This window comes from Amantichitinum ursilacus, assembly GCF_001294205.1.
Lineage (GTDB): Bacteria > Pseudomonadota > Gammaproteobacteria > Burkholderiales > Chitinibacteraceae > Amantichitinum > Amantichitinum ursilacus.
This window is the reverse complement of the sequence record NZ_LAQT01000009.1, coordinates 57,672-115,342: the sequence shown is the minus strand read 5'-3', so window position 1 is coordinate 115,342 and position 57,671 is coordinate 57,672. Positions and strand designations below refer to the sequence as shown.

The following is a 57,671-nucleotide window of genomic DNA, read 5'->3' as shown; positions in this document are numbered from 1 at the left end:
CGCTGCTGTTGATCTGCGCGTTGGTGGCCAATGCAGCCAGCTTTGTTTTGCCGATTTCCAATCCGGCGAACCTGGTTTTATACGGCAACCATATGCCGCCACTGGGGGCGTGGTTGCGCAGCTTTGCGCTGCCATCCTTGCTCTCGATCGCCGCGACCTTTGCCTTGCTATGGCTTACGCAGCGACGCCACCTGGGCGGACGCTGCAATCAGGCGCTGCAGATTCCGCCGTTGAGCACGCACGGCCGGATTGCACTGGCCAGCATTGTGGTCACCGCACTGGTGTTGCTGGCGGTGTCGGCGCTGGACATGCGGCTGGGCCTGCCCACGGCCATCCTTGGCGTGCTGACTTTGCTGATCGTCTGCGCGCAACAACGCAGCGCGCCATGGCCGGTATTGCGCGATATTTCCTGGAGCGTTTTGCCCTTGGTGGCCGGTTTGTTTGTGCTGGTGCAGGTGCTGGACCATACCGGCGTCATCCACACCCTGGCCTCCTGGCTAGTCACACAAACCCAGGCCAACGCCCCACGCGCCGCCGCCTTCGCCGCGGCCGCCATCGGCCTGGGCAGCAATGCAATCAACAACTTACCGGCGGGATTGATAGCCAGTTCTAGCTTGACGCAGGCGCATAGCCCATCCGCCGTCGTGGACGCGGTGCTGATTGCAGTCGACCTTGGACCCAATCTTTCAGTCACCGGATCGCTGGCGACCATTTTGTGGCGAGGCGCGTTAAGGCGCGAAGGCATGAGCGTCAGCTTCTGGCAGTTCTTTAAAGTGGGCTTGGCAGTGATGCCGCCCGCGCTACTGCTGGCGGTGGGCGCGCGACTGTGGCTCGGCCAGTTTTGACGAGCGCCCGGTAGCGGAACAATCCGCTTTGCCGCGCCGCCCCGCGCTTCTACACTGATCGCCCTTCACTATTGCGCGAGTCCGACTTATGGCCTCTCTCGAATTGCAGCAACAACTCGCGGCCGCCGTCGCATTACGCGAAAGCGGTGCAACTGCGGCCGCCAATCAGGCGCTAGTCGAACTCGCGGCGCAATACCCCGATCACGCTACCGTGCAGTACCAATGCGCGTGGAGCTTTGATGTTCTGGGACTGGAAAGCCAGGCGGTGCCGTACTACCAACGCGCGCTGGCCGGCACGTTGACAGCGCCCGACCGGCACGGCGCATTCATCGGCCTGGGCAGCACCTTGCGCACACTGGGGCGCTATGCCGAATCGGCCACCGTCTTTGAGAATGCGCTGGCAGAATTTCCCGACAACGCAGCACTGCGCGCGTTTTACGCGATGACGCTGCACAACCTGGGACGGAATGCGCAGGCGATACAGCTGTTGCTGCACACGCTGGCCGACACCAGCGCCGACTCGGAAGTCATGCAATATCGCAAGGCGCTGCATTTTTACGCGCCGCAACTGGATCGAATCTGGTCCTGACCCGCACGCTACCCGCAGTGACGCCCGTGATCCCCCTGCCCGATCACTGTCCCGCCAACACGGCCTGATGCCGCTTCCGGAAGGCGCTGGGCGCCTCGCCTTTGACGCGCGCAAATTGGCGATTGAATAAAGACAAGTTGCTATAGCCCACCGCATTGGCGACCAGCGCAATCGGCCGCGCGCTGGAAATCAATAACGAACAGGCGCGACCGATGCGCAAGCGGGTGACGTAATCCACCAGCGTCGTGCGGGTATGACGCTTGAACATGCGATGCAAACCCGACGTGCTGACACAGGCCAGTTGCGCCATCGCCGTAGCGCTGATCGGCTCGGCAAAATGTGTATGCAGATGCTGCAACACGCGTGCAATGCGTGGCTCGGCCGACAACTGGGCGGGATCATCGCGCGCGATATTCGACAGCGGCGTGGCAGCATGGTCCAGCGACAGCGCGTGCAATACCTCCAGCAGCAATAACAATCGTGCCGCGGGCGTCGCGCCGCGCATCTTGATCATCGCCTGCGCCACAGCCACACGCGTGGCTTCGCCAAAACTGAGCCCCTGCGCCGCACGCGCCAGGATGCCTTGCACTGGCTGCAATTCCGGGAAAGAGCGCGTTAGATTACTGATCCACTCTCGCGTAAACCACACCACCAAAGCCACATGCGGCTGACTGCCATCAATGGCCTCGCGCGACAGCCAGCTGTGCGGCATACCCGGTCCCACCAACACCAGATCGCCATCGTCGTAAGGCTCCACGTCATCGCCAATATAACGATAGCCACGGCTGTTGAGCGTCAACGTTAGTTCGTATTCCGGATGGTGATGCCATTCGAACGGAATGCCGTCGTCCAGACGCCGGTCCAGAAACGCCCACGATGCGCCGGGGTCGGGAATGATGGCTTCAAAAAATGCACGCATGGCGGCCCCGTTGTTGATGCGATATCACTACAAACGCCCGAATAGTATCAGTGCCAGCGCCTGCCTGTACGTGCCACAAGTCAGCGCCATCCGCAGAATAGTGCTTCCACAACAAGGCGTTGGAGACACACACCATGAATATCCATGCAGCGGCCGCAGCGCCGACCACAGACCCCGATGGGCACGGTAGCCACCCCGGCGCACGCGGCGCCACCACACAACTGAAAGACATCAAAAAAACGCGACCGCTCCGCGTGTTGAGCGAAGCCGATTGGCAGCACTGGATCAGCAAAGGCTATGTGATCGTGCGCCAGGCGGTACCGCAAGACCAGGTGGATGCGGTGGTCGATATGCTGTGGCAATTCCAGGAAATGGACCCCCTTGATGACAGCACCTGGTACAAGCCACAGCTGCGTGATCACAAAATGAAAGAGCTGAACAACACCGGCATGGTCGAGGTCTACAACCACCCCGCCATGTGGGCCACGCGCCAGCATCCGCGCGTGTACGACGCCTTTGTCGATATCTGGGATCGCGAAGATTTATGGGTAGCGGTCGACCGCGCCAACCTTAATCCACCCAACAAAGGCGCGCGCGCCGCAGGCAAGATCAATGGCTTTGTGCACTTTGACGTGGATGTGTCGCAACGGCCCTTGCCGGTGGCCGTGCAAGGCGTGCTATCGCTCAAAAAACAGGACGCCGAGACGGGCGGCTTTCAATGCCTGCCCAGCATTTTTGCCGAGATCGAAGACTGGTGGAGCAAGCAGCCGCCCGGCTCGAACCCGTTTGCGCCCGACATTACCGGGCATGAGCTGATCAATACCGAAATGGAACCGGGCGACTTACTGATTTTTAATAGCCTGCTGGCGCATGGCGTGCGCCCCAACCGTTCTGAGAACCGGGTGCGCATGGCGCAATACATCTCGATGTTCCCGGCAGATTACGAGAACGAACCACTGCGCCAGGCGCGCATCCATACCTGGGCCGCGCAAACCCATCCACTGGGCGACGCCTTCCCGGGCGATCCGCGCGAATGGGAGAAACACCATTCCGAGGTGGCGCAGCTGAATCCACTCGGGCGCAAATTGCTGGGGCTGGACCGTTGGTAACGCCGCGGCCCAACAACCCCGCCCCGTCCTGTACGCCTTATTGAATGACCCTCTGACCACGCGATGCGTGGCTACGCCAGCCGGATCGTATCGCCGATCTCGCTGGCGTTTTTTTGCACGGCCGCCGCGCGTCAGAACGCAATGATGACGATGGAACCCGCCACAATCAGCCCGCCCCCTACCGCCACCGGCCACGTCAATTTTTCCCCCACACACGCCACGCCCAACAAAATCGCCATGGCCACACTGAGCTTATCGATCGGCGCGACCTTGCTCACCGGCCCGATCTGCAAGGCGCGGTAATAACACAGCCAGGACAAACCCGTGGCGATGCCCGACAACACCAGAAACACCCAGCTATACGCCGGAATCGCGCCTAGTTTTTGCCACTCGGCGCGCAACGACAAGATGCCCGCTGTAACGATCAGGATCACGATCGTGCGGATAAAAGTGGCGAAATTCGAATTGACGCCGGTCACGCCCAGCTTGCCAAACAAGGCCGTCAGCGCGGCGAAGAAGGCCGAACCGAAGGCGAACCAGACCCAGGCGGGAAAGAGTTTCATGGGGATCCTTTGAATCAATGCGGGGACGCCGGACGCCGAGACGTGCGGCTAGTGATTTCATTATGGCCACTCGGGCTCGGTGCAGGCTTAAGCCGTTATGCGATCCATGGCGCATCAGCCGGAAACGCCTCGCAAATTCGAGCCACCGCGATTGCTACCGACGATGCATTGAGATTATTCGCAATTAATTTTACGCGTTAAATCTAATTTCGATGATCGTAATCACCAGCATCAATAGCCTCAATTTAAAATCCGCAACACGTAAAACCTCGCAATTATTCCGCCAAATAAAGAACCATTCTCATCTACACTTGGTGTAGATTTTTTCGAAAGACGGTCGATGCGATTGTTCGTAAATTTTTAAAAAGGACTAAGTCACATTCAATCCGAGACATCAATCGGAAAATCACAGACAAAGGTGATCGCTCTGGAAAAAGCCTGGCATCGCATGCAGTCTGCCCGAGGCAATGCGGCTTTCTTTTTTGTATTGAAATGGGCTTTCATTGCGGTCGGATTGAATCAGGTTTTTGGATATTTAATAGTGTTGGCCGGTTTTTCCGCAGATATCGGTATTTATGATCTGACCAATGATTCTCGCGAAAATATCATCAACGCCCTGCCCGACCTGATTATTGTTGGTCCATTGATTGAGACTATTTTATGCCAAGCACTGCCCTACGAAATTCTGAAGAAGTTTACGCCCAAGATATGGATTTTGATTTTAAGCGCTATTACATTTGGACTGCTTCATTTTGAAGGCAAAACGGCGATGATCCTGCTAGCCACATTAGATGGCCTTTTTTGAGCTTTAGCTATATAGCATGGCGAGATTTCTCAATCAAACGCGCAATCTTGGCTACATGGATTCTTCATGCGTTATTGAATGCCAGTTCTGCCGCAGCTGCGCTCTGGCTGCCAATATGGGCGCGCTAATCGCAAATACACGGCAAGCTGGTAAAAAATGAAAATATCTTTTTTTGCATGATTATTTGCCAAATTCCGCATGGTGCGCTTGCAAGCGCACTCGTTATCTCGCTGTAAAGCATGGCGCCTGAAGTGAGTTTAGATTTTTGCGCAAGCGTTAGATGCGACCGCTCCAAAGATTATGCCCGGCGTTCCCTGATTACATTCAACTATGGAAATACGCCATGCCACATGCAGATCTCCATTCAAGTCTGATCAAAAAACCACCCTGTTGGAAAGATGTTGTCCTCACCCTGCAGAACTACTTCGTGGCGACAGTGATGTGCTTTGTGGTTGTTGGCTACTCCCTTCAGCTTATTGAACATCTATTTCCAGATACAGAGCAGCAGATTGCAGAAGCAAACAAGGGAAAGCCGGATCCTGAATTAGCTAACCAACTCGCGAAGGTATCGTTGTATGGGATGGCGGATGTTGGCCTTGCCGCACAGCCCTTACCCGGCAAAAAGATATTTGATCAGATTATTTTGCGACAGCACGCGGCGCACTACTTTATGACGCTACTTAATGGCCGCCACGCGACGCTGGAAGCCAAGGCGTTTGCACTGTGCGGGCTTAAAGAATTGCGCAGTGAATATTATTCGGCATATCGAGATTTATATGCTTCGTTCGCCGGGGAGGTGTCCTATATGCATGGCGATGTAATGCAGAAGATACCTCCCAATCTATTTGCGATATCAATAGATAAAGCCGGCTGCTTTTAATCCGGACTTAAATCAGAGATGGTTTTTAATATGCAACATTAACGAAATAACAGATATGCGACGTTGGACTGTGGTTAGTCACGGCAAATAGGCCCAATCACCGATTGCAGAACCGGATGTCGCAGCGATCCGGTGAATGCCACCTGGCAGCCAATGACAACTTGAATCGGGCAGCGCGAATCCGCTGCATTTCAGGAGAATCATCATGCGCGAATTGACTCATGACGAAGTATTGCAGATTGGAGGCGGAGGAAATATTGTCAGAGTAGGAATAAGCCTCGCACGGGGGGCGGTCCGACTCGTGGATTTTGCTGGTCGCGCAATCACGGGATACCAAGTTGGCACATGGATAGCCTCAGGGTACAAAAATCACGCTCCGCATAACGGCCTCCCGAAAGCAACACCCGGATCGGGTTATGGTGGTTATGGCCCGAACAGCGGACGGATTAAAGTCTACGGGCGAAGCAAATAATTGTCACAGGGGGCGCCCGCCCCCCTTTGGTCTAGTTGTTTTGGAAATTTCGGGTTAAAAATGAAAGCACTTTACAGCACTGGCCTTATACAAAATTTAATTTGGGACAAGCTCTACTCATGGCGCTGACGATCAAAATGTATTTTTTTGATCAAGTGCATCATAGCCGCTCTAATCCTCAGATTAATATTCTCAATTTTTGCCGAGCTGATCGGGATTCCATCGGAGCTGGGGCGGGGCAATACGATCACGCTGTCCGATGAAGAAATAAAATCCAAACTCGTCGATTTTGTCATTATTGCGCCGATCATTGAGACTCTGCTCACTCAGCAATTGATCTATGAGGCGTTAAAAAGATATTTAAATATCTCTTTCGTCCTTCTAATCTCTGCTGCCATTTTCGGAGCTATCCATTTTCTGCATGGACTCCAGTTCATGGTCGAGGCGTTCAGCACCGGCCTGGTCCTGAGCTACACCTATATTGCATGGCGCCCCGAATCTAAAAGCCAGGCATTCTGGATGACTGTTGCATTGCACGCCTTATTGAACGGGATCGCCGTTACCGTGGGCTTTTGCTTTAACGATTAGTACACGCAGCCATTTTCAAGTCCCTCGTAATCCAGAAACTGGAACGCTATGCCCGCGCCCGAAACACCACTCTATCGGCAAGGTTATCTCGATGCCCAGCGTGCGCAATTGGAGGGCGTTATTTTGATTCCCTCCAGCCTGCCGATCATTGCGTTGGCTTGGGCCAGCATCACTATTCTTGCTTCATTAATTGCCTTTATCACCATGGGCACCTACACGCGCAAATCCAGACTGGATGGATTAGTCATGCCTTCGACCGGACTGATCAAAGTAGTGACACAAACTGAAGGCCGTATTGAGCGGTTATTTATTGCTGAGGGCCAGGCTGTCGATAAAGGCGCCCCACTCTATCAACTGACCGGCGAAAAATACGATGGCAATCGCGTGGGATCGCTGGCGGAATTGCGTTTGTCGCTGGCGCGACAGCAAGACATGTTGCGCACTCAGCAACAGCAGCAAGCAGCATCGGTCAACGCCCAATCAGCGGGGGCGGCGCTGCGCTTGATCAGCCTCAAGGCTCAATTCGATAGCGCAGTCACTGCCCAACGACTATCTGCGCGCCAGGCTGAATTATTGCGAGCATCGCAAGCGCCCTATGCCGAATTGGCGCAAAAGGGGTTTATCTCGGCGCAGGATTGGCGACAAAAGCAGATTGATCTGGCGGGCGCCGAGGCACGCGTCGAAGAAACCGTGCAATTGCGGCAGCGGCTGGAGCAAGAAATCAACAGCGTGCGTACAGAGCAAGCGCGTTTGCGGCAAGATGGCCTGGCACAGCAAACCGAACTGGCGCGCCAGTTGCAAAGCGTCGACCAACAGCAAATCGAGCTTGCGAGCCGCGCCAACAGCACCGTTACCGCACCGTTACCGCACCGGTCGCCGGCACCATCGCCGCGATCATGGCGCGCCCCGGGCAAATGGCGGCGGCGACAGAGGCGCTGGCAATGGTGGTGCCTGCGGGCGCGCAAATGCAGGTCGAGCTTTACGCGCCCAGCAAATCCGTGGGCTTTATCAAGACAGGCGCGCGCGTCGGTCTGCGCTTTGCCGCCTATCCGTACCAGAAATTCGGCGTTCAGTACGGTCACGTCCAGTCCGTCTCGCGCGTCGCGTTAACCCCGGCCGACGTGATCTTGCGCGCGCCATTTTCCTGGCAAAGCAAGGAAGCCCACTACCGCGTAGTGATCGCGTTGGACAAACCCACTGTCACGGCCTACGGCCGCGAAGAAACCCTGACCGCAGGTATGGCGGTCGCAGGCGACGTCGCACTCGATTCGCGCCGCCTCTACGAATGGGCGCTGGAGCCGCTGTGGAGCTTGCGCGGCAAAATATGACTGACAGCGCAAACGCAGCACTCAACTGGCGCTGGCGACGTCGGCTGCCGGTGATCCGTCAGACCGAGGCCGCCGAATGCGGCGTGGCGTGCCTTGCCATGGTCGCGAGCTGGCACGGCTATCGTGTCGATCTGCCCACCTTACGCGCCCGCTTTGGCGTTACCCAGCGCGGCATGACGTTCGCCCGTCTGGTTGATTGTGCCGCCCTGCTCGATCTGGCGACCCGCCCGTTACGCCTTGAGATGGGCGATCTGATACAGCTGGCAACGCCCTGTGTGCTGTATTGGGATCTCAATCATTTTGTGGTGCTGAAGAAGGTGCGCGGCCAACGCGTGGAAATACATGACCCTGCGCGTGGCTGCGTCACGCTGTCGCTGGCCGAGGTCAGCAAACACTTCACCGGCATTGCGCTCGAACTGACACCGACGCACACATTCGTAGCGCAAGACCAGCGTCGGCGCATTCGCCTGCGCGAGCTGACGGGTCGCACGCAAGGTCTTAAAGCCGCGCTGGTGCGTATCTTTGTCTTTGCCTTGGTGCTGGAAGCGCTTGCCTTGCTGGCGCCTTTTCTCAATCAGATCGTGATTGATGAAGTGCTGGTTGCCCAGGATCAGGATCTGCTGGTGCTGATTTTGATTGGCATGGCTTTGCTCACGGCCACGCAGACGTTGATCGGGCTGGTGCGCGAATGGGCCACGCTCTCGATGGCGGTTAACTTTAATATGCAATGGACCGCCAACGTACTGCATCACCTGTGGCGCTTGCCTTTGGCCTGGTTTGAAAAGCGTCATATCGGCGAAATCAGCGCTCGTTTTGATGCCGTCGACACGCTACAGCACACGCTGACCACCAGCAGCATGCAGGCCTTGCTCGACGTCCTGCTCGCTCTGGGCACGCTCGTCATGATGTTGCTATATAGCCCGAAACTGGCAGCCATCGCGCTGCTGGCGGCAGCGCTGTACGCGCTGTTGCGGGCCGCATGCTTCGGCCCCTTGCGCCGCGCTGCCGATGCCTGCTGGATGGCGGGCACTCAGGAATCCAGCCATTTTCTGGAAAGCCTGCGCGGCATGCTCAGCCTGCGCGTGAACGCCGCGACCCCTCGCCGGGAAACCGCCTGGCGCAATCTGAATGTGGCACGCCGCAATGCGCAGTTGCATCAGAGCAAGCTCGAAATGGCCTATCACGTGGTCAACACCTTGCTAGCCAGCGCGGTCGCGGCCGCAACCACGTGGTGGGGTGTGCAAGCGGTACTGGGCAATGCGTTTTCGGTGGGCATGCTGGTGGCGTATATGTCGTTCCAGGGACGCTTTACCGCCAGCATTAATTCGCTGATCGACAAGATTGCCGAATTCAAGATGCTGGCGGTCTATAACGAGCGGCTGGCCGATATCGTATTGACGCCGGTGTCCGCGCTGGAGCACAGCAGCGTGCCGCCCATTGCCGCCGAGGTCCAGACCGAAGCAATCGTGGTTGAAGTAACGGCCGTCCGCTTTCGCTACGGCCCGGGCGAGCCCGACATTCTGCGGAATGTCGATCTGCAATTACGCGCGGGCGAAATCGTCGCGCTGGTGGGCAGCTCCGGCGGCGGCAAAACCACGTTGCTCAAGCTGATCCTCGGCGTGTACCAGCCCGATCAAGGCGGCATTCGCGTACTCGGGCACGACATTCGACAGGCTGGCTTTGCCAGCGTACGCACGCAAATCGGCACGGTATTACAAGACGACGCGTTGTTTAGCGGCTCCATCCTCGACAACATCACCCTGTTTGCCCCCGACCACGATGTGGCCCGGGCGCAGCAATGCGCAACCCGTGCCCGATTGCATGCTGAAGTCAGTGCCATGCCGATGGGCTACCAAACCGCAGTAACCGAGTATGGCGGCAGCTTGTCCGGCGGACAGAAGCAGCGGCTGTTGTTGGCGCGTGCGTTGTACAAACGACCACGCCTGCTCTTGCTGGACGAGGCCACCAGCCACCTCGACACCGCCAACGAGCGGCAAATCAATCAGATGCTGCGCGATTTGGGCGTTGCCATTTTATTGATCGCGCATCGGCCAGAGACGATTGCCTCTGCGGATCGGGTGCTGCAACTGGAACACGGAAGGCTGGTCTGAAGGTGGGCAATCAACTCCGCAGCACTACCCTGCAGGCAGACACAAAAAAAGCCCGACCGGTTTAACCCGGTCGGGCTTTTTGCTGGATGACGTAACGCTGCCGTTTACTGGCAAGCCTCGCAATCCGGATTGTCAATCGAGCAAAACTTGGCGTCGGTTGCGGGTTCAGCCACCACCGGCTCGTAGGCTTGAGTCGGGGCACTGGCCACCACGGCCGGGGCAGCGGCGCTGGCGGCGGCGATGCCACCATCAACCGGCACCGAGTTCAGTTCGCCACCGCGGCCGGTCGATTTCTCGGCGCTGGACGCCGACAGGGTACGGAGATAGTAGGTGGTTTTCAGGCCGCGCAACCAGGCCAGCTTGTACAGATCGTCCAGCTTTTTGCCCGACGCGCCGGCCATGTAGATGTTCAGGCTTTGCGCCTGGTCCAGCCACTTCTGACGACGCGAAGCGGCTTCTACCAGCCATTTCGGTTCCATTTCAAACGCAGTGGCGTACTGTTCGCGCAGATCTTGCGGGATGCGATCAATGCGGGCCACCGAGCCATCAAAGTACTTGAGGTCGGAGATCATCACTTCGTCCCACAGACCGCGTTCTTTCAGATCGTGCACCAGATGTTCGTTGATAACGGTGAACTCGCCCGACAGGTTCGATTTAACAAACAGGTTCTGATAGGTCGGTTCGATCGAAGCATCCACGCCCACGATGTTGGAGATGGTGGCCGTCGGGGCAATCGCCAGGCAGTTGCTGTTGCGCATGCCGTATTTGGCGATGCGTTCGCGCAGCGGTGCCCAGTCCAGTTTTTCGCTGGTATCCACTTCCAGATAACCACCGCGCTCTTCCGCCAGCAGCTGGTTGGAATCTTGCGGCAGGATGCCACGATCCCACAGGCTGCCCTTGTAGCTCGGGTAGGTGCCGCGCTCTTCCGCCAACTCGGTCGAAGCCCAGTAAGCGTGATAGGCGATCAACTCCATCGATTCATCGGCAAACTGCACGGCGGCGTCGGATGCGTACGGAATGCGCAGCGTGTGCAGACAATCCTGGAACGCCATCAGGCCCATACCCACCGGACGATGCTTGAGGTTGGAATTGCGTGCCTTGCGTACGGCGTAGTAATTGATGTCGATCACGTTATCGAGCATGCGCATCGCGGTCTTGACGGTGCGGCCGATTTTTTCAGCATCCAGCTTGCCATCCTTAAGATGGTTAGCCAGGTTCACCGAACCGAGGTTACATACCGCGATTTCGCTATCGTTGGTGTTGAGCGTGATTTCGGTGCACAGGTTGGAGCTGTGAACCACGCCGATATGCTGTTGCGGGCTGCGGATGTTGCACGGGTCTTTAAACGTGATCCACGGGTGGCCGGTTTCAAACAGCATGGTCAGCATCTTGCGCCACAGCGTCAGCGCCGGCAGCTTTTTGGCTACGCGCATTTCGCCACGAGCAGCCTTGGCTTCGTATGCGGTGTAAGCCTCAGCGAATTCTTTACCGTATTTGTCGTGCAGATCCGGGGCTTCGGCGGGCGAGAACAAGGTCCATTCGCCCGCTTCCATCACACGCTGCATAAACAGATCGGGAATCCAGTTGGCGGTGTTCATGTCGTGGGTACGACGACGATCATCACCGGTGTTCTTGCGCAGTTCGAGGAATTCTTCGATGTCCGCGTGCCAGGTTTCCAGGTAAGCGCACACCGCGCCCTTGCGCTTGCCGCCCTGGTTAACTGCAACGGCCGTATCGTTGACCACTTTCAGGAACGGCACCACGCCTTGCGATTTGCCATTGGTGCCCTTGATATGGCTACCCAGCGAGCGCACCGGCGTCCAGTCATTGCCCAGACCACCGGCAAATTTCGACAACAAGGCGTTTTCTTTCAGCGCCTCGTAAATGCCTTCCAGGTCATCGGCCACGGTGGTCAGATAGCAGCTGGACAGCTGGCTACGACGCGTACCGGAGTTGAACAGCGTCGGCGTGCTCGACATAAAGTCGAAGGTCGACAGCACGTTATAGAACTCGATAGCGCGCGCTTCGCGGTCCACTTCGTTCAGCGACAGACCCATCGCCACGCGCATAAAGAACACCTGCGGCAGTTCGATGCGGGTGCCGTGCACGTGCAGGAAATAACGGTCGTACAGGGTTTGCAGACCCAGATAGCCAAACTTGAAGTCACGGCTGTGGTCCAGCGCAGCACCCAAGCGGGCCAGATCAAACTGGGCCAGCTTCTCGTCCAGCAGCTCGTTTTCGATACCCTTCTTGATCAGCTTGGGGAACGCGTCGGCATAGCGAGTGGCCATTTCTTCATGGCTGGTCTCTTCGCCCAACACTTCGCGGCGTGCGGTGTCGAGCAGCAGACGCGCCGTCACAAAGCTGTAGGCCGGATCGTTTTCGATGCGACCACGCGCCGCCAGAATCGCCGACTTGCGCACTTCTTCCGCAGGCACGCCGTCGTACAGGTTCTTCAGCGTTTCGGCCAGAATGGCGGCAGCGTTGGTTTCTTTTTCCAGACCCTGGCAGGAAGACGCAATCAGCGCTTTCAGGCGGGCGATATCGAGCGGACGACGCGTGCCATCTTCATAAACCACATTGATGGCCGCACCCGGCGCTTCGGCGGCATCGGCCGGCTTGGTCGAAGCGCGCTCTTCTTTACGTTGCTCGCGATACAACACATAGGCGCGAGCGATATCGTGCTCGCCCGAACGCATCAGCGCCAGTTCGACCTGGTCCTGAATGTCTTCGATATGGATCGCGCCGCCTTCGGGCTTGCGACGCATCAGCGCGCTGACCACTTGTTCGGTCAGCGCTTCCACGCGCTCACGCACGGCCGCGCTGGCCGCTGCCTGGTTGCCATGAACAGCGATATACGCCTTCGTCACCGCCACCGAAATCTTAGACGGCTCAAACGGCACCACGGCGCCATTGCGGCGGATGGTTTTGTATTGTGAGTAGCGGCTGTAGTCAGTGGTCACGGTGGGGTCGATGGTATCGTTCATACGGCTTCCTGCAGTGCTTTCCAGCGTGGCATACATTGCGCAAACTTCCTTCTGGTCAGGGATATTTGCCGCTCTTTTCCCCGTAAATCAAGGGTTTGAACTGGTGTCAGAGCGGTTGTGAATAACTTGGGGGCGGTTTGTGCATAACCACTACATCTTGTGGTCAGCCCGCCTGATGGACACAAATACTAGGGTAAACGCCCCCGCTAGCGCAACTGCAAAAGCGTGTGCTATGGCCCGCACCGCAGACGATAAACGGACGCGCCAGACCGGGGCATCACCTAAGGCCTTGTTTTGTGCGGGATAGCGGCAAATGAAGATTTAAAGACAGTCCGCTGAAAGGCGGAAAGGTGTGTCGAAAGTGCTAACGGGCACTGTTTTGAGACATGCCGCTGGCGGGGGTGGGCATGGTTTATGCATGGGGCGAGCCACCCCTCTCAACCTCCGCTTCGCCACGTTCAGGCATGTATGACTTACAAACATCCGAAGTGCAAATGGGCTTCTGCTGCAGGCAGCGGGCTTTGCAGCCCGCCCGTTTTCAGCCTTCACCTTTACTCGGTTTGACCCGCGCCACCATGTCCTAGGCGTTCGACTAATGAAAATCTCATCGGCCCCAGACAAGAAGCTCGTTATCGCCAGCAATTTCCTTTGGTTTCTCCGACCACAAACCCCTCTCCAGACTCAAGAGCGGGCACTAATGCAGGATAATGCGAACGCATAAACTTCCGCGCACCTTCAAAATCATCTACGTACTCCAACTTGTAGGTTGGAAGGCTCATTGCGGATTCTTTTGGCAATTGTATGAACTGCATATTCCCGACGTACAGCACTTTACCCGCTGGTGCTGTAAAGCCAAGCGTTTGCGTTTTGCGGCAAAACGAAAGTTTAATCGTCGCCCATCCATCCTTGGATTGAGCTTTCCCGAGCACATACGAAGTATTGGCCGGAACGCGCACCGCCACATAGGGTTCATCGGCAGAGGGCACGGTATAAATCAAAGGTGACCCCGCGCTCGGAGTAAAAACGCGATCTTCAGGTTCAAAGGCTCCGGGGGAAAAATACAACCACATTCTTGTGGCATTCGTGCCGAATACGATAATTGATTCATTCGGGCCCGGTAGCGGCTCTTCGGCACGAAGGTTGCTGTAGCTACTGGGGGCCAGAGCGCACCCTAATAGCGCCGAACATGACGCAAAAATAGATAGTGCCGTTTGATATTTCAAAATAAGCCTCATATCATGAAGAGATTATTCAAATAATTGGACGAACAAGAATTAAAACAAAAGGTTTCCCGGCGCAAATTCTTTTCCCACACTCCGGCAATCAGCGTGAATATTTTTAAACCACCCATGACAAGGTGAAGACAAAAAGGCGCATTTTATTAATTTATTAATTTATTAATTTATTAATTTATTAATTTAAAAATTATTGATCACAATTGAAATGAAATCATATATTTTCTAAATATTTACTTGTATAAATAGATATAACAATATTGCAATGTAGCTGCGATGGCCGCGCTTTTTCTGCATACAAAACTACGCTGTTAGTTATCCGCGCTTCAGGGCAACGCGATAAATGCCAATCCAGCCTTGATATCAAAAACCGCAGGAATTCTGCCCAATGGGTAATAAATCGGATCCCGCGATAATCGCTCACAGTTGGCGATCCCGAAAATGGCTCAGAGTAAAGCGGAGTTTCAGTCTCTTTAGAGCTTAGGGCAGACCCCAATCTCGATGCACCCATCCGTTTCGCATGCCCCCTCCGTTTTGAAAAACAATTCTGGCGTTCCGAAGCGTTCGCAGTAGTATGCCATCTTTTAAGTCTTATGCCTGTGCCGAGGTCAATTTCGCCTTTTCATATTGAATATAGTTATTTCTACCAGCGGGATTTTAAACCAAAGGAAAATACAGCAGAACTACGCAGATAAAGGCTTTACACATTCAGACGTGTCTATTGTTTGGCCTCTAAATGGACAAACTTATAAACCGCATAGGTCTGAGCAGTCCCCGTAGGCACATGTAAGAGCGTCAGATTCATATCAACATTCAAATGCTGCTCAATCGTTAAATCCCCAAACTCATCAATCCACAACCAAGATCGAGAGTTTATAGTGTTCGGCCCTAGCTCCGACCTTCCGTTGATGTGCCCTCCCCATGTCATTACTCCCTCGTTACACATATATCTAGAATCGTTATTTAATTGCATCTGATAACTACCAAGGGACTGGCCATCCGGATATTTCACAGTCAGAGACCACTGTCTCGGGCCGAGGGTTGTAATGTTTACGACTTCAGGGAAGATGTACCGTCCGGAATCTGACCTTTTGTAATTTTTTTCCAGTTCCGCTAACGCATCCAGATCTGAAGAAGGGAGAGCATAATTTAAAGCTACTTTTTTTGGAAAACTACCAGAAAACTGAACCAAACTTCCGATAAACCCATATCCCCCCTCCAGGTGGGGGCATACTCCATCTGGACTTACAGGCCCCACTTTCTTCTCACGCGTTGATGGGGGCGGCGCATGCGCACACCCTTGCAGGGCAATAAGTAGCGCAAATGCAGCGACCAAACTAATTCTATAAATCACTTTGACTTATCCTTATTGTCAATTTGTTGCTGAATATTCGTCACGCTATTGCCGTATTGTTTAAGAAACGTAGGAATAGAAAATACACTTGCCAGTGGAATATCAACATCAGTCTGGATCTCAAACAATGTTTTCTGAAGCTCCGTAAAAGCCCGAAATCTGGTTCCCCAACGAATCGTAACCGGTTAGGCTTGCCAAGAAATCATGCGGCCCGGCAAACGATTCAAGCAGAACGTCTTTTACGCTCCCGACCGGATACGGACTGGATCCTAACGTTCCAATAAGCCCCTGAACTCCACCAATCAAGCCACCGCTAGTTTTCATATTTAATTGGCGTCATTGCCGGCGGTGATGGTGCTGCCGATATTGGCCAGGCTGCCGCCGCTGATGCTCAGGTTATGGCCGGCCTGGATCAGTTCTGGGCACTTGGCCCAACTTCCTTATTTCCCGGCCTTGGAGCATATCGTTCCAATCCCGCTTTTTCTATATCTTATATTTCTTCATAGACTCAAAGGGGTCACTATATTCAATGGTGGTTTCAGGCAGCCACGCAGCAGACAAATGAGCATCGACCTTCATTTGTCGCAATGCTTATTTCAACCCGTGCATAACGTCTATAAGTTGAATTTGTACGTTCCAACAAAGGGGTATTCCAATCTGCAAATACCATAACCAGAATTTTCTCCTCTGTTCGCCGCCGCCTTTACCCTCCCAAATGGCACTTCCAGATTTAGCAAGCGCCGCGTAAAAACTCGCGTCCCAATCGTCGGGGGGCACTTCTTTCTCGCTACGCCCCATTAATTCGAAATCTACATCGTACAAAATCGTGTTAATGGCGGAGAAACACGCCATACCAGCATAAACAGATGTAAATGCGGCTTCTCCAAAATCAAAAAGATCTATGAGGCCAGTATGAAACACGCCGTTGTCGTTACGTAATTTCAAAAGATCATAATTTCCGCCTAAAGCAGAAAGCCCATTGCGCAACATCGAGAGCGCTTGAGAATAAACCAGCGAATGCGGTTGAATTTTATCCAGGACCTCGTTGGCACAGAGCAACGCTAGCCTCGCCCGTCGCAAATAACCTGCATCAACATGCTCACGAGCCGATAAATCCTCCATGATTTGCATCAGGCGCTTTCGCTCGACTGAACTTAGCTCACCGTCATCTGTAATAGACTGAACTGCGGCCTCAAGGGCGCCACTTAAAAGTAATGGGGTCGTCGTCATTATTTACTCCGGGGTTGCACAATCACTGTGCCACTTGAGATCAAAATCGGCATCACGATTTTTAATATCCACTTTGGTACAAAGGCCCCCCATCCAACTCTGCGTCAATTTGGACGGAAATAGCGGCGCGTTAGCTGCCAATCATTCTCTTCGCACCTGCACCATAGCAATATCTTCTGAAGCGTTCACAAATCAGCTTGGGCGCAAAAACCCGCCCTCGATCAGAATCTGCATTTCCGACATGGTTTGAGCATATTTTTTATCCGATTTTGAAGGCAAAGAAAATACTCCTTCGGACACGTCAAAAAGTTCAAGCCTCTTGAACCTCATAAACCAGAAACTGTTAAGCGGGAACTCTAAATCTTTCCAGACCGACTTACCGAACCTGGCTCTCACCATCGGAATATGCAATTCGCTATTCCACTTCAACTTATCAAGTGGTAGGCCAAGGACCTCCACCTGCCTGCCTTTAAAGTCCGAAAAATCCAGCATCAGGTGAATTGAATCATCGTAGCGCTCCTTCCATTTTTTCAGGTTTTCGCCAACATTTTCTGGCATAGCTTCGGGCGGCTTTACCCACAAACCAGCGCAATTTCGACCTCCTTTGACAACAACCCGATCCAGAACCGCCAATGCACTGATAGTCATCAAGTCGGGAGAGCGAACGTCATTAAAGCAGACATCGGAAACAATAGCGCCATGAGTGATACGAAACTCGCCTTGAACTACGCATTTATTAAAGAAACAGTTATCAACCAATACTGGCGCACTTGGCGGAGAACCTGGACCAAGCAATATACGCTCAATGGCTATACCATCAAATCCCAGATTGGATATTTTACGGATGGTATCAGTGGATATTCCACCCATACGATGTAAAGTGTCGAGATCATTCACCCAAATACACCTTAAGTCACTTATAGCAGAGTAGGTATTAAGTCGTAGTTACCACTGAATCGGAATCCGGAAGATTGGCGGGGGATATTTACGGCACGCTCCGCAAGTAGAGAAAACTTTCGCTATATAGATTTCACTTACAGTTTCTACTGAAACAATATTGGCTTTGCTTTCTCAGCAGCTAACTCCGCCAATCGAAAAATTCTCTCAAGTACAAACTCGCCATCCACATCCAGAAAAGACTCGAATGCGTTTTCCGGCGCAATTCCATAAGATTTAGCCAATGCTTCCTGCCAATCAGAGGGAAAAGCAGACGGCGGCAGCTTGTTCATCAAATCAATTATATCTTTTAGCTCGCGGGCAAGAGCCGGACAGTCTTTTGCAGACCATTCTCCATCAGAATCTGAATGCAAGCTAAACAAAGGATATTTCGATCCAACGATTGTTCCTTCCAGCTTATTAGCTATATATTGGCGAAGAGCATTGAAGTCTGTGTACCTGCCGACACCGACACCATCGATTTCTTCATCCTCATCGAAAATGCAGAGATATAAGCCCATCAATAAGTTTCCCTTACAATATAGCGAGCGTTTTTCCGCATAAGTTCCACGAGGTCGTCTTCAAATCGACACCGTTCCGGGACGCAGATTACCAACTGTTTCCCTTCGGCTACGGCTTTAAAAGTCAATAGTCTGATTTGATACGTTGCTCGCAAACTGCTGACGCTTTTTATCAAATACATTTTATTCAAGCGCTCACCGTCGGGAAGAGCACCTCGAGCCACCTGTCTGGAAGTGTACCTATATTCCATTTAATACCTTTTATGAGGCAAATTCTGGACCGTAACGCCCCAATTATTTAACCAATTGGAGAAAGTGGGGTTTACCGGTCTATCGGTGTATCCGGCCTCAAATACGCGATCATTATAATATCGCCAACATCAATCAATACTTTCAAATCTTGTTACATTAATATATTTAACCGTTCCCATCGGAAGGAAGAAACTTCTCTTCTCAACATTGAATCTGCTCTCGAACATAAGTGCGCCGTATTCATCTTTCCACAACCACAGCCGTGACTCCGTTTTATCACCCCCGACATCCAAAGATCTGTCATCGCTAAAAGCGTATGTCAACACGCCCCCTCTACAGCCGTCTCTTATTGGCGAAAGATCATAAGACCATTCGCCTATTTTTCCAGTATCAGCGTAGTAGGTGGTAACCAAAACCAACTTACCCGGAATAGTCTTCAACTGAAACGTATCAGGAAAAATGTATCTGTTTTTCTCGTCTCGCTTCATCCTTGACTGAATGTCTCGCTGAACCACCATAGACGGATATGTGAAAGCATTTAATATCGTAGATGCGTGCAAATAATCTACTGCACCCTTGTCACCAGAAGGTTTACTCACACCAGCAAACTTATAATGCCCATCTAATAGCGGACAGCGCGTATCGAAGTCGGCAGCCGCGTATACAGCGTTCTCCAGAGGGTCAATCGCATAGCATTCGTCTAACATAACCAGGGAAATCGATATCAGCCCAACTATCATCAAATGCGTCATTTAATGCTTCCCTCCATCGGTGGCTTGCTGCCTAAGTGTGGGTATGCTAGTGCCATACTGATTCAAAAAGGTGGGGATCGCGAAAATCCCTGCAATGGGAATATCTATATCCGTCTGAATATCAAAAAGGGTGCGCTGCAGACCGGTCAAACCAGGCTTCAAATTACCTAGAGCGTCATAGGCAGTAAGGCTCCCAAGAAAATCGTGTGGGCCTGCAAAGGATTCAACCAGCACATCCCCTATGCTACCTGGCGTATACGGGTAATTAAACAATGTCCCTGGCAACCCTTGCGCCCCACCGGTAGGTCCCCCAACAGCGTCCAATGCGGACGTTAACGAGTATCTTTTCATTAGACCGCTCGCCGAGTCTAGATAAGTGCGCCCTTCAAACGTCCAAGTACCATCTGCGGACTGAGTTACGTCACCAAACTGCTTTAGATCATCAAGACTGATCCGCGTACCACCCAACTTTACATTGTCACCGTCGATACCAATGCTTGGACCGGTTTTATTGTTCACAATCGGTTGGGTAGGATCATCAGCATCGACAACACCGGCAAATTTCGGGTCGCTCGTTAACTTCGGCTCGGAAGATGTGATTTGGTCGGAGCGCATTGCACTACCTGCCCACAACAAGGCTCCTGTAATCGCGCCCATTTTGAATCCCGTTGCACATTCACCCCCTGTAATCTCCGCACTCGCACATCCAGCGGCGCCGGTAGCCAAGACGCTTCCCACTCCGTACGCCGACCCAATTTCATTACTCACCCCAGCCGTTAACGCGCCTGCCAAGCCGGAGCGGAAAATACCACCCGCATTGAGCGACCCGGCGGTAAGAATTTGCGTACCTGCCGCTGATGCCATGCCGCTGATTGCCCCAGCGATCACTGCATTTGCCAGACCTTGAGTAACACCTACGCTGGCAGCTGCGAACGTGGACGTGGCGGCTGCGGAGGCACCCATTTCGGACACAGCTGCACTCATTACCAACTGAGATGCAGCCCCATACGTCACCACCGAAATCGCAATCGCCGCCACCATCGTGACGACCATGCCCGGCCCGGAACTGTCCTTGATAAAGTCCTGGTGAATATCATCGCCCACCGCGGTCGACGAATAGTTGACCCCCAGCTTCGCCCCAAGGTCTTGCACAAACTGCGCGCTGGCTGCCGGGTCGACCTCGCCGCTGGCGTTCAGCACCTGGAACGCGCCGCCGATGCTTTGCACGGTATCGGCCGTCACGTTCAGGTTGGCGCTGGTGATAAACCCGCCCGGTTGCACTTGCGTGCCAGAGGTCTGTACCCAGCCGCCATCCACCTTGCTGGTGGAAACGCCGATGTCCACGCTGCGCGCCTGGTTGGTCAGGCTTTGCGTGTCGATATTGAGTGAGCTAACGCCGGTGATGCTGCCGGTGTTGGTCACGCTGCTGGCCTTGCCGCCGTTAAGGCCGGCGATGGTGACGTTGTTGCCAGTGATGCTGCCGCCTTCCTGCTTGGCCAGCGTGGACTGGTCGGCGGTGGGCAGATAAACCTGCGGCATCAGCACGGTGACGGTGCCGCAGCTGGGCAGGCCGCTGCAGGCCGGGTCGGGGACGGCTTGTTCCACGTACCACAGCATCGGCCCGGTCAGGCCGGCGATCTGGTCGGCGCTCAGCGCGGTGCCCAGTTGCACCTGGTTCTGTTCGGCCCAGTTGATGGCGTTGCCGTAGAGGATGCCTTTTTGCTGATCAGCGACCGAAGCTTTGGTCTGGTCGTCATAGCTCAGGCCATTCACAAAATACGCCTGGCCGGTCTGTTGCAGCGCGGCTTGCGTCAGCAGCTGCTGTTCGATGACCGGGTCGGCGTAGAACTGCACGCCGGTATCGGGCTTGAGGTTGGCGGGCAGGTTGTTGACCAGGTCGGCCGGGCTCACGCCGCCGAGCAGGTCATCACCGGCGTTGTGCTTCAGATAGGTCACGTCCGGGCCGGCGCTCGCGCCCGTCGTTGCGGCCGGTGTGGTCCCAGCGTTGCTGGCCCCGGTGGCGGCGGCGGTCTGCGCGGTGATCACCGTGGCCACATCGGGCGCCACCTTGTTTACCGTCACGCCATGCGGCACCACTGGCGTGCCGCCTGCGGCCAGCGAAATCACCTGGCCCGGCACGGTCGTGGCCGACGTGGGTGTGTGGTTGTCGGTCAGGCCGTTCAATAGTTTCTCGGTGTTGACCTTGATGGTATTGGCGCTCAGCGCGCCGCTGTTGGTCACGGTCTGGCCGTCCCCGTCAGCGCGTTGCCCGCGCTGATCACCGCGTCTTGCGTGCCCTGCACGATGTTTCGGGGGGTGCGTCCTTTGCCTCTTTGCAACTGAATTTAAAGACGGAGCGCACTCGCCTCAACTCATTGATCGATGAGTATCTAAGTCGAATTCGGATGTCAGTTATCCAAGACCATCTTCCTTCTTAACAAGGACTCCCATTCCATGGGCGTAAATTCTGACCCTGCCGCCAGATCACCTGCGTCATCGAATATTTTTTCACCAAAAATTTCAGAATGGAGAGGCAAACCAAAGCGGCGAAGACATCGTCATCGCGACTCTGGATGTCACAAATAAACGCACGTGCTACACCAAAAACATCATACTGGTCTTTATAAAAAATCACCCATGCCCACTATCTTCACCGTTCCCATAAACATATATCTGCGGTACAGATGAAAGGCCGCATGCCGTTAATTCATATTTGGGGACGTCAAGCCGAAACTGCGAAATCCATCAAATAGAGCATGCTCGACTTCCTCAAATACCGGTTGCACATTCATGGCCACAGATGAGCTTCTCATTACGATTTACCCGCCGTTGCCAGCGTGGATCGCGTTAGCGTGATCCACCCCGTTATAGTTTTAATATTTATATTGTTCACCACGCCTTGATTCAAGATATTGGAAATAGGCGTTCAAAATCCATGTAATTAACGGCAACTTTAAGGCTTGCCGTTACTCAAGGTCTCGTTTAGCTCCTTTTCTACTTCTGCTAGCAAACTGATAAGATGGCGGGGTGCAGGCGAATTCACATAGACATGCGCGACATCAAATGGGTCCAGCATCGTCGTACCACCAAATCCAGCGAATTGCCCCACAACGTATCTGGCGAAATAGCGGGAGCCCGTTATTTCATTGATATACCAAGCGCCGCCGAACTTTTGGACAAAATACTCCCCTATAAAATATCCGATCCTTTGCAGAACCCATATTTTATCTTCTTCGGATTTTATTTCCATATCCCTAAGGGCGTCATCAACGTACGGCCCGAATTGCACGGCATTTTTTAATACCTCGTGCGCGGGACGAATACCCAGCTTCCCTACAAAATCCACCAGCGCCGTTAGCAATTCATCAAAAAAATTAGGGAAATTTTCTTTCCGTTTCGATAACAGCGCCTGTTTATCCAAGGACATCCACAACTCCTAAGTTCAACAGTTTGTCGGTATTGACCTTGATGGTATTGGCGCTCAGCGCGCCACTGTTGGTAACGGTCTGGCCCGTCACCGTCAGCGCGTTGCCGGCGCTGATCACTGCGTCTTGCGTGCCCTGCACGATGGTGCCGAACGTGTCGTGCGAGCGGTCTTTGCTAAACCAGCTGGTCTGCTCCACCCACTGGCCGCGCCATTGTTCGGTCAGCATTACGGTCTGGTTAAGCCGCCTTCTCGATCAAAAGACTTAGGTCACATCTGAAGTACTCATCCAATCCGCAATATCGTCTATCACATGTTTTATCCATGTCCAAAAATCTGGAAATTCTGCGACCAGCTCAAATCCGCCGGGCGTCCATGTATGAATCAATGCAACTCCATTAACTACTCCATTTTCATCGACAATAAAGCATGCCAAATCATCGCAGTCTTGCCGTCTAGCGAATGCCAACAGTTTCTTTTCCGAAACCCCCGGCCATCTCTCAGTCGCGAAAAAACATTGTTCCGCTGGCAAGTAGTGCCACGGCTGCAGCTGCGTGTGAGGTTCAAAACCAACAAGCGCACGATCTGACATCCACTGATAACCGGGCGGCAATTTCGACTCAGTGAGCGAACTCAATTCAGCCTCCGTTTTTAGGTACTGACCTTGATGGTATTGGCGCTCCGCGCACCGCTGTTAGTGACGGCCTTGCCCGATCGCGATTATCGTTCAATCGGTTTATCTTCGGGTCAATCGAAAAGCCCTGCCTGAGCGAGAACCGACATTTCTCTCATCGCTTGCTCGTACCGCTTATCGTTTGCGCGCGGCAATGCGAAGACGCCTTCCGAAACTTTGAAGGTTTGAAGCCGTTTAACGCAGAGCCTCCAGAAACTATCGCGGGGAAATTGAGCTGCATCCCACGCAAAATTGCTAAAGCGCTCAGTAGTCAAGCCGACGTGTCTTTCAGGATTCCACCTTAGTTTGCGAAGAGGTAACCCCAAGACCTCAACGTGCTTTCCCTCAAATTCATAAAAATCCAACATTAGCGGAATAATGTCTCTTGTCGACTCAGCCCATCGTCTAACGGCCTCTCCATCTTTGACATCATTGAACTGCCAAGGCTTAACCCACAAGCCCGTGCTAGTTCGACCACCTTTGACAACTACTTCGCTAAGGATCGCTTCTGAACTAATAGTCATAGAATCTGCAGAACGGACCCGATCAAAGATCGTATTGGAAACCAACGTGCCGGGCGCAATTAGAAATACGCCGTCTATTACGCATTGAGTGAAAGTGCAATTCTCAATAATAACTGTCGATTCCGGAGGGCGGCCGGGACCAACTAAAAAGGTTTCGATCCTTTCGCGATCAAAATGAGCACCGGATAGCTTTCGCATTCCCGCATTAGAGATCCCGCGAAGACTGTATAGAGTTTCGAGATTATTCATTCAGATAAGCCTTCAGCCAATCATAACCAAATCCTTCAGGAATGGAATTGTATATTACGACCGAATCCACCCCGCCCGGTTGGCGTGCCAGATTGATCATCTTCCGTCATCTGAACAGACGCTTTACCAGTGTTTCGCTTGAGCGCAACCATGCCGTCACCTGTAACCTCCTTTAAGCTCACGGGTACACTGCAGGCGGGCAGTTCCAATGCAAAAATCAATGCTCTGCGGAGCACCGTTTAATAGAGGTTATTGTAATCGTACATATACTCTTCATATTCCTCGTAGCCCCACACATGCCCATCCACGCGATCGATCATGATCATACGCCCTGCTACCCGGCCTGCGTCTTCGAAACCGGCAACGCTGAAAGACCAGACATTCGGGGGGGCTCCGGCACCCAAAGGATTGGTCCCGACCTTGACACAGTTCTGCCGCTCAACGCTATGTTGAGCTATCGAAAGTGCATACTGCTCAGTAATAGATGCACAATCACGATATTCAATAGGAACGCTATAGCAAGAAACTCTCTTTTTTCTGAGCGAAACAACAAGCGGAATAAGCTTGAGCCGAGGAGCATTTAGGCCGAGATAACCAGACACGGCTTTTTCGCCTAATATGAAAGCACTATCGACGAAGCGCACATCCTTTAACAGATCTGGACCGACCAACTCACTCAAATAAAGATCACAAATTCGCTGCATCATTTCGCCTCTATAATTCTTAGTTCTTTACGTAAACGCCTTTCCCAGTCATTACGCTATCCAGAATTTCAATTGGTATGGCGTAACTTGATCCGACTCCCTTGGGCCACGGATCCCGGATATTGGCCATGCCATTTTTAATAGAATCTACGACTATCGCATGAACACCGTCACCGGCCTTGACGTTCACGATAACCGACGCGCCGCCTTCAGTGGCCTCCGCAATCGATGCACCGGTCAGCGTCTCGGAATAGTTGGCAGAGCCACTAAATCCAAGATCGCTCAACCCCTTAGGGATATTTGCTATAGAAGTGCCGTCGCTGCCAGTTTGAATCGCGATGCGAACCCATGCTTCGGGCACATCCAGATTTGCCGCCATCTTGCAACTTGCTGCCGCGCATGAGTAATCCTGCAACTGGCCTATCGACTCTTTAGTATCTGTGTACTCCCCCTTTATGGAACTGGCGAATACGCCGTCTCCATTCCCCGCCACTCTGCCACCGTTTGCCACGTCACTTGTCGCAGGCTTGCTATCAACCATCGTCCCGATCGTCGTGCCGGATGAGTTGACCGTGCCCGATGTGGTTGTCGGGCCATTGCCAAACATGTCGGAAACTGCGGTCGACGTCTTCCCACCCAACGCCAACCCGCTCTTCCCAGCGCCTTCGAGCGCGTCATAAGTCAGTGCCGCCGTCATGACATCGTTGCCGAGCGTGGTGTAATCGCCGCTTATAAAGTCCTGCGGTATGCGCGCTACGCTGTCCGCCGTGTTTTTAACGACGCTGGTAAAGATGTCACCGGTACTCGCGCCATTCGACGCCGCAGTGCCGATCGCGCTGACAGGCTGGAACCTGGCTGGATCGTTGGTGGCGAGCGCAACACCCACCTGGCCCAGGTCGTACACGTTTTTGAGTGTTTCCGCCCCGGCGTCCACTGCAACGCCCGTCGCGCCTACCCCGTAATTGAACAGGTTTTGTGCAAACCCGTCGCCCAGCCAGTTATCCACGTTGGTGACACTGGTCCGGGTCCAGTCGATGGTGCCGCCGATCACGTCGCCAATAGCGATCTGGGTTTTGTCCAGCATGCCCAAGGCATCGCCACCTGCCGTTGATCCGGCTGACGTGCTGTCGGTGTGACTGGCCGTATCGACAGTCCAGCCAGCGCTGTTCCCTGCTGCCGCACCGACAAACGTATCTTTGGGCGCTGTGGCTCCAGCACCATCAGTACCTGCGCCTTCGGTAGAACGATCCGGTACAACCTGCGCGATCAGGTCGTGTTTGACGCCATCCGCGTCGGAAACAGTGATGGACTGGCCATTTAGACGAACATCAACATTCTTGTTTACGTAGTTACTGGCATCGTGCAGCCAGTCGTTGTTTTCAAGGGCGCTCTGCGCCTGGCTCAACGCGGTGGAAGGATCCTGGCCCGCCAGCGTGGCCAGCACAGCGGCCACCCCGGTGTCGGCCATGATCGCCAGTGGCTTATTGATGGTGCCGTCAGCATTGCGGAACTGGTTGTCGATATAGTTTCCCGCCACTGCGGTCGCCGCGCCCCCAATCGCCCCCGCCGCACAACTACCACCCGCCAGCGCCCCCATCGCGCAGCCCAAAGCCGCGTGCGCGATCTCGTATTCGGTGCCCGTCAGCGTGCCAAACCCGGTGTCCTGCAGACCAAACGCGTCGCCGATCTGGCCGTTCAGCGTTGCGCCCAGGTTGCCGATCATGCCGCTGGCAAAGGCCGTACCAAAGCTGCCGCCATTGATGGCGGTGCTGACGCCCGCGCTGATCAGCGCCCGCTCAGCGCCGTTAACGATATTGGTGCCCAGACTGCTCAGACCGGTGCCGGTTACGCTACCGACACTCAGGCCCTGCGTCAGGCCTGCCGTCAGCATCGAGGTCGCACCTGCCTTCAGCACCGAGCCGAAATCAAGCGAACCCGTGGCAATCAGCTGTGAGCCGGCGCTGGACGCCATACCGGCCAGGCCCGCCGTGGCAATCGAGCCAGCCACTTCGCTGCCCAGCAAACCCGCCATCGCGCCGCTCGCAGCGCCGTAGGTAGCGACCGAGATCGCAATCGCCGCCACCATCGTGACGACCATGCCCGGCTCGGAACTGTCCTTGATAAAGTCCTGGTGAATATCGTCACTGACCGCCGTCGACGAATAGTTGATCCCCAGCTTTGCCCCAAGGTCCTGCACAAACTGCGCGCTGGCTGCGGGGTCGATCTGGCCGCTGGCGTTCAGCACCTGAAACGCGCCGCCGATGCTTTGCACGGTATCGGCCGTCACGTTCAGATTGGCGCTGGTGATAAACCCGCCTGGTTGCACCTGCGTACCCGACGTCTGCACCCAGCCGCCCGAGACTTGCGTGGTGGAAACGCCGATATCCACGCTGCGCGCCTGGTTGGTCAGGCTTTGCGTGTCGATATTGAGTGACGTCACGCCGGTGATGCTGCCGGTGTTAGTGACGCTGCTGGCCTTGCCGCCGTTCAGGCCCGCGATGGTCACGGCGTTGCCGCTGATGCTGCCGCCTTCTTGTTTGGCCAGCGCGGCCTGGTCGGCGGTGGGTAGATAAACCTGCGGCATCAGCACGGTGACGGTGCCGCAGCTGGGCAGGCCGGTGCAGGCCGGGTCGGGGATGGCTTCTTCCACGTACCACAGCATCGGCGCGGTCAGGCCGGCAATCTGGTCAGCGCTTAGCGCCGTGCCCAGTTGCACCTGGTTCTGTTCGGCCCAGCTGATGGCGTTGCTGTAGAGGATGCCTTTTTGCTGGTCGGCGACCGAGGCCTTGGTCTGGTCGTCGTAGCTCAGGCCATTCACAAAGTACGCCTGGCCGGTCTGTTGCAGCGCCGCTTGCGTCAGCAGTTGCTGTTCGATGACCGGATCGGCGTAGAACTGCACGCCGGTATCGGGCTTCAGGTTGGCGGGCAGGTTGTTGACCAGATCGGCCGGGCTCAGGCCGCTCAGCAAGTCATCGCCGGCGTTGTGCTTCAGATAGCTGATGTCCGGGCCGGCGCTCGCGCCCGTCGTTGCGGCCGGTGTAGTCCCGGCACTGCTGGCCCCGGTGGCGGCGGCGATCTGCGAGGTGATCACCGTGGCCACATCGGGCGCGACCTTGTTTACCGTTACGCCATGCTGCACCACCGGCGTGCCGCCCGCAGCCAGCGAGATCACCTGACCGGGCACGGTGGTGGCCGGCGTCGGTGTGTGGTTGTCGGTCAGGCCGTTCAACAGTTTGTCGGCGTTCACCTTGATGGTATTGGCGCTCAGCGCGCCGCTGTTGGTAACGGTCTGGCCGCTCACCGTCAGCGCGTTGCCCGCGCTGATCACCGCATCCTGCGTGCCCTGCACAATGGTGCCGTAGGTGTCGTGCGTGCGGTCCTTGCTGAACCAGCTGGTCTGCTCCACCCACTGGCCACGCCATTGTTCGGTCAGCATCACGGTCTGGTTCAGCACGTCGCCGGTGATGTTCAGGTTGGCGTTGTTGCCGGCGGTGATGGTGCTGCCGATATTGGCCAGGCTGCCGCCGCTGATGCTCAGGTTATGGCCCGCCTGGATCAGCGCGGGGTCGCCTGCGGCGTTAAGAATATCGGCCGAACAATGGCTGTCTTTGTACGTGCCACCAGGGTTGCAGCCACCAATCGGGTCGGTATTGCCGTAGCTGACGTGCGTGCTGACCGGCGCTTCCACCTGGTTGATCACCTTGCCCGCATTGATGATCACATCACCGCCGATGGCCGCGATGGTGCCGGACGTATTGGTCAACGTGCCGGTGGTGTTGATCGCCACATTGCCCAGCGCGTTGATGTTGGCGTGGCTGTTGTCGACGGTGCCTGCGGTAATGCTGATGTTGCCGCCGACGGTGATGTTGGCGCGGTCTTCGTCGTAGCTAAAGCTCTGCACCCGCGCGTCGACTTCGCCTTTGCAGGTTTTGGCGCCTTTAACGCAACCGGCCGTAGTGGTCAGCGTGGGCACGTAGTAGCCGCTATTGCTAAAGCTGCTGCCCACCACGGTAAGGTTGCCGCCAACGACGATATTGCCGCTGTTTTTAAGCTGGCCGTTCACGGTCATGTTCTGGCTGGCGCCCACCAGGCCTTTCGCGCCTGCCGACTGGCCCGTGGTGGTGACTGCGGCAGGCTCGGTGACGCTGTAGTACATGCCCGCCTGGCCATGCACCGCCTGCGCACCCGCAGTGGTCTGGTTGTTGTAGGCATCGACAAACGCCTGCAACGACGCCTGGTCCACCTGGCGAGTCACGGTGTAATTGAGCGCGGGGCCTTCTTCGTTGTTCAGGTCACCGTTAACGGTCAGGTTGCCGCCCGACGTGATGGTGCCAAACTTGTTATCAACATACGCATTCAGCGTCATGTCGCCGCCGCTGGTGATCACGCCGGTGGTGCCGCCCACATTGGTTTGCGAGGTGGTGGTGACATCCACGGTGGGCAGGGCAAAGACATAGCTGCCGCTGCCCGGGTTTAGCTGATACACATTGACGTTTTCGCCATGCGCACTGCCCGGTTGGCCTTGCCACACCTGGCTGGTGCTGCCCACATAGCCCACGGTGCCGTTGCTGTAGTTCGGGTTCACCTGCGACAGGTACAGCTTGGTCGTCACATATTGCAGCACGCCCGCGCAGCCGATGGCCGAGGTGGAGCAAGAGATGTATTCCGGGTTGGTGGTCTGATAGGTGGCCAGCAAAATGCCGCCCAGCAGCGTCGGGTCGTACTCAGTGCTGGTGGTCGTCGTCGTGGTGGTGGTCGGGTTCGACGCAGCGTTGGTGATCTGCGCAGCCGTGATGGTCATCGCCCCGGCCGAGGCAATGGTGCCCGAGCTATTGGTCAGCGTATGGCCAGCCATATTGATGGTCATGCTGCCGGCAGTGTTCTGCAGCGTGCCAAAGCTGTTGTCCAGATCGCCGCCGTTAACCACCAGCCCGCCACCGCCCGAAACCTTGCCGCCGTTGGTGTTGTTTAACGTGCCTTCATTCAACGTCAGCACGCCGTAACAACCGCTGCAAGACGTATTGATCACGCCGCTGCCGGAGTTATCCAGCGTGCCCGTGGTGTTCAGCGTTGTCGCGCCCACCGCCTGGATCAGGCCCGCGTTGCGCAGATAGTTGCTGTTGTTGATGTTTAGCGTGCCCTGGCTGGCCAGCATCGCGCCCGCCTGGTTAACCACGCTGCCGCCGCGCGCATCCACGTTCAGCGCCTGCGTAGCTTGCACAGTCCCGCTGTTGTTAAAGCCGTTGCCGCTCAGATTAAGGTTGCCCGCGGCCAACGTGCCGGTGTTGCTGATGCCGCCGCTGGCGTTAACGTTAAACACATTGCCGATCGAGGCCGCGTCGGTGCTGCTGTTGCTAAAGCTGCCGACATTCAGCGTGGTGGTGTTGCTGCCGGCCACCCAGTCGCTATTGCGGTTAAACGACGCCGCGTTGATGGTCAGGCTGCCGATCTGGTTGCCATTGGCGTCCACCGCGTTGCCAACCATGCCCAGCGCGGACGTATACAGGTCCAGACCCTGCAGGCCTAGCGTGACATTGCCCAGTGCGCCTATCACGCCACCCTGGTTATTAAAGCCCGTGGCTACCGTCGCCACCGGGGCAATCACATTGGCTTGCGCGCCATGGGCGCTCGCCTGGCTGGCTGCGCCGTTCATGGCGTTCTGCACGGCGGTAGTGGCATTGCCGCTATTAAAGGTCAGCGCGCCGGTGGCGCCGATATTGCCGCCCGCGTTTGAGGTCAGCGCGTTGACGTTATAGCTACTGTTGGCGCGAGAACTGAGCACGCCGCTGCTGTTATCCAGCGTGTTGGCGGTGACGGTCAGGTTGTTGCTGTTGATGCTGCCGTGGTTGGCCACGGCGTTGTTCACCAACGTGGCGTCGCCGCCTGCGATGATCAGCGCGCCGCTGTTATTGGTCAGCGTGGCCGCGTTCTCATTCAGGCTGCCGCCGATGGCCAACGTGCCGCTGTTGCTGACGTTGCCTGCGGCGTTGAGCGTGGCGTTGCCTCTCACCAGTTGTTGCGTGGTGCTGTCGTTAACCACGCTGCCATTCAGCAACGTGAGATTGTTACCCGCGTACACAGTCAGATCGCCCGCGGTGCTGAGCAAATGCGTGGTGATATTGCGGCCGCTCACCATGGCGCTGCTGCCTGCAATCAGGTCACCCAGATCAACGTCGCCGCTGGCCGCCACGTTAAGCGTCCCGGCCGCGTTCAGTTGGCCGTGGTTAAGCAGCGAGCCTGTCGTCAGTGTCAACGCGCCGCCACTGCCCGCGCCTTGCGCCAACGTGGTTGCGCCGCTGGCGTTAAGGGTAACGCTCTGGCCGCCGAACAAGGTGGCGCCGGTACTGATGCCGCCATTGCTGGCGGTCAGGTTCAGTTGGCCTTCGGTACTACCGGCGTCGCTTTGCACGGTCAGGTTATGGCCCGCGCGCACCACCACATTGCCTTGTGCGCCCAGCGTGTTGTTAAACACCACATTGCCGCTGCCGGTGATGCTCACGCCTGCCTGGCGCGACAGCGTCTTGCCCAGCGTGACATTCGCGCCGCTGGCGTTAAGTTGGCCGGTGGCGGATTGCGTGCCGGTCTGGCTCAGGTCGCCCTGCGCACTCAGCGTTAACGTGCCCGCAGTGTCACTGCTGCCACTGCCAGCCATAGCGCCGCTCGAAGTCAGCGCGATATTGGCGGCGGTGAGCGCGGCGTTGTTGGTCAGCGTGCCATTGTGGGTGGTCACGTTCAGGCTCTGGCCCGCTTGCAGCGTGCCATTGAGGTTGCTGCTGCCTGCCTGGATGTTCAGGCCGCCGGCGGTTTCAAACGCGCCCTGGGTGTTAACGCTGCCACCTGCGGTCAACTGCGTGGTCGAGGTGGCAATCTGCCCCGCCGCCACGCCTTCCAGCAATTGCGTTGCGCCATACAGGCTGAGATTGCCCGCCGCGTTAAGGGTGGTAGTGCCCAGCACATTCAGCGAGGTCTGGCTGACGATATCGCCCGCCGTCGAGCGATAGTTGGCGTTGCCCACCACGCCAACCATGTCGAGCAGGTTCAGCGCGTTGGTGCTGGTCAGCGTCATGTTGCCGCCGCTGCCCAGGCGTGCCTGGCTGGTAAATGCATTGCCCGCGCTGGCCGAGACGTCGCCCGCGACAATCACATCGCCGCTGTGCACGATATTGCCGCCCGCCTGTTCTTGCAGCGCGCCGGTGGTCACATTGATGGCGGCGGTTTGCAGATTGCCGCTGCCCGCGTTCAGCACGGCAGCATGCGCGGCGTCGAGTTCGCCATTCAGCGCAATACCGGTGCCCGCGTGCAGGTTGACGCTATCCGCGCCCACGGCGCCCGCGATGATGTTTTGTTGCGAAGTCCAGTTGGCCGCGCCTGCGCCCAGGGTGGCGCTGTTTACGCTCAGCGTGCGTTGTGCGTTCAGCGTGGTGTTGGCGGCCACGTCCAGCACGCCGCCTACCGTCAATGCGCCGCCGCTGGTTGCGGTCAGATCGCGCGGGCCGTGCACGGTGCCGACAATGGTCATGTCGTTGGCCGAGGTCAGCGTGGCGGTCTGCTGATATTGCAGATCGCCGCCGATACCCAGCTTGCCTTGCGTGCTGCTCAGTTGCGCCACGCCGTTGAACACCACACTCTGGCCAAACTGCGCATCGCCGCGGCTGGTGATGTTGCCATCGCCCGCCAGCGCGGCGGTGTTGCCCGCCAGGTTGATGCTGTCGGCGTGCGCGGTCAGCGCGGTGCCGGCGATGATATCGCCCGCGCCGGTCCATGCCCCGGCCGCGTTCAGATTGATGCTGTCTTGCGTGACCAGGCCATCGGCAAAGCGGATGCCTTGCGCAGTCACGTCCGCGCTTTTGGCCATCACGTTACCGGCGCTGGCAAAGTCGCCGCCCGTTTGCGCGCTGAAAGCGCCCGCGATTTTGCTGATACCGCTCAGGCTGATGCCGCTGCCCGCGGTCAGTTGCGCGTCGGTGGTGTTGACGATGCTGCCCAGGCCCAGCTGCTGCGTGGCCGTTGCGGTCAGCGCGTGGCCGGCGCTCAGCGTGCCACTGTAGGCGGCGTTGGCGGTCTGCAATTGCAGATCGTTATTGGCGTTAAGGTTGCCCGCGCCGCTCAGTTGCGCTGCGCTGGTTACGTTCAGGTCATGATTGGCAATCACCGTGCCATCCACTGCCAGAGTGCCGCTGCGGGTTTGCAGCGTTACATCCTGGCCTGCGCCGGTCTGGCCCGTCAGCGCCATGCTGCCGGCGCTAAGGCTGACGTTTTGCACGGCGGTCAGCGTGCTGGCCGCGCTACTGCTCAGTTGCCCTGCCGCATCCAGCGTGGCGCTGGTGTTGCTCAGCACGGTGCCTGTCAGCGCGATATTGCCGCCCGACGTGGCTTGCAGCGCCGCGCCTGACTGCAGCGTGCCGCCCAGCGTAGCGGTGCCTTGCGTGGTGGACAGCGTCAGCGCGTGGTTGGCGCTGAGTACGCCTGCGGTGCTCAGGCCGCTGGCGGCCGTGGCGATCAGGTCGCTGTTGGCGCCGAGATTGCCCAGCAAGGCCAGGCCCGCCGTCGCCGAGCTGATGGTCAGACTATCGCCCGACACCACCGTGCCGCCGATGCTGACCTGATCATGGCCGGCCAGCGTCATGGCAAAGTTTTGGCCGCTGCTCAGGTTGCCATTGCTGCTCAGCTCACCGCCCGCTTGCAGGGCCAATGTGCCGTTCGCACCCGCTGCGCCGGTCAGGCTCAGATCGCCGCCCGTGCTAACGCCCAGATTGTGTTGCGCCACCAGCGTGCCGCCGACGCTGGCGTTGCGGCCCGCCGTCGCGTTCAGATCGCCGTTGGCGACGACAGCGCCATTTAGCGCCAGGTCGCGCGCCGCGTTCAGACTGGTCTGGCTGGCGGCCAGCTGGCCCGCCACGCTCAGATCACCATTTTGGGTGGTCAGCGTGGCGTTCTGGTTGGCGTACACGCTGCCGTTGATATTGATGTTTTGTGCAGCGGTGGCTTGCAGCGCGCCGTTGCTGGCCAGCGTGCCGTTCTGGTTCAGGCTGGCCTGGCTGTGCAGCGTGGCGTCGCCGACGATGGCGCTCTGCCCGCTCAGAATCTGGTCGCCACCGCTATGCGTGGTCAGCGTGGTCTGGCCTTGCAGATTGCTGGCCGCCAGCGTGGTGCCGGCGCTCAGGTCGATGGCCTGGTTGGCATAGGTGGAACCGGTCAGCGCCAAGGCCTGGCCTGCCGTTGCGGTCAGTGCGCCGCCGCTTTGCAACGCGCCGCTGTGCGTCATATTGCCGTCGGCGCTCAGCGCCGCGCCAGCCACTGCGGTAAGCGCGCCTTGGCTGCTCATGTCGCCGCCGCTGTGCAGCGTTAACACGCCGCCCGTGGATGCGCCCTGGTTCAGCGCCATGTTGCCGCTGCTAATGCCGGTTAGCGCGCCTTGCGCTTGCAGCGCGCCATCGGCCTGCAGGCTCGCGGCGTTCAGTTGCACATTGCCGCTGGCCAGCAGGCCTTGGTTCAGCAGCAGGCTTTGCGCGGCTTGCAACTGGGCATTGCCCAGCACGGTGACCGTGCCGGCCAGATGGATGGCGTTGGCGGTGGCGAGCAGATCGCCGCCAAGGATGGCCAGATCGCCCAGGCTGCTGAAGTTGCCGTTGCTGCTGATATTCAGGTTCTGGTTAAACACGCCGCCTTGCGCCAACAGCAAATCGGCGCTGGTCCATTGCGCGCCCTGGCCGATGGCCACTGCGCCGTACACCGTTGTGTTGCCGGACGTTTGCAGTTGCCATTGCCCCGCCACCGACAGCGCTTGCAGGTCGGCCGAAGTACCGGCATTCAGGTTGGCGTTGCCGCCGATAGCCAGATTCCCCAGCGCCATCGCGCCGGTGGTTGTGGCGCGCAGATCGCCTTTGGCCTGGGTGGCGCCGCCAAACGCGGTGCTTTGCGCAACCAGCGCTACATCTTGCTGGCTGGTCAGGCTGCCGTGGCCGCTGAGGGCGTGGTCGGCGGTGACACTCAGGTTATCGGCGCTGGACACCGCGCCATCAATATTGAGCGCGCCACCGCGCACCGCCAGCGTGGTACCGGCGGCGGCGCTGCCTTGCAGATCCACGCTTTGCGCGCCGTGCAGATCCAGCGCGCCCACTGCTGCGGCGCTGCCGCTGATGTTGAGTGCGTTGGCATCCAGCGTGGCACTGGTATTGCCCAGTGCCGCGCCAGTCACCGTTAGCGTATTGGCGGCGCCGGCCTGCAACAGGCCGTTGGCTTGTACGCTGCCGCCCAGGTTCAGATTGCCTTGCGCTTGCAATGTGGTATCACCGCCACTGAGCGTCTGGCCGCTGGTGTTTAACGCGTTGCCGGCGTTGACGGTCAGCGTCTGGTTGACGCCCAGCGTGTTGCTCAGGTTGACGTTGTGCGCGGCGTTGATCGCCAGTGTGGCGCCTGCCTGGCCCGCGCCGCTGATCGACACATCGGTGCCTGCGTTCACGCTGATGGCTTGCTGGCCGCTCAGGTTACCGGTAACGGCGATGCTGCCTTGCGTTGCCTGCAAATCGGTGCGGCCCAAAGTGACGGTCGTGCCCGCCAGCGTGCTGTCGCCCAAGCTGGTCAGCTGCAGATTGCCTTGCGTCAACAGCGTGCCCAAGGCCGCGCTGCCGACGTTAAGGCTGGCATTGCCCACCGTGTACACGCTGCCGCCCGTGGCCAGTGCGCCACCCGCAGTCAGGCCAAGATTGCCGCCGGTTTGCAGGCCATCCACATGCGTCATCGCCGCCGCAGCGCGCAAGGCCGCGTCTTGCTGGAACGTCAGCGTGCCGGAGGTATAGAGGTTGCTGCCCGAATTGATACTGGCATTGCCGCCCACCCACGTTTTGCCGGCCAGCGTGATGTCGCTTTGCGCTTGCAGATCCAGCACATTGCCCACCAGCGTGGCGGTGCTGATGGTGGTGGCCCCGCCGCTGCGTACCGTGGCGTTGCCTTGCGCCAGCAGCACCTGGCTGTTGATGGCCTGCGCGGCGGCAATGTTGAGATCACCCCCGGTTTCCAGGCCTGCCACGCTGATCGCACCGTGTTGCGTGCTGGCTTGCAAACCGCTGTTGCCCAACACCACGCCCGCGCCGGTCAGATTCTGTGCCGCGCTGACTTGGGTATTGCCGTAGGCAGCGGCTTCGCCATCGATATTCAGATTGCCTTGCGTGGCTTGCAACGCCAGTTGCTGGCCCGCGATCAACACGCCGTGGATATCGGCGCTGCCGCTGGTGGCGTTGATGTTTTGCTGTGCGGCGGTACTGCCCGCAATGCTGAGCGCGCCACCCGCTTGCAGCGTGGCGTTGCCGCCCGCCGCGACGGTGCCTGCTGCGGTCAACGCGTTGCTGGCGGTGGCATTCAGGTCTTGATTGGTGTTGAGTTGACCGGCCAGATCGATATTGGCCGCAGTCAGACTGACATTGCCCACGGTGCTGAGGCTGCCCGGCACACTGACGGTCTGGGCCGCTTGCAGACTAACGTTATTGCCGGTCTGCACGCTGCCTGCCAGTTGCACATTGCCTTGCGTACTGCGCAGTTGCGTTACGCCGGTGACGACATTCTGCCCCAGCAGCGTGACATCGCCCGCTGCGGTGGTCGTCAACGTGGAGGCGGTGCTGACGTTTTGCAGGCTCGCTGCGCCGCCGCTGGTAAACGTCATGGCGCCATTGCTGGCCACGCCGTTGCTGTAGTTCAGCGCGCCACCGGTGGTTTCGTTCAGCGTGCCGTTTACCTGCACCTGGCCGCTGTGCGTGGCCGCGCCGCCCGCCTGCAGCGTGGCATTGCCCAGCACCGCCACCGCACCGTGGGTGGCCAGCGCCTGGCCCGCGCTCACACTCAGGTTCTGGCCCGATTGCAATACGCCATCGGTGACCACATCCCCGCTTGCACTCAGCGTAACGCCGGTGTAGCCCAGCACGTCGCCGCTGGCAGTCAGATTGCCGTTGCTGCTGGCGTTAACGTTGTTGGCGGCATACGCCTGGCTGAGTTTGATGTCGCCATTGGCGCTGATGGTCAGGTCGCCGCTGGATGCGGCCAACGCGGCATCGGCGCGCACGCCCATGCCTTGCGTGGTGCCGATAATCTTGATCTGGCCTGCGGTCATCGCGCCGAAGGCGGTGGCGTCCACGGCAAAGCCATTGCCGGTGGAGGTGATGGCGGCGGCGGTGTTGCTCTGGCCGTTGCTTTGCGTGCCAAAGTCATTGCCGGTGGGCAGCACTTGCTGGCGACCGGTAACCACATTGATCTGGCTGTTGGCTTCGATGCTCGACGCAATGCCGACCGATTCGGCGATCAGATCCAGCCGGTCCAGCGAGCCCTGCAAACCGAGGCCGGAGACATCGACGCGACCGCTGCGCACATCAAAGCCCACCGCGCTGGCCTGATCGAAGGCGCTGCTGGCGCCATGGGCGTCCAGCCACAGCGGCGTGCCGGTGGTCAGCGTCAGGCGCGGCACGTTAACCACCGAACAACCGTCGCAGGTAATGCCGTTGGGGTTGGCGATGATGACATTGGCGCGATCGCCAAAGACTTCGAGCGTGCCATTCAGGCGCGATGCAAAGGCGCTGTTGCTGACCTGGTTGATGATGACGCTGGCCGTGCGGCCGTTGAAATTGGGGTTGGCCGCCACATCGCCGCCCAGCAGCGAGCCGCCGCCATTCAGACCGTTATTCAGAATCAAGCCCACCGGGTCGATATTGAATTGCTGGTACTGGTTAAGCGACACGCCATTGGCGTTGGGCGCCGTAATGTTGACCACCGGCACCGGGTTGCTGGTGTTGCTGGTTTGCGTGATGCCGGGCTGAAAGCGGACGGGCGCGGTCGGGTCGCTGATCGGGGAGGCGTCGGCGCTGTTGTAGCCCAGCGTAAAGCCATTGATCTGATCAAAGCTGAGCTTGAGCGGCGCGCACACCAGTACCGCAATCAACACCGCGCTTAATACGCGTTGCCACAGCGGCCCCACCCCACTGCGCGGCGTGTACAACACCTGTGCGGCCGGGTCGGCCAGCGCCCAACGCCGGCCCGAGGGCGTGGCGGAGACATAGCGATAACCGGGCGTTGTGGAAGATGCACGCATGGGGGTGGGTCCTGCAAACAAGGTGTTTTTTATTGGGTGGTTCGGTGCTGCAAATACCGGCTGCTGCGCTTATTGCTGAATCGCGGCGTTCTTGATCAACGACACCACCAGCTCGGTCGAGGCTTTCTGGATGGCTTGTTGTTGCAGACGCTGGCGCAAGGCGGCTTTGACATCATCAAAACGCGGCACTTGCGTGGCGCGCAGCTGGTCCATGCGGATCAGCACACGGCTGCTGCCCACGACGATGGGTTCGGTGCTGATAGCGCCTTGGGTGAGGTGCGTAGCGGCTTGCGCCACCGGCAACGGCAGGCCTTGCGTCTGGCCTTCGGTGGCGGGCGTCTTGAACGACACCCAATCGAGCTGCCCGCCTTTGTCTTTGTTGGCGGCCACGCTGTATTTGCGCGCCAGCGCGGCAAAGTCGCCGCCCTTTTTAAGCTCCGCCAATACCGTGCGGGCGGTGGCGTCGTCGGCCAGCTGAATCAGGCTGAGCTTGTATTCCTTATCGCCCAGACTGCCGACAATCTTGTTGTATTCGGCCTGCACATCGGCGTCCGTCACTGGCGTCGGTTTGAGCGCATCGCGCAGATAAGCCTGAGTGAGTACTGCGTCGGTAGCTTGCTGGATGGCGGCTTTGACATCGGCGCGATCAGCCAGATGCGCTTTGTGGGCCTGCTGCTTGAACAGCTCGCGCGCGATCAGCTGGTTCTTGGCCACCAGCCGCGTTTGCGCGTTGTCGGCCATGCCGCTCTGGTGCATCAGGTCGTCCAGTTGCGCTTGCGGCAACGCCACGCCATTGACCACGGCGAACGCGCCTGCGGGCAACGGTTTGTCGGCGGCGAAGGCCAGGCTGGCACCAGTAAACAAAGACAAGGCAAGGATGAGTTTTTTCATAATGATTTCCGGATCAAAGACTGAGATTAAGGCTGGCCAGCAACAAGGTCTGGCGCGGGCCGAAGCTGGCGGGCTGGTCCAGCCCGCGGCCTAGCAGCAGTTCGGTGCTGAGCGCTTTGCCCTGCCATTGCGCCTGGCCGCGCAGGCCGATGCCGCCGCCCGCGATGTTTTGCGACAGATTGCCGGCCAGCAAACGCGTGTGGCCGCCATCGATAAAGACATACGGTTCGATATGCGCGCTGAGACCGCCGAGGCTGACATTGGGCACATTGCCCACGCTGATTTCATTGCGCAGCCACACGCCGCAATCGCCGCTGATGCTGTCTTGCGCAAAGCCGCGCACGCTGTCGTTGCCACCGGCAAAAATCTGCTGCGAGCTGTACAGCCCGGTGTGCGCCCATTGCGCCGAAAAGCTGCCGCGATAACCGAGCGCCGCGCCCGCCACGTTGATCAGCGCGCTGCTGAAACTGCCGTTGGCGTCGAACTTGTTGAACTGGTTGTGCGCGTCATCGCCGGGCAAATCCTGCGCATCGGCGGTCGCGCCCAATGCGCCGAGGCCACGGCTGTAACCCGCTTCCAGCGACCAGTAGCCGACAAACTGGCCCAACTGGAATTTCTCGAAACGGTTAAGCGCCACGCGCAACACGGTCAGCGCTTGCGGCGTCAGATCAACATCGTTGATGGCGCGGTCGCTGTTCCACAACGCCAGGGTGGCGTCAAACGCGGTTTTGCCGGCCGGGCCGCGCGCCAGCACGCGGTTAAAGCCAAAGGTATGGCCGCGCGAGCTGCCGTCCACCAGCGCGGTGTCGCCAATCAGGTTTTGATATTCGGACAAGGACAGCGTGTAACTGAACACGTTGTAGCCCCACGGCACCGCCACCGACGCCACCAGCGCGTTGGATTGGGTGCTGCCGATGTAGCTGGCGTTGATGGCTTCTTGCAGGCCGATCAGGTTGTCGGCTTCCACGCCCACTTTAAGCCGCACGATGCCGGTGGCCGAACTGCCGTAGTTATCGAGGCCGACGTTGTAATACAGCGCGTCGCCCGGCTTGTTGTTGAGATTGACCACCGAGCCGCCCGCGCTGGCGCCAGGCTGGATCTGCATTTCGGCCTGGTTGCGCCGCAGCCGGTTGATCTGGTCGACACCCTGTTCCAGGTCGGTGAGGTTAAGCACCTGGCCAGCATGGTCGGGGAATGCCCAGGCGGTGCCAGCGTCGGTCAGGCCGCCGCCGTTGCGCGCTTCTGGGGCCTGCGTCGGGCGGAACGGCTGGCCGTTAAGCGTAAAGCCTTCGATGGTGCCCGCCACCACCGTCAGCGCCAGCGTGCCCGAGGCCAGATTCTGTTCGCCCAGATACACGCGGCTGGTAATCAGGCCGCGCTTGACCAGCAAGTCAGTGGCGCGGCGCAGCAGCAGATTGATGCGGTTGGCACCGAGACGCTGGCCCAGGAACGGTTGCGTTAGCTGGCTGATATCGGCCGCGCTGAATAGCGGGCTGCCTTTGAATTCGATGTGATCGATCTGGAATGACGGTTCCTTTTCGGGCACGTCATTAACCGGCGTATCCAGTGCCGGGCCTGCAGCCGGTGCGGGCGCAGGCGCGCCTTCGACCACCGCCGGGGTTTGTTCGATTTGTTGCTGGCGCGCGGCATCGCGGCGTTCGTTGAGCAACTGGATGGCCTGGTCTTGTTGCACCGGCGGCAAGCCTGCATTGGCGGGAGACGGCGCATCGGCGGCGTGCGCCCACGGGTGCGCCAAGGCCAGAGCCAGCAAAGCCGCCACGCGCTGCACGCGGCAGGAAGGTAAACGCGCGCGCATCAGTGCCACAACCATGAAGTCAGACCGGCCGGATGGCTGGCCACCACTGGATCGCGCTGCGGCGTGCGGATGGTGACGGTGCCGTCGCCAGCGACAACGCTTTCGCTGGCACTGGCGACGCCGCCGTCCAGCACCAGTTGGCCATTGATGCGCAATGCACCGCCATTGGCGCTAAAGCTGCCGCCGCTGTCGGTGGCGTACACCTGCGCCCAGCGATCGCCCAACCAGGCTTTCCAGCCGCGTTGCACGGATAGCGTGGAATAACTGCTCAGGCTGTCGCCACGCACGGTGGGCGCGGTCAAGGTCATCGCACCCAGGGCCAGCCAGCGACCACCGGTGTTGGCGATGCCGCCGTCCGCGCTCAGATCAAAATTGCCCGCCACCTGGATCAGCCCGCCCCATGATTGCTGGGTGGACGTGGCCGAGCTGCGGCAAGTTAGCCAGCTGCATTTGCGCGCGTACGCCACCGCGCCGGTTTGCAGCGCGACATTGTCCACAGCGCCGCTGAAATGCGCGTGCAGATCGCCATCATTAACCAGAATCTGCCCACCGATATTTTTGAGCCCGGCCGCTTGCAGCGTCATGCCCTTATCGGCCACCAGATCGGCTACCTGGTCCGGCACCGCCAGCGAACCAAAATTGATGTCATAACCGCTGGTGCCGTGGCGCAGACCCAGCAGATTGTTTTCGTGATCGTAACTTTGGGTCAGGCCGTTGGCGGGGGCGTCGATGTGCACAATCTGGTTGCGGATCAGCCCACCGGCCTGCAGCACCAACTGGCCATTGCTGATGATGCGTGCGGCCTGATTGGTGATATCGCCCGCGCTGTGGATGACCACATCGTCATCGCTGCCAAACACAATGCCGAGGCGATTGGCGCTGTCAGTGAGATTGACCACCTGGCCCGCCGCGGTGAGCGTGACTGCGCCCAACATGGCGCTATCACTGGCGTCACGCGTTTTGCCCTGGATGAGCGAGCCGGTGTTGTGGATGTCGCCGCTGCTGCTGATACGCACGCCGCCATTGACGGCCACCAACGTGCTACCTTGCGCGCCGTCGTCGTGCAGCACCACATCGGCGGCGGTGACGATGGCGTTGCCTGCGGCGGTGAGGTCCGCGCCAATCAACTGAGTCTGGTTCGTGCTGGTGAGCGAAACATTGCCCCCTTCTGAACGCAACTGTGTACGTACTGGCGTGGCGTCCGTGCCCGGGGCGCTGGCGAGCCGCAAGTTGGCGGCATTGATGCCGATGCCGGCCGCGCCCTGGATTTGCGCACCAGCGAGGCTGACATCGCCCGTCGCGTTAACGTTGAAGGCCCCGGCCGTGCTGCTCCATTGATTGATGGCGGTGCCGCGTTGCGCGTCCGGGCCGGCCAGCTGCAGCGTGTTGCTGGTGATTTGCAGATTCTGTTGTGCGCTGACGGTGCTGGCGGTGGCGACGACGTCTGTTGCAGTCAAACCGATACCGCCCGTGGCAGTGGCATTGACCGCAGCCCAGTGGCTGGCGCCCGCGCCAATCACCAGATCGCCCGCGCTGGCCACGCTGCCATCGGCATTGCGGGTGCCTGCCGCCAATGTGGTATCGCTGAGATCGAGTGCGCCAGTGGTCTGCAATTGCACATTGCCAGTCGCGCCAATCCGGGTAAGGCCATTGCCGCCAGCGGCCGTGCTCAGGCTGCCCGCCTGCAGGCCCAGATTGCCTTTGGCACTGACGTTGGCGCCGCCCATGACCACTGCACCATCCGCTTGCAAGGCAAAGTCCCCCACGGTGGCCAGCGCCGCGCCCGCCATATGTACGCCTGCGCCTTTATCAGTCACCAGTATTTCGATGCGGCCCGACGATATGCTGCCCAGCGGCGTGATATCCACCAGCACCGCGCCCTCGCTGGTCTGCGTGCCACTGGCGTAACTGACGTATTGCGAGAAATTGTCGGTGGCCGCGACGGCGGTGTTGACCTCGGCACGCGAATTGCCACCCACCAGGCGCGTGGTGGCCGTGGCCGAACCAAAAGTATTAGTGATCGGACCTTGCACCGACAACTGTCGTGCGATCAGATCAAGGCTGAGCATTGCGCCCGTCAAGCCGCCCGCGCCTATCACCAACTGGCCCTGGCTGGTCGACAACACGATATCGCGCTGCACCCGGCCCGGCGCGCTTAAAAAATCGTTGAACGACACCGTGCCCGTGCTAAGCACCACGTGGCCGGTATTGATGAAGCTGCCGCCATCGACGGTGATGCCGTTGGGGTTGGCCAGGATTACATTGGCGCGCGCGCCATTAACGCTGATCGCACCCTGAATCAGACTGGGATTGCTGCCCGTTACTTCGTTAACGATGGTACGGGCATTGGCACTGCTGTTATCCAGCACCGCCCCGGCGCGGTCCACCGAAAAACTGGCGTAACCGTTGTAAGAAACCCCCGCATAAGGCGCAGCGACACGCACTGTGGCCTTGCCCGCGGCATCATAAGTGACCGAAGTGGCAGTATGCCCATCAACCACAATGCCGGCGGCCGATACCGGCAAATACATTGCACTGAGAACGGCCGCAACCAGGATGCGAGGTGTAAAAACAGACATTTGCGTTAATTCGAGTGAAATAAAAAAAGGCCTCCCGGCCCATGAATCATCGAATTCTAATATATCGATACACTAACTTACCATCCGCTCATCGGCTTACGACATCCGGGCGCAAGAAATTTGCTGTCTGTTCTTGAAATTTATCTTGTCAGAATATCCGCAACACGCACGGCGTATGGCGTTGCGCCGAGCAAGCACCCGTCAACGTGAAAAGTGCGAACGGGCGCGCACGCAACAGGCTTACGCTTCGAGCCCGTACCGCACGATCTCAGCCACACTAATATCGCCCCGGCTTAATACCCCTCACCCCCCAAAGTACAGACGAAAAAAAACGGACCAAAGTCCGTTTTTCTTCCAACCCCATCAGCCACCGCCCAAGGCAACAGCGAAGCGCATTGCCACCCCACGCCACCCATAAAGAACAAAGCCCCCAGCCAACAGTGGGTTTACCCAATGCCGCCTCGGGGCTGTTGCAGTGCGGTCAGTTCGCGGACCGCCGGAACGGAGGGACCGGAGCGTACATCAAGTACGTGAGGATCCCGAGTACCGCCGGGCCGCGAAATGACCGTGCTGCGGCAGCCCAACAGCTTAATGGTGGTGGCCGTGTTCGCCGTGGACATGCCCATGGGTGATTTCTTCAGAACTAGCCTCACGCACATCCTCAACCTTGCCCACAAAGCGGATCTTCACGCCCGCAAACGGGTGGTTGGCATCCACAGTCACCTGGTCGCCTTCGATTTTGGTCACGCGAAACAGCAGCACGTCGCCGGTTTCCGGATCATCGGCTTCAAACATCATGCCTTCCTCGACTTCCATCGGGAACACATCGCGCGCTTCGGTGCGGACCAGTTCGGCTTCGAATTCGCCGAAGGCGTCTTCCGGTTCCATCGTCACATCGATGGAATCGCCAACCGTCTTGCCCTGCAGCGCCTCTTCAACCAGCGGCAGGATGTTGTCGTAGCCACCGTGCAGGTAAGCGATCGGCTGCTCGGTTTTGTCGAGCTGCTTGCCATCTGTGTCGAACATTTCGTAGTGCAGTGTTACGACAGTATCTTTAGCGATTTGCATCAGGGTTCATCCTAGCTGTTTGACAAGAGTGAGAATTTCTTCTGCGTGCCCTTTCGGGGACACGTGATAGAACGCGTGGCGGATCAAACCGCGGCGGTCGATTACAAACGTCGATCGTTCGATGCCGGATTTTATCACGCCATTGAGCTCCCATTGGCGTACGACGTGATAAAGCTTGCTGACCACGCTTTCCGCATCGGACAACAGCTCGAATTCGAGGCCATGCTCATCAATAAACGCTTCGTGCGCCAGACAATCGTCGGGGCTGATGCCCAGAACCACCGCGCCGGCGCGCTTGAAGGCATCAGTGCGTTCGCTGAATTCCACGGCCTCGGTAATGCCGCCCGGGGTGTGGTCGCCATTAAAGAAATAGACCACGACAATATTATTTTGCGCCGCATAGTCAGACAGACTGACCGGCCTCATATCCGCTGCCGGCAGTGAAAATTCCGGAGCCAGATCCCCTTCTTTCAGCATGTGTATTCCTCGTCGCGGTGGGATAATGCGGCCTCTGCTTTTTTAACGTTATAGCCAGGCTTATGCATAAACAACTTCTCGGCGGCTTGTCGGCACACCAGTTTCTGACTGAGTACTGGCAGAAAAAACCCTTGCTGATCCGCCAGGCGTGGACTGATTTTCCCGAGCTGATCGACCTGCCGCGATTGATTGAACTGGCCGCACGCGACGATACCGAATCCCGCCTCATCGAATACCGCCAGGGCAAGTGGCTGGTGGAACGCGGCCCGCTGCGCCCCAGCCGTTTCGATCGCCTGCCCGACACCGACTGGACGGTGCTGGTGCAAAGCGTCAACCAGCACGTACCGCACATTGCCGACCTGCTTTATCAGTTTGATTTTCTGCCGTGGACGCGGCTGGATGACCTGATGATCTCGTACGCGCCACCCGGCGGCACCGTCGGCCCTCACTACGACTCATACGACGTGTTTTTGTTGCAGGTGGGCGGACGCAAACGCTGGCAGATCTCCAGCGACGATGCGGGCAACTTTGTGGAAGACGCGCCGATCCGCGTGTTGCGCGACTTTAATAGTCAGCAGGAATGGATTCTGGAGCACGGCGACATGCTCTATCTGCCGCCCAAATACGCGCATTACGGCGTAGCGCTAGACGAAGGCATGACCTATTCGATCGGCTTTAGAGCCCCTACCGCGCAAGAAGTGGTTGGCAAGTTTCTGGAGCATTTGCAGGACGAATTGAAGCTGGAGGGCATGTATGGCGATCCGGAACGTTTGCCCGCCGAACACCCCGGCGAAATTGACCAGATGTTCGTCGACAAAATCACCGGCCTGATTGATCAACTGCGCTGGAATGAGGGGGATATCCGTCAGTTTATCGGGCGTTATTTCAGCGAACCCAAAACGCATGTGTTCTATGAAACGCCCGAAGAACCGCTCGATTTTGATGAATTTGCCGCTGCCGTCGCCGAGCAAGGTGTGGCGCTGGATCTGAAATCAATCATGCTGTACGAAGGCGCACATATATATATCAATGGCGAAACGCTGGAGGCCGAAGAATCGGCATTGCCGGTTTTGCGCCAACTGGCGGACGCGCGCAGTTTGCCTGCGGGCGACTATAACGATGACGTGATCGAAGCACTCTATAACTGCTATGACTATGGCTACCTGGCTCCCACAAAAATTTGATCGTTATGCTGATTACCAGACCGCGTTTCTGGCGCTGATCGATAGCGCTGAACATAGTCTGGTGCTGCATGAAGATGATTTCTCGGTAACCGGTCTGGAAAGCCGCGCGGCCCACGACGCATTGATGGCATTCATGCTGCGCAATCCGGCGGCAAGCGTGCGGCTGCTGGCACGCAGGGCCGAATGGATCAGTGCGCACTGCCCCCGTCTGCTGCAATTACGCGAAACGCGCGGGCATCAGTTTTCAATGCGACTAATGTCAGACAATTCCGCGCCATTGCCTTGGCCCTTTGGCATAGCTGATATGCAACGAATTGTAAGAAGAATCCACTTTGATTGGGCGCGCGGAGAAACAAGCGATGATGCGCGAGAATCAGCAAGGGCATTGCAAGCTTTTGAAATTGCGTGGGAAACAGCTATTCTGGATAGCAGTTGGCAACGCTTGGGCTTATGACGTCTATATTGATGTTGCGAAAATCGCTGTGTGTGTTGCAGACGACGCCCCGCAGGCCTATCTTTTTGTTTGAATCGTGCTAGAATTTCGCCCGTCGGTCGTCAATGATGTAACTGGTTCCAAAATAGCCATCGATCAACGGTCGATTGCGATATATTGCTTTCAATTACTTGTCCAACCATTCTGCTAAAGGTAAGAAGAATGAAACAGTCTCTGCTCGTTGCTGCCCTGCTGGCCCTGGCCCTCACCGCTTGCGGCAAGAAAGATGAAGCTCCTGCTGATGCTTCCGCTCCCGCCGTTGCTTCCGAAGCTGCTGCTGCTCCGGCCGCTTCTGACGCTGCTGCTGCTCCGGCTTCTGACGCTGCTTCCGATGCCGCTGCTGCACCGGCTTCTGACGCTGCTGCTGCATCCGACGCTTCCGCTGCCAAGTAATTCGCAGCTCAAGCATCAAAAAGCCGACCTTCTGGTCGGCTTTTTGTTTTTCTGCCTTCCCGTTTTGCCACTTTTCAGGTTGCCCTGCCCCCTCCTGCGTGGTCACAACTGCCGCGTCTTCATGTCGCGCCGCACAAATTTCATCGCCAAAAGTCCTAACAATCTGCGTCAGGCGGTTTGCCGCTGCGCGCGTAGCACGTAAAATCACGGCATCCCCTTATAGCGATGCCCGCATGCCCACCACCGTACTGCTGCCCCGCTGGCTGATTCCGATTGAACCGCGCCGCGTGCTAACCGAACACGCGCTAATCATCGAAAATGATCAGATTGCCGCCATCCTGCCCGCCGCCGAAGCACTGCAACGCTACGCCTCGGCCGAAATCGTCCACCTGCCCGACCATGCCTTGTTGCCCGGCCTGATCAATCTGCACGCGCATTCGGCGATGACGTTGTTGCGCGGCTACGCCGACGATCTGGCGCTGATGACCTGGTTGAACAACCATATCTGGCCCGCCGAAGGCAAACATGTGTCGGTTGGCTTTGTTTACGACGGCAGCGCGCTGGCCATCGCGGAGATGATTGCGGGCGGCACCACTTGCGCTAACGACATGTATTTTCATCACGGTGCAGTGGCGCGTGCGGCAATCGAAGGGCATTTCCGCATGATGGTGGGTTGCTCGATTCTTGAATTTCCTACGCCGTATGCCAACAACGCCCAGGACTATATCGACAAGGCTTTGAGCTGCATCGACGAATATCGCGGCGAGAAACTGGTTGGCTTTACCCTGGCCCCGCATGCGCCGTACACGGTCAGCGATGAGACTTTCCGCCTGGTGATCGAACACGCGGATGCGCTGGGCATAGGCTTGCATTGCCACATCCACGAGACGCAAGACGAGATCGACGCCAGCCTCAAAAACCATGGCATGCGTCCGCTGGAACGGCTGGATGGCCTGGGCCTGCTGCAGCAAAAGCTGGTGGCCGCGCATATGGTGCACACCACCGACGCCGAGATTGCGCTGCTGGCACAGCAGGGCGTCAATGTTTCGCATAACCCCGCTTCCAATCTGAAACTGGCATCCGGCTTTGCCCGCATCGCTGATCAGGTGGCCGCTGGCATCAACGTCGGCATCGGCACCGACGGCGCGGCCAGCAACAACAAGCTGGATATGTTTGCCGAGCTGCGTCTGGCCGCGCTGGTGGCCAAAGCGCAAAGCAGCAATCCGGAAGCACTGCCGGCCTGGCAAGCGCTGGAAATGGCCACCATCCATGGCGCCAAGGCCTTGGGCTGGCAGGATCGCATCGGTAGCCTGGCGGTCGGCAAACAAGCCGATCTGATTGCCGTCAACCTCGCCAGCGCAGGCACGCAACCTTGTTATGATCCGGTGTCGCATCTGGTTTATGCGGCCGACCGCACCCAGGTCAGCGATGTCTGGATTGCCGGCCAGCCCGTGTACCGCCAGCACGCCCACGTGGGCGCTTTTGCCGCCACCGCATTGGCGCGCGCCCATCATTGGCAGAAACAGATACAGGAAACCCACGCATGAACGAATCCACAGTACTGAACGCAGATGCATCCGAAATCGCCAAGTTTTCGGCGCTGGCGCACAAGTGGTGGGACAAGGACAGCGAATTTAAACCGCTGCATCAGATCAACCCGCTGCGTTTGGGCTTTATCGATGAGATTGCCGGGCTGGCGGGCAAAAGCGTGGTTGATGTGGGCTGCGGCGGCGGCATTTTGTCGGAAGGCATGGCCAGCCATGGCGCTCAGGTCACCGGCATTGATCTGGCCGAACGCTCGCTCAAAATTGCGCGACTGCACTTACATGAATCGGGCCTGAAAGTGGATTACCGCCTGATCGCCGTCGAAGACCTGGCCACCGAAGCGCCCGCCAGTTTTGACGTGGTCACCTGCATGGAAATGCTGGAACACGTGCCCACGCCGGCCAGCATTATCGAAGCGTGTTCGCGCCTGGTAAAACCGGGCGGCTGGGTGTTCTTCAGCACGCTTAATCGTAATGTCAAAAGCTATGCACTGGCCGTGGTGGGCGCGGAATACATCATGGGCATGCTGCCGCGCGGCACCCACGATTACACGCGCTTTATCAAGCCGTCCGAGCTGTCGCGCATGGCGCGCAACGTCGGTCTGGAGACCGTTACGCTAACGGGCCTGAGCTATAACCCGATTACCAAAGTCTATGCGCTGGGCGAAGACAGCGACGTTAACTACATGATCGCTTGCCACAAACCCGCCTGAGCCTTTGATGACCTCCGCCACCGCTACCACCGCGCCGCGCGCCGTTCTGTTTGATCTGGACGGCACGCTGGCCGACACCGCGCCCGACCTTGGCGCTGCGCTTAATCGATTATTGGCCGCTGAAGGCATGTCGCCGCAGCCGTATTCCGCTATCCGCCCGATTGCATCGCACGGTGCGCGCGGGCTGATCGGCCTGGGCTTTGGCGTTACGCCGCAACAGCCGGGCTTTGTCGATTTGCGTAATCGCTTCCTCGATTTCTACGAACAGCATTTATGCGAAGAAACGCGGCTGTTTGATGGCATTGTCCCCCTGCTGGAAGGCATCGTCGCGCGCGGATGGCGGTGGGGCATCGTCACCAATAAACCCATGCGCTTTACCGATCCGCTAGTCGCCCAACTGGTACTACCCAGTCGACCGGGCGTGGTGGTATCGGGCGATACCGTGGGCGTACCCAAGCCCGATCCGCGCCCGATGATCCACGCCGCGCAACAATTGGGCGTCGATCCCGCGCATTGTATTTATGTGGGCGATGCCGAACGCGATATCGAAGCGGGCCGCGTGGTCGGCATGCAGACTGTGCTGGCCAGCTACGGCTATATCAGTAGCAACGATAATCCGGCCAGTTGGGGTGCCGATTTCACGATCAACACCCCACTCGAACTGCTGGATGTGCTGCCGGATTATGCGTTGACGTCCACCACATAACGGCCCTGATGCTGGCCAGCCATGATGCGCTCGGCCGCAGCAATGACATCACCAAGGCCGATGCGCTCGGTCATCTGCGTCAGCCTGGCGCGATCCAGCGTTTCGGCCAGCCGTTGCCAGGCTTTGACGCGCAACGACTTGTGCGCCATTACGCTATCAACACCGCGTAAAGTCACCGCACGCAAAATAAATGGCGCGACCGAACCGGGGAAATCCAGCCCCTGCGCCATGCCGCATGCCGCCACCGCGCCACCGTAGCGCGTTTGCGCACATGCGTTGGCCAAGGTATGACTGCCCACGGTGTCGACGACACCCGCCCACTGTTCTTTCTGCAGCGGCTTGCCCGCAGTCGCAAACGGCGCGCGGTCAATGACGATAGAGGCGCCCAACGCGCGCAAATAATCAGCCGATTGCGCTTTGCCCGTCATCGCCGCCACCTGATAACCCGCCTGCGCCAGCAACGTCACCGCCACCGAGCCCACTCCACCTGTCGCCCCCGTCACCAAGACCGGGCCAGCGCCGGGCGTAACACCGCTCTCTTCCAACGCCATTACACATAACATCGCCGTGTAACCGGCCGTGCCCAAGGCCATCGCTTGCTCCGGCGTAAACGCCGCAGGCAATGGCACCAGCCAATCGGCCTGCAAACGCGCCTGCTGCGCCAGACAACCCCAGTGTTTTTCACCGACGCCCCAGCCGTTAAGAATCACCTGATCACCGGGCCGGAAATCCGGATGCGCCGAATCCAGCACCGTGCCGCAGCCATCCACCCCAGGCACCAGCGGCCACTGCCGCACAATCGGGCCCTTGTTGGTAATCGCCAATGCATCTTTGTAATTGATCGTTGAATACGCCACCTGTAAATGAACTTCGCCCGCCGGCAAATCAGATTCGGCGATTTGCGTAATGCGGGCGTTGAACGTGTCGTTTTCTTTACTGAGCAGGATGGCCTTGAACATTGCGGAGCCTCTTTTGACATGAGATTGCCCGTCAGCGTTACACCGACAGCGCGTGATTGCAAATGCGCCGCACTACAGCCCGCCTTGAAAAACCGGTCGCCGGGCCATAGTTGCTTGTGTATACTCGCTTCTGCTTCATCTTCTGGGTCCGCCATGGTTTCGACGGGGGTTACAAAGCGGATGGGGGCATGCCGGGTTCTCAGTTACCCGTAAAACACTGAACCAAGATAGTCGCAAACGACGAAACTTACGCCCTAGCCGCTTAATCGCGCTAGGCTCTGCGCCACTTCTCCTCTCGGGTGGACCTGGCAACAGGTAGCAGAGTCATTTAGAGAGGATCGCGCTGCGTAGGGTCACTTTACGTAGTGTCAAAAATAGGTGACTCGCTGGAGACAAGCCTGCCCGTCGGCTCGTCAAAGGTTAAATCCAGTAGACACGGCTAAGCATGTAGAACTCTTCGTAGAGGGCTTCCGGACGCGGGTTCGACTCCCGCCGGATCCACCACACACTTGAAAGCGCTCGGCGCCCCTGAATGGCTCCGGGCGCTTTGTTTTTGTGGGTTTGCGGCTTTGTTGCATCACTTGCCGCTCGTTCCACCCACCCTATCGCACAGAATTCGCACCCGGCAGTTAGACACATTCCCAGCGATTTACAGTAACGGCATAGTGACATTCACAGCCAGGCGAGCGCCGGAGCGGATTGGCGCGGCAAGCGACAAGTTGCGTGGGGTATGGAAGGAACGCGAGGGACGCGGGCCTTCCGCACTCCCATCCAAATTATTGATTCAGCCGGGATTTGGCCGACAAGGCCGATTTCCGCATCGGTCTGTTCCAGATCTGTTCGTAGAACGGATATAGGCCAACCATAGAACGAACCACAAACAAACACAGAGCAGCGCGGCATAAAGCCGGTGCGGGCCAGAACTCGGCTATGAAAGCCGATACGCCTTACCGCCTTTGCCATAGCGCCCAAAGGATTAGGCGCATTTCTGAAATTTCAGGAAATAACGTTGTGCCATGCGCGCATTCCGCGCGCTTGAGCTGGCGCATCCTATCGCCAACGGCGACGGCTTTGCCGTCTTTCATCACGGCCGTACCGGGTCGCTCGCCAATGCCCGCGTCGGCGTCGTCTCCCTCATATTCCCTGTCTTTCAGCAACAGGAAACACCTCTTCGGGTAGGTATTGGCGAAGTCCACAAGCTCCCCCACCCACCCGTCAGGGACATAGCGCTTCAGCCGTGACCATCGTGAAAAAAGCCGGCAAAGCGTTTGTGATCAAAGTCAATAAAGGCGACCTTTTGTTCACCACGGGTCTCGGGCACAGCCTGAGTTTCAACCAGAAGGGCCAGGCCGCGACGGACGCAACGCGACCGAGTGGCTTGGCATGGTGTCATCGCAACAGCTCGCTGTTGTGATCACATCTGGCATCCTTCCCCAGAATTTTGATCGCCGATCTCTGAACGGATTCATGAACGTTTCCCGAGCTGGGGGCCTGTCGCGGTTTGATGCCACACACGTCGGACACTCGCCGTAAATATCCCGCAGATTTACCACATTGACCACCTCACCGTGCTGGGCAGGATGCCAGATGTGGCCCACACCTGGATTCGGGCGATGTCGCGGCGCGCCATTCGCACCGAAGCAAATGGTAAGCAAATCGTCACCAAGTGGTGAGCAAAAAGGAAGCAGGCCGCAGCACGGCATCTACAAAGCGCAACGGGATATGAACATCCCGCAACCGTTTATCAGCAGCAGCGGAACAGACCGAAACAATCTGTGAACACGCGGACGCAGCCTGCAGGCTGTGCCGACGCCGGATGTAAAAACGCCCGCGCGAGGCGGGCGAATTCTTGAAGCGGATTCACCAGACTATTCGCAGCACAGCGGATGGAATCGCTATGCTTGCGCGAATTTCTGTCTAGCCCGCTTCAGCCATTGCTCATAGGTGAGACCTTCAGAACCAGGATCAAAGTAGCAACCAGCAGACTCGGCCATGAGCGACCGAAGCTCATCTTCCGGCAAAGATGCCGCCAACAGAGCATCTATCTCCTTCACCCCAGCCAATAGCCGCTCCTTCGGCTCCGAGTCAACAATCACCTGAAAGGCAGCCTCGTCACTATCGAATTCATCTGTCCAGTCTTGATGGAAATAGCAACCGAGCAACTGCCCAAGCGCCTCTATATTTTGGTATGTCATTTTGTTGGGAATCCAGTAAGAATTTTGTATCCGGTCGGCATTGATGGATCGCGCACCAGAATGATCCGGGACGAATTCACATCAACAGCACCTGTCGCTCCGCGAGAGACGGAGATGCCAACTGGATCGGGAAGGGTGTAATCAATGCGTAAACGACCGGAAGTGCCATTCAGCCAATCCGAAATCGTGGTTTGGTTTGCATCCAGCGCTTGGGATACCGCGCTTTCCGCCGTCGCGCGGTCATAGAACGAAGACGAACCGCTGATCTTCGGCTCGTTCGTCAGGCGCGTCATGAGGTCTTGCTCAGTTTGACCAACGTGCTTCAGCAGCAGGTGGCCGCCGGCATTTTCATGGGCCTGCAAGCCGCCGCCGTCTACGATAGGGCTAAACGGAGCCTCTATGCTATCTGTCGCCATGGCCTCTCGACCGATTGGGCCTGCCACCTCGCGTGGAGTCAACATCCCTTCAGAAACTTTGGCAGCCGCCCCGACGCCGCCATTGAGGGTGCCTAAAACCTTTCCCCCCAACAGTGTTGCAACTGCATCACCTGTAATCGCGCCGGCCTGCTCGGCAGTGATTTCATCCGGGTGAGCGGCATAATACATGGCCTTGCCCGGTATGGTTGCCGCGTTCCCCACCATGTCCGGGAATGTCTGTACTCGCTCTATATTTCGCGAAGCGGCGCCTTGATCATCAATGATCCCGTTAGAGATCATATGAGCGGCCAGATAAAATTGGTCGTATACGAACGACGCCACTCCCGATGCGGAAGCCTCGGCGCTATCGAGCGCAGACTCCGCAAAATTTTCTAACGAAGATTCAAGCCGTTGCCAGAAACTGGGCCGTTGGGCGGTAACAATGATCGGCTCATCCACTACATTTTGGCGCGTGGAAGGGTTGTATCCGACGTACCACCCTCCTGGATTGATCGCTTGATCAACTGGCTTTTCTATAAGTACCCGTTCAGGGGTTTGCAAGTCCGCTTGTATAAGCGGCGGGCCTTGGTCCAACGGCCGGGAAGATGCAACGCTTGCGGGCGGCCAGAACTCGGCTATGAAAACCGATGCGCCTAACGCCTATCAGCAAAATGAGAAAAGCGGCAGTCCCACGATTGGCGTTGATACGACAAAGCTAAGACTGCCGCAGCCCGGCTATCGTTTGCTGTGCCAGATCACTGTTTGGACTTCGTGATTCTGCGAGCGGGTTGCCATCCCATCTGTGATAACGAAGCACATTGCGTCCTGCCTCAGCTGCTTTGCCATAGCGCTCAAAGAGTTGGGCGCTTTTCTGGAGTTTCGGGAATAAGACTAATGGAGCTAGCTTAGACGCAGTTTCAGCTCGATGGCAGTTGCGCAAACAAAGCCCGCTTTCGCAGCGGGCTTTGTTTTTCGGCTTGCAAGTTACTTCACCGCTGCCCTCGTCAAATTTATAGACAAATAAGGCGCCCCCACACTCGTCTACGGAGGTGCTGCAGCGTTTAAAACGGTGCTTTAGATCGCAATTAGCGCAAATACGCTTTTTGCTGGAATAGGCAGCGTAACGGTCTGGTCACCGCTAACTTCCATTAGGTGAGTGACTGTTTGAAGGTATTGGATCACTGTCACATAGTCTTGCACTGTATCAGTGTTATCGGACGCATCGGTGACGGTGCCAAGTGCCGCATTCCAAGCGATATAAATGTTCACCTTTGTAGACTGGTTGATATTCGGCCAGGCGAGCTTAAGGCTGATTGGCGCGGCGGATCGGTTGACCCCGACAACACTCATCTTCGTCCCGGTGCTGTCCATAAACGCCATAAGATGCTGCGCGTACGGGTAGGTGGAAGTACTATTTTTCAGCACCACGTGATTTACGAGTCTTCCCCCAACGGGCACACCTAGGCGGAGAGCTACTAACGAGGGAAGAATGGCGGACGGATAGATTGTCTTCGTACTATCCGCAGTGATATGAAACAGCTCCCAAGCTGCACCGTGCTCCAGCGCGTGCCAGTTTGCACCGGCCCAGCCGGACCAAAGTGCGAGCATTGTGAAGTCGGCGGCCGCTATGCCCCCCTCCATTGCTGATGCATATTTATGTATTGCCGTTGTTTGATCGTATATGCCGAGGTCGATCGCGTGTTCCGTGACAAGTAAAGGCGTATTAGGCCACTGAGCCGTTGCAATACCAATATCAGTCAACATCCCGTACATGTCCGCCGTAGTGCCCGGCATTTCATAATATTCATGAGCGGAGATGGCATCGGGAGACTGGCCCAACTGCGCCAAAGTGTTCTTGACGTCCGCATTCCATGTTTGGCGATGGGTGGCGCCACCGATATTTGTAGCGGTTTGGATCACAATCTTTGCCGCTCTGATTTTCGCGTCTGTAGACAGATTTGCTTGTTTAATAAGCTCTGCCGCATAAGCGGCATAGGTTGCCCCCGGCCACGATGGGCTGGCGTCCAACTCGTTGCCAAGCTCCCAATACTCGACCACATCACCATTAGCAGTGGACAAAATGTAGCTCATCAATTCCAGGGCGTCGGCGGCAAAATCTGATGGCGTTGCAAACATTTTGGGAACATTTGTGTTTTTGTCCACGAACGTTTGCATGTTTAGCGTGTAGACAACTTTGCCTTGGAGATCATTTCGAACCCAAGCCAGAAACTCGTCGATCCCGAAATCAGCCGGTAGTGAAGTATTGGATGTCCACGGCTGGCTTGGCCGCGGATGCGTGCTACCGATAGCCCAGCGCCAGAGAAATGCATTGGATGGCGTGCCACCCGGGTAGCGATACAAGGCGCCCGAGAAAACTTTCAAGTTGGCAGTAACTATCGACTTTACTTTGTTATCAGCCCCAACAAACCACTGCTGAAAATCACCCCAAGGTACATTGAATCCAAACAATTCGGATGTGGTTTGTCGGGTGTTCGGGGGGTTCTGCTCGGTGATGCTCCAATAAACAGTCGGTGCCGTGTCTGCAGCCGCCTTTTCACTGGTGAGCAGCATCATTCCGGGCGGAAGGATAGCGCTAAGAGCTGCAGCAGGTACGGCTTTCAATAGTTTTCTGCGTGAATTCATCGTTCATTCATCCGGGAGGTTGGGACCACTTGCCGACCACGTCGAGCAAGCCTTTTCGGTGGCCTCTGCACAGGAGGAATGGGCTTTAACTTACTGTCGACGCCACACAAAATTATCTTAGGGCATAAGTAAGCAACGGGCAATTTTCGGGGCAGTTATTTGACTGCAGCGCGGAGATTTAGATGTTGTTCCAAGGAGGTGGCTTTGTTCAGGCCTAAAGGCAAAGAGGACTGTGTTGAGTGCCTAGGAAAGCCGCCCGCGGGGGGTTGACTTGTTCACGCCCATGCGGGCGGTCGAGGGAAGCGAGGTGCGGGTCTTGTTTAGAGCGGCTTCGATAATAGGTCGCACATAAAGACACTGCGACACGGTGGCTTTAAAGAGGAACGCGGGAACAACGATGAGGCAAAAGATTGTGCTCGTCATTTGGATTGATAGCTTTGGTTGTCCGGCAGGTTGCCAGTTTGAGCATGAAGCTGAATTAGCGGGCGTCGAAATCAAGGGCGTCGGGATGCTGTTACGAAGAACCAGAAGATTTATCTTTCTTGTCCCGCATCCCCTTGATCCAGGCGTAAAAGGCAGGAAACAGCTTGCTGGGCGTATCGCCATTCCCCGCCGCCAGATTACTTCAAGTAAAGACACTTATTTTTTTCTTAGCAGGGGTTTTGCCTGGAGCTTGGGACAAAACGGAACCGGCCAAACGTCGATCAGGCTGAGTGCGGGCGAGAACATGATGTGGGTAGCCAATCAGATGGCGAACGTGGATAGAGAAATGATTATCCGTAACGGCCAACGGGTCCCGGACCAGAGTGAAAAGACAAGCTATCGTCCGATTGGCAATTGGGAGCAAGAAGAAAACTGAATCGCACAAAACTCAAACAAAAAATAGACCGCCTCTAACAAACCCTGGTAACCATACGGCCTTTGAGTGGTTTGGCCCGGGATTCGACTCCCGCCGGGTCCGCCACGCACTTAAAAGCGCTCGGCGCCTCTAGATGGCTCCGGGCGCTTTGTTTTTTTGCGAGTTTCAATTGTCCACGACGCGAGAGGAAACGCGATCTAATCCGCCCCCACCCCAAAACTCCGGATAAAACTTCGGGCAAACGCAATGTTTGCCATCCAGCGGCGGCTCAATCAACTTCGCCTGCAGCTGCGCCAGTAATGGCTCTACCACTTGCGCGCCGTGCACCGCTTCGGCACCCACGCAATACCGATCAAGCGGGTCGGATATCTCCAGCCGTATTTGCGCGGCATCTATCCAGACGAAAACATTAATGCCACGCAAACTCACCTGCCGCGGTTGCGCGATAGTAGGAAACGCTTTTACCGCCGGAATGAATTTCGCGAATTCAGTCCCTGGATAGGAAACCCCAGGTACCGGCACCGGATTAGTTGGCGGTAATCGGGTGCCGGGGATTTCCAATTGCGCCAATATCTCCAGCAATTCCTGTTCCGTGCCAAACCGAATGGCG

The 57,671-nt window shown here is 57.4% G+C and carries 44 protein-coding genes and 1 other RNA gene (2 of these 45 cut by a window edge); 17 read left to right on the top strand and 28 right to left on the bottom strand.

The annotated features are described in order from the left end of the window. Nucleotides 1–845: the 3' portion of an arsenic transporter gene (locus tag WG78_RS11900; RefSeq protein ID WP_053938054.1), read on the top strand. It extends 412 nt beyond the left edge of the window; the window shows 845 of its 1,257 coding nt (coding positions 413–1,257); its start codon lies beyond the left edge, outside the window; its stop codon occupies nucleotides 843–845. 88 nt (nucleotides 846–933) lie between these two features. Next, nucleotides 934–1,434: a tetratricopeptide repeat protein gene (locus WG78_RS11895; protein WP_053938053.1), complete on the top strand. Its 501-nt coding sequence runs from the start codon at nucleotides 934–936 to the stop codon at nucleotides 1,432–1,434. A gap of 43 nt (nucleotides 1,435–1,477) precedes the next feature. Here WG78_RS11895 and WG78_RS11890 read toward each other — a convergent pair whose 3' ends face one another. Then, the gene (locus WG78_RS11890) at nucleotides 1,478–2,353 is read right to left on the bottom strand and encodes a helix-turn-helix domain-containing protein (protein ID WP_053938052.1); all 876 of its coding nucleotides are present in this window, start codon (nucleotides 2,351–2,353) and stop codon (nucleotides 1,478–1,480) included. A gap of 134 nt (nucleotides 2,354–2,487) precedes the next feature. On the opposite strand from WG78_RS11890, the gene WG78_RS11885 reads away from it, so the two are divergent. Then, on the top strand, nucleotides 2,488–3,462 hold the full coding sequence (locus WG78_RS11885; RefSeq protein ID WP_053938051.1) for a phytanoyl-CoA dioxygenase family protein: 975 nt from the start codon (nucleotides 2,488–2,490) through the stop codon (nucleotides 3,460–3,462). A gap of 131 nt (nucleotides 3,463–3,593) precedes the next feature. Here WG78_RS11885 and WG78_RS11880 read toward each other — a convergent pair whose 3' ends face one another. Continuing rightward, nucleotides 3,594–4,025 carry an EamA family transporter gene (locus tag WG78_RS11880; RefSeq protein WP_053938050.1) on the bottom strand — a complete coding sequence of 144 codons (432 nt, stop codon included), beginning with the start codon at nucleotides 4,023–4,025 and terminating at the stop codon, nucleotides 3,594–3,596. A gap of 418 nt (nucleotides 4,026–4,443) precedes the next feature. Between WG78_RS11880 and WG78_RS11875 the strand changes: the two genes are divergently transcribed. From WG78_RS11875 to WG78_RS11865, 3 genes are all read left to right on the top strand, one after another. Further along, nucleotides 4,444–4,830, top strand: a complete 387-nt coding sequence (locus WG78_RS11875) for a CPBP family intramembrane glutamic endopeptidase (RefSeq protein WP_083458962.1) — start codon at nucleotides 4,444–4,446, stop codon at nucleotides 4,828–4,830. A gap of 343 nt (nucleotides 4,831–5,173) precedes the next feature. Then, nucleotides 5,174–5,710: a hypothetical protein gene (locus WG78_RS11870; protein ID WP_152969174.1), complete on the top strand. Its 537-nt coding sequence runs from the start codon at nucleotides 5,174–5,176 to the stop codon at nucleotides 5,708–5,710. Nucleotides 5,711–6,329: 619 nt separating this feature from the next. Then, entirely contained in the window at nucleotides 6,330–6,770 is a 441-nt protein-coding gene (locus tag WG78_RS11865) for a CPBP family intramembrane glutamic endopeptidase (RefSeq protein ID WP_053938047.1), read from the top strand. Between the two features lie 303 nt (nucleotides 6,771–7,073). On the opposite strand, the gene WG78_RS22710 is transcribed toward WG78_RS11865, so the two are convergent. Further along, nucleotides 7,074–7,229, bottom strand: a complete 156-nt coding sequence (locus WG78_RS22710) for a hypothetical protein (protein WP_161805108.1) — start codon at nucleotides 7,227–7,229, stop codon at nucleotides 7,074–7,076. A gap of 437 nt (nucleotides 7,230–7,666) precedes the next feature. Between WG78_RS22710 and WG78_RS22095 the strand changes: the two genes are divergently transcribed. Together WG78_RS22095 and WG78_RS11850 are read left to right on the top strand one after the other, a co-directional pair. Next, complete coding sequence (locus WG78_RS22095; protein ID WP_083458956.1) at nucleotides 7,667–8,098, top strand: beta-barrel domain-containing protein; 432 nt, start codon at nucleotides 7,667–7,669, stop codon at nucleotides 8,096–8,098. Next, nucleotides 8,095–10,209 (top strand): peptidase domain-containing ABC transporter, encoded by a 2,115-nt coding sequence (locus WG78_RS11850; RefSeq protein WP_053938044.1) that lies wholly within the window; start codon nucleotides 8,095–8,097, stop codon nucleotides 10,207–10,209. Before WG78_RS22095 ends, WG78_RS11850 begins: the two co-directional genes overlap by 4 nt. Nucleotides 10,210–10,313: 104 nt before the next feature. On the opposite strand, the gene WG78_RS11845 is transcribed toward WG78_RS11850, so the two are convergent. The 19 genes from WG78_RS11845 to WG78_RS11765 form a co-directional block, all read right to left on the bottom strand. Beyond that, nucleotides 10,314–13,196 carry a ribonucleoside-diphosphate reductase subunit alpha gene (locus WG78_RS11845; protein WP_053938043.1) on the bottom strand — a complete coding sequence of 961 codons (2,883 nt, stop codon included), beginning with the start codon at nucleotides 13,194–13,196 and terminating at the stop codon, nucleotides 10,314–10,316. A 629-nt stretch (nucleotides 13,197–13,825) separates the two neighbouring features. Next, nucleotides 13,826–14,419, bottom strand: a complete 594-nt coding sequence (locus WG78_RS22445; RefSeq protein WP_152969173.1) for a hypothetical protein — start codon at nucleotides 14,417–14,419, stop codon at nucleotides 13,826–13,828. A gap of 730 nt (nucleotides 14,420–15,149) precedes the next feature. Next, entirely contained in the window at nucleotides 15,150–15,785 is a 636-nt protein-coding gene (locus WG78_RS22440) for a hypothetical protein (RefSeq protein WP_152969172.1), read from the bottom strand. A 591-nt stretch (nucleotides 15,786–16,376) separates the two neighbouring features. After that, the gene (locus WG78_RS11835) at nucleotides 16,377–17,015 is read right to left on the bottom strand and encodes an Imm5 family immunity protein (RefSeq protein WP_053938041.1); all 639 of its coding nucleotides are present in this window, start codon (nucleotides 17,013–17,015) and stop codon (nucleotides 16,377–16,379) included. Nucleotides 17,016–17,207: 192 nt separating this feature from the next. Beyond that, on the bottom strand, nucleotides 17,208–17,912 hold the full coding sequence (locus tag WG78_RS22435; RefSeq protein WP_152969171.1) for a hypothetical protein: 705 nt from the start codon (nucleotides 17,910–17,912) through the stop codon (nucleotides 17,208–17,210). A 146-nt stretch (nucleotides 17,913–18,058) separates the two neighbouring features. Further along, entirely contained in the window at nucleotides 18,059–18,472 is a 414-nt protein-coding gene (locus WG78_RS11825) for an Imm70 family immunity protein (protein ID WP_053938039.1), read from the bottom strand. Between the two features lie 380 nt (nucleotides 18,473–18,852). Next, nucleotides 18,853–19,476 (bottom strand): hypothetical protein, encoded by a 624-nt coding sequence (locus WG78_RS11815; protein WP_053938037.1) that lies wholly within the window; start codon nucleotides 19,474–19,476, stop codon nucleotides 18,853–18,855. After that, nucleotides 19,477–21,717 (bottom strand): hypothetical protein, encoded by a 2,241-nt coding sequence (locus tag WG78_RS11810; RefSeq protein ID WP_053938036.1) that lies wholly within the window; start codon nucleotides 21,715–21,717, stop codon nucleotides 19,477–19,479. A gap of 712 nt (nucleotides 21,718–22,429) precedes the next feature. Continuing rightward, nucleotides 22,430–22,903, bottom strand: a complete 474-nt coding sequence (locus WG78_RS11805; protein ID WP_053938035.1) for a hypothetical protein — start codon at nucleotides 22,901–22,903, stop codon at nucleotides 22,430–22,432. Further along, complete coding sequence (locus WG78_RS11800; RefSeq protein ID WP_053938034.1) at nucleotides 22,890–23,129, bottom strand: hypothetical protein; 240 nt, start codon at nucleotides 23,127–23,129, stop codon at nucleotides 22,890–22,892. The genes WG78_RS11805 and WG78_RS11800 overlap by 14 nt, the downstream gene beginning before the upstream one ends. A 36-nt stretch (nucleotides 23,130–23,165) precedes the next feature. Beyond that, nucleotides 23,166–23,537: a hypothetical protein gene (locus tag WG78_RS22430; protein WP_152969170.1), complete on the bottom strand. Its 372-nt coding sequence runs from the start codon at nucleotides 23,535–23,537 to the stop codon at nucleotides 23,166–23,168. A gap of 110 nt (nucleotides 23,538–23,647) precedes the next feature. Beyond that, nucleotides 23,648–24,346, bottom strand: a complete 699-nt coding sequence (locus WG78_RS22425; RefSeq protein WP_152969169.1) for a hypothetical protein — start codon at nucleotides 24,344–24,346, stop codon at nucleotides 23,648–23,650. A 239-nt stretch (nucleotides 24,347–24,585) separates the two neighbouring features. After that, on the bottom strand, nucleotides 24,586–25,053 hold the full coding sequence (locus WG78_RS22420) for a hypothetical protein (RefSeq protein WP_152969168.1): 468 nt from the start codon (nucleotides 25,051–25,053) through the stop codon (nucleotides 24,586–24,588). Nucleotides 25,054–25,069: 16 nt separating this feature from the next. Continuing rightward, nucleotides 25,070–38,125 carry a beta strand repeat-containing protein gene (locus WG78_RS11790; protein ID WP_053938032.1) on the bottom strand — a complete coding sequence of 4,352 codons (13,056 nt, stop codon included), beginning with the start codon at nucleotides 38,123–38,125 and terminating at the stop codon, nucleotides 25,070–25,072. Nucleotides 38,126–38,194: 69 nt separating this feature from the next. Further along, nucleotides 38,195–39,016 (bottom strand): peptidyl-prolyl cis-trans isomerase, encoded by an 822-nt coding sequence (locus WG78_RS11785; protein WP_053938031.1) that lies wholly within the window; start codon nucleotides 39,014–39,016, stop codon nucleotides 38,195–38,197. Between the two features lie 13 nt (nucleotides 39,017–39,029). Next, a complete protein-coding gene (locus tag WG78_RS11780; protein ID WP_201782422.1) occupies nucleotides 39,030–40,847 on the bottom strand; it encodes a ShlB/FhaC/HecB family hemolysin secretion/activation protein in 1,818 nt (605 codons plus the stop codon). After that, nucleotides 40,832–43,411 (bottom strand): two-partner secretion domain-containing protein, encoded by a 2,580-nt coding sequence (locus WG78_RS11775; RefSeq protein ID WP_083458952.1) that lies wholly within the window; start codon nucleotides 43,409–43,411, stop codon nucleotides 40,832–40,834. Before WG78_RS11775 ends, WG78_RS11780 begins: the two co-directional genes overlap by 16 nt. A 588-nt stretch (nucleotides 43,412–43,999) precedes the next feature. Beyond that, nucleotides 44,000–44,479 (bottom strand): FKBP-type peptidyl-prolyl cis-trans isomerase, encoded by a 480-nt coding sequence (locus tag WG78_RS11770; protein ID WP_053938029.1) that lies wholly within the window; start codon nucleotides 44,477–44,479, stop codon nucleotides 44,000–44,002. A 6-nt stretch (nucleotides 44,480–44,485) separates the two neighbouring features. Next, a complete protein-coding gene (locus WG78_RS11765; protein WP_053938028.1) occupies nucleotides 44,486–44,956 on the bottom strand; it encodes a peroxiredoxin in 471 nt (156 codons plus the stop codon). A 62-nt stretch (nucleotides 44,957–45,018) separates the two neighbouring features. Between WG78_RS11765 and WG78_RS11760 the strand changes: the two genes are divergently transcribed. From WG78_RS11760 to WG78_RS11735, 6 genes are all read left to right on the top strand, one after another. Further along, the gene (locus WG78_RS11760; RefSeq protein WP_053938027.1) at nucleotides 45,019–46,140 is read left to right on the top strand and encodes a ribosomal protein uL16 3-hydroxylase; all 1,122 of its coding nucleotides are present in this window, start codon (nucleotides 45,019–45,021) and stop codon (nucleotides 46,138–46,140) included. Further along, nucleotides 46,112–46,594 carry a DUF7931 domain-containing protein gene (locus WG78_RS11755; RefSeq protein ID WP_053938026.1) on the top strand — a complete coding sequence of 161 codons (483 nt, stop codon included), beginning with the start codon at nucleotides 46,112–46,114 and terminating at the stop codon, nucleotides 46,592–46,594. The genes WG78_RS11760 and WG78_RS11755 overlap by 29 nt, the downstream gene beginning before the upstream one ends. Nucleotides 46,595–46,859: 265 nt before the next feature. Continuing rightward, the gene (locus WG78_RS22920) at nucleotides 46,860–47,228 is read left to right on the top strand and encodes a hypothetical protein (protein ID WP_161805107.1); all 369 of its coding nucleotides are present in this window, start codon (nucleotides 46,860–46,862) and stop codon (nucleotides 47,226–47,228) included. A gap of 31 nt (nucleotides 47,229–47,259) precedes the next feature. After that, nucleotides 47,260–48,573, top strand: coding sequence for a TRZ/ATZ family hydrolase (locus WG78_RS11745; protein ID WP_053938025.1), 1,314 nt, complete (start codon nucleotides 47,260–47,262; stop codon nucleotides 48,571–48,573). After that, nucleotides 48,570–49,283, top strand: a complete 714-nt coding sequence (ubiG, locus tag WG78_RS11740) for a bifunctional 2-polyprenyl-6-hydroxyphenol methylase/3-demethylubiquinol 3-O-methyltransferase UbiG (RefSeq protein ID WP_053938024.1) — start codon at nucleotides 48,570–48,572, stop codon at nucleotides 49,281–49,283. The genes WG78_RS11745 and ubiG overlap by 4 nt, the downstream gene beginning before the upstream one ends. A 7-nt stretch (nucleotides 49,284–49,290) precedes the next feature. Then, nucleotides 49,291–49,989, top strand: coding sequence for an HAD family hydrolase (locus WG78_RS11735; protein ID WP_053938023.1), 699 nt, complete (start codon nucleotides 49,291–49,293; stop codon nucleotides 49,987–49,989). Here the strand turns inward: WG78_RS11735 and acuI are convergent. Further along, nucleotides 49,965–50,948, bottom strand: a complete 984-nt coding sequence (gene acuI, locus WG78_RS11730) for an acrylyl-CoA reductase (NADPH) (protein ID WP_053938022.1) — start codon at nucleotides 50,946–50,948, stop codon at nucleotides 49,965–49,967. The genes WG78_RS11735 and acuI overlap by 25 nt on opposite strands. A gap of 144 nt (nucleotides 50,949–51,092) precedes the next feature. Here acuI and ssrA point away from each other — a divergent pair. Continuing rightward, nucleotides 51,093–51,452, top strand: a transfer-messenger RNA (tmRNA) gene (gene ssrA, locus WG78_RS22085). Nucleotides 51,453–51,895: 443 nt separating this feature from the next. On the opposite strand, the gene WG78_RS11725 is transcribed toward ssrA, so the two are convergent. Beyond that, nucleotides 51,896–52,144 carry a hypothetical protein gene (locus WG78_RS11725; RefSeq protein WP_152969167.1) on the bottom strand — a complete coding sequence of 83 codons (249 nt, stop codon included), beginning with the start codon at nucleotides 52,142–52,144 and terminating at the stop codon, nucleotides 51,896–51,898. A 41-nt stretch (nucleotides 52,145–52,185) separates the two neighbouring features. Here WG78_RS11725 and WG78_RS22700 point away from each other — a divergent pair, with 41 nt between their 5' ends. Next, nucleotides 52,186–52,362, top strand: coding sequence for a hypothetical protein (locus tag WG78_RS22700; RefSeq protein WP_161805106.1), 177 nt, complete (start codon nucleotides 52,186–52,188; stop codon nucleotides 52,360–52,362). A 481-nt stretch (nucleotides 52,363–52,843) separates the two neighbouring features. On the opposite strand, the gene WG78_RS11720 is transcribed toward WG78_RS22700, so the two are convergent. The 3 genes from WG78_RS11720 to WG78_RS11710 form a co-directional block, all read right to left on the bottom strand. Further along, on the bottom strand, nucleotides 52,844–53,143 hold the full coding sequence (locus WG78_RS11720; protein ID WP_053938020.1) for a contact-dependent growth inhibition system immunity protein: 300 nt from the start codon (nucleotides 53,141–53,143) through the stop codon (nucleotides 52,844–52,846). Further along, nucleotides 53,140–54,120 (bottom strand): RNase A-like domain-containing protein, encoded by a 981-nt coding sequence (locus tag WG78_RS11715; protein WP_152969166.1) that lies wholly within the window; start codon nucleotides 54,118–54,120, stop codon nucleotides 53,140–53,142. Before WG78_RS11715 ends, WG78_RS11720 begins: the two co-directional genes overlap by 4 nt. A gap of 513 nt (nucleotides 54,121–54,633) precedes the next feature. Beyond that, nucleotides 54,634–56,202 (bottom strand): alpha-L-arabinofuranosidase family protein, encoded by a 1,569-nt coding sequence (locus WG78_RS11710; protein WP_152969165.1) that lies wholly within the window; start codon nucleotides 56,200–56,202, stop codon nucleotides 54,634–54,636. A gap of 397 nt (nucleotides 56,203–56,599) precedes the next feature. Between WG78_RS11710 and WG78_RS11705 the strand changes: the two genes are divergently transcribed. After that, complete coding sequence (locus WG78_RS11705) at nucleotides 56,600–57,061, top strand: hypothetical protein (protein WP_053938017.1); 462 nt, start codon at nucleotides 56,600–56,602, stop codon at nucleotides 57,059–57,061. Between the two features lie 165 nt (nucleotides 57,062–57,226). Here the strand turns inward: WG78_RS11705 and WG78_RS11700 are convergent, their stop codons facing one another. Then, on the bottom strand, nucleotides 57,227–57,671 hold the 3' portion of the coding sequence (locus tag WG78_RS11700) for a hypothetical protein (protein ID WP_053938016.1). Its footprint extends 143 nt past the window's final position; the window shows 445 of its 588 coding nt (coding positions 144–588); its start codon lies off the right edge, out of view — the gene reads right to left on this strand; it ends in the stop codon at nucleotides 57,227–57,229.

Excerpts from the sequence above, each read along its gene's own strand:
- WG78_RS11895 (WP_053938053.1), top strand. The coding sequence starts at position 934 with ATGGCCTCTCTCGAATTGCAGCAACAACTCGCGGCCGCCGTCGCATTA.
- WG78_RS11890 (WP_053938052.1), bottom strand. The coding sequence starts at position 2,353 with ATGCGTGCATTTTTTGAAGCCATCATTCCCGACCCCGGCGCATCGTGG.
- WG78_RS11885 (WP_053938051.1), top strand. The coding sequence starts at position 2,488 with ATGAATATCCATGCAGCGGCCGCAGCGCCGACCACAGACCCCGATGGG.
- WG78_RS11880 (WP_053938050.1), bottom strand. The coding sequence starts at position 4,025 with ATGAAACTCTTTCCCGCCTGGGTCTGGTTCGCCTTCGGTTCGGCCTTC.
- WG78_RS11870 (WP_152969174.1), top strand. The coding sequence starts at position 5,174 with ATGCCACATGCAGATCTCCATTCAAGTCTGATCAAAAAACCACCCTGT.
- WG78_RS22095 (WP_083458956.1), top strand. The coding sequence starts at position 7,667 with ATGGCGCGCCCCGGGCAAATGGCGGCGGCGACAGAGGCGCTGGCAATG.
- WG78_RS11850 (WP_053938044.1), top strand. The coding sequence starts at position 8,095 with ATGACTGACAGCGCAAACGCAGCACTCAACTGGCGCTGGCGACGTCGG.
- WG78_RS11845 (WP_053938043.1), bottom strand. The coding sequence starts at position 13,196 with ATGAACGATACCATCGACCCCACCGTGACCACTGACTACAGCCGCTAC.
- WG78_RS11835 (WP_053938041.1), bottom strand. The coding sequence starts at position 17,015 with ATGACGACGACCCCATTACTTTTAAGTGGCGCCCTTGAGGCCGCAGTT.
- WG78_RS11825 (WP_053938039.1), bottom strand. The coding sequence starts at position 18,472 with ATGGGCTTATATCTCTGCATTTTCGATGAGGATGAAGAAATCGATGGT.
- WG78_RS11815 (WP_053938037.1), bottom strand. The coding sequence starts at position 19,476 with ATGACGCATTTGATGATAGTTGGGCTGATATCGATTTCCCTGGTTATG.
- WG78_RS11805 (WP_053938035.1), bottom strand. The coding sequence starts at position 22,903 with ATGTCCTTGGATAAACAGGCGCTGTTATCGAAACGGAAAGAAAATTTC.
- WG78_RS11800 (WP_053938034.1), bottom strand. The coding sequence starts at position 23,129 with ATGCTGACCGAACAATGGCGCGGCCAGTGGGTGGAGCAGACCAGCTGG.
- WG78_RS22425 (WP_152969169.1), bottom strand. The coding sequence starts at position 24,346 with ATGAATAATCTCGAAACTCTATACAGTCTTCGCGGGATCTCTAATGCG.
- WG78_RS22420 (WP_152969168.1), bottom strand. The coding sequence starts at position 25,053 with ATGATGCAGCGAATTTGTGATCTTTATTTGAGTGAGTTGGTCGGTCCA.
- WG78_RS11790 (WP_053938032.1), bottom strand. The coding sequence starts at position 38,125 with ATGCGTGCATCTTCCACAACGCCCGGTTATCGCTATGTCTCCGCCACG.
- WG78_RS11785 (WP_053938031.1), bottom strand. The coding sequence starts at position 39,016 with ATGAAAAAACTCATCCTTGCCTTGTCTTTGTTTACTGGTGCCAGCCTG.
- WG78_RS11780 (WP_201782422.1), bottom strand. The coding sequence starts at position 40,847 with ATGGTTGTGGCACTGATGCGCGCGCGTTTACCTTCCTGCCGCGTGCAG.
- WG78_RS11775 (WP_083458952.1), bottom strand. The coding sequence starts at position 43,411 with ATGTCTGTTTTTACACCTCGCATCCTGGTTGCGGCCGTTCTCAGTGCA.
- WG78_RS11770 (WP_053938029.1), bottom strand. The coding sequence starts at position 44,479 with ATGCAAATCGCTAAAGATACTGTCGTAACACTGCACTACGAAATGTTC.
- WG78_RS11765 (WP_053938028.1), bottom strand. The coding sequence starts at position 44,956 with ATGCTGAAAGAAGGGGATCTGGCTCCGGAATTTTCACTGCCGGCAGCG.
- WG78_RS11760 (WP_053938027.1), top strand. The coding sequence starts at position 45,019 with ATGCATAAACAACTTCTCGGCGGCTTGTCGGCACACCAGTTTCTGACT.
- WG78_RS11755 (WP_053938026.1), top strand. The coding sequence starts at position 46,112 with ATGGCTACCTGGCTCCCACAAAAATTTGATCGTTATGCTGATTACCAG.
- WG78_RS22920 (WP_161805107.1), top strand. The coding sequence starts at position 46,860 with ATGAAGCTCCTGCTGATGCTTCCGCTCCCGCCGTTGCTTCCGAAGCTG.
- WG78_RS11745 (WP_053938025.1), top strand. The coding sequence starts at position 47,260 with ATGCCCACCACCGTACTGCTGCCCCGCTGGCTGATTCCGATTGAACCG.
- ubiG (WP_053938024.1), top strand. The coding sequence starts at position 48,570 with ATGAACGAATCCACAGTACTGAACGCAGATGCATCCGAAATCGCCAAG.
- WG78_RS11735 (WP_053938023.1), top strand. The coding sequence starts at position 49,291 with ATGACCTCCGCCACCGCTACCACCGCGCCGCGCGCCGTTCTGTTTGAT.
- acuI (WP_053938022.1), bottom strand. The coding sequence starts at position 50,948 with ATGTTCAAGGCCATCCTGCTCAGTAAAGAAAACGACACGTTCAACGCC.
- WG78_RS11720 (WP_053938020.1), bottom strand. The coding sequence starts at position 53,143 with ATGACATACCAAAATATAGAGGCGCTTGGGCAGTTGCTCGGTTGCTAT.
- WG78_RS11710 (WP_152969165.1), bottom strand. The coding sequence starts at position 56,202 with ATGAATTCACGCAGAAAACTATTGAAAGCCGTACCTGCTGCAGCTCTT.
- WG78_RS11705 (WP_053938017.1), top strand. The coding sequence starts at position 56,600 with ATGAGGCAAAAGATTGTGCTCGTCATTTGGATTGATAGCTTTGGTTGT.